The organism is Pseudodesulfovibrio aespoeensis Aspo-2 (genome assembly GCF_000176915.2).
Classification (GTDB): domain Bacteria; phylum Desulfobacterota; class Desulfovibrionia; order Desulfovibrionales; family Desulfovibrionaceae; genus Pseudodesulfovibrio; species Pseudodesulfovibrio aespoeensis.
Window position 1 is genome coordinate 1888300 of the sequence record NC_014844.1, and the last position, 56516, is coordinate 1944815.

General features: G+C 63.2%; 55 protein-coding genes (2 of these 55 only partly in view). 31 read left to right on the forward strand and 24 right to left on the reverse strand.

Annotated features, from left to right (window positions below):
• Positions 1-1377, reverse strand: partial view of a putative bifunctional diguanylate cyclase/phosphodiesterase gene (locus DAES_RS08545; protein WP_013514630.1) — the 5' portion only. It extends 759 nt beyond the left edge of the window; 1377 of the gene's 2136 nt are visible here — the first part of the coding sequence; its start codon is at positions 1375-1377; its stop codon lies off the left edge, out of view.
• 186 nt (positions 1378-1563) lie between these two features.
• On the opposite strand from DAES_RS08545, the gene DAES_RS08550 reads away from it, so the two are divergent.
• The 5 genes from DAES_RS08550 to epsC all read left to right on the forward strand — a co-directional run bounded on the left by DAES_RS08550 (position 1564) and on the right by epsC (position 5934).
• The gene (locus DAES_RS08550; protein ID WP_013514631.1) at positions 1564-1824 is read left to right on the forward strand and encodes a DUF493 family protein; all 261 of its coding nucleotides are present in this window, start codon (positions 1564-1566) and stop codon (positions 1822-1824) included.
• 204 nt (positions 1825-2028) lie between these two features.
• Complete coding sequence (gene nifU, locus DAES_RS08555) at positions 2029-2880, forward strand: Fe-S cluster assembly protein NifU (RefSeq protein ID WP_013514632.1); 852 nt, start codon at positions 2029-2031, stop codon at positions 2878-2880.
• Between the two features lie 4 nt (positions 2881-2884).
• A complete protein-coding gene (gene nifS / locus DAES_RS08560; protein WP_013514633.1) occupies positions 2885-4081 on the forward strand; it encodes a cysteine desulfurase NifS in 1197 nt (398 codons plus the stop codon).
• A gap of 2 nt (positions 4082-4083) precedes the next feature.
• Positions 4084-5004, forward strand: coding sequence for a cysteine synthase A (gene cysK / locus DAES_RS08565; RefSeq protein WP_013514634.1), 921 nt, complete (start codon positions 4084-4086; stop codon positions 5002-5004).
• Between the two features lie 9 nt (positions 5005-5013).
• On the forward strand, positions 5014-5934 hold the full coding sequence (gene epsC / locus DAES_RS08570) for a serine O-acetyltransferase EpsC (RefSeq protein WP_013514635.1): 921 nt from the start codon (positions 5014-5016) through the stop codon (positions 5932-5934).
• Between the two features lie 198 nt (positions 5935-6132).
• Here epsC and DAES_RS17325 read toward each other — a convergent pair whose 3' ends face one another.
• Both DAES_RS17325 and DAES_RS08575 read right to left on the reverse strand, forming a co-directional pair.
• Entirely contained in the window at positions 6133-6378 is a 246-nt protein-coding gene (locus DAES_RS17325; protein ID WP_083808643.1) for a hypothetical protein, read from the reverse strand.
• Between the two features lie 231 nt (positions 6379-6609).
• Complete coding sequence (locus tag DAES_RS08575; RefSeq protein WP_013514636.1) at positions 6610-7260, reverse strand: tetratricopeptide repeat protein; 651 nt, start codon at positions 7258-7260, stop codon at positions 6610-6612.
• Between the two features lie 229 nt (positions 7261-7489).
• On the opposite strand from DAES_RS08575, the gene ileS reads away from it, so the two are divergent.
• From ileS to DAES_RS08610, 7 genes are read left to right on the forward strand one after another with little or no spacing between them, the layout of a single operon-like run.
• Positions 7490-10318, forward strand: coding sequence for an isoleucine--tRNA ligase (ileS, locus tag DAES_RS08580; RefSeq protein WP_013514637.1), 2829 nt, complete (start codon positions 7490-7492; stop codon positions 10316-10318).
• A gap of 4 nt (positions 10319-10322) precedes the next feature.
• Complete coding sequence (gene lspA / locus DAES_RS08585; protein WP_013514638.1) at positions 10323-10811, forward strand: signal peptidase II; 489 nt, start codon at positions 10323-10325, stop codon at positions 10809-10811.
• Between the two features lie 29 nt (positions 10812-10840).
• Positions 10841-11068, forward strand: a complete 228-nt coding sequence (locus DAES_RS08590; RefSeq protein WP_013514639.1) for a PLD nuclease N-terminal domain-containing protein — start codon at positions 10841-10843, stop codon at positions 11066-11068.
• Positions 11065-11967 (forward strand): tetratricopeptide repeat protein, encoded by a 903-nt coding sequence (locus DAES_RS08595; protein WP_013514640.1) that lies wholly within the window; start codon positions 11065-11067, stop codon positions 11965-11967. Before DAES_RS08590 ends, DAES_RS08595 begins: the two co-directional genes overlap by 4 nt.
• 51 nt (positions 11968-12018) lie before the next feature.
• Positions 12019-12459 (forward strand): NIL domain-containing protein, encoded by a 441-nt coding sequence (locus tag DAES_RS08600; protein WP_013514641.1) that lies wholly within the window; start codon positions 12019-12021, stop codon positions 12457-12459.
• Positions 12460-12479: 20 nt separating this feature from the next.
• Complete coding sequence (locus tag DAES_RS08605; protein ID WP_013514642.1) at positions 12480-12998, forward strand: PilZ domain-containing protein; 519 nt, start codon at positions 12480-12482, stop codon at positions 12996-12998.
• A gap of 19 nt (positions 12999-13017) precedes the next feature.
• Entirely contained in the window at positions 13018-13755 is a 738-nt protein-coding gene (locus DAES_RS08610) for a protein phosphatase CheZ (RefSeq protein WP_013514643.1), read from the forward strand.
• A 76-nt stretch (positions 13756-13831) separates the two neighbouring features.
• Here DAES_RS08610 and mgtE read toward each other — a convergent pair whose 3' ends face one another.
• Positions 13832-15163, reverse strand: a complete 1332-nt coding sequence (gene mgtE, locus DAES_RS08615) for a magnesium transporter (RefSeq protein WP_013514644.1) — start codon at positions 15161-15163, stop codon at positions 13832-13834.
• Positions 15164-15337: 174 nt separating this feature from the next.
• Between mgtE and nadC the strand changes: the two genes are divergently transcribed.
• The 3 genes from nadC (at position 15338) to nadB (ending at position 19044) form a co-directional block, all read left to right on the forward strand.
• Positions 15338-16207, forward strand: coding sequence for a carboxylating nicotinate-nucleotide diphosphorylase (gene nadC / locus DAES_RS08620; RefSeq protein WP_013514645.1), 870 nt, complete (start codon positions 15338-15340; stop codon positions 16205-16207).
• Positions 16208-16217: 10 nt separating this feature from the next.
• The gene (nadA, locus tag DAES_RS08625; protein ID WP_013514646.1) at positions 16218-17255 is read left to right on the forward strand and encodes a quinolinate synthase NadA; all 1038 of its coding nucleotides are present in this window, start codon (positions 16218-16220) and stop codon (positions 17253-17255) included.
• A gap of 187 nt (positions 17256-17442) precedes the next feature.
• Positions 17443-19044 carry an L-aspartate oxidase gene (gene nadB, locus DAES_RS08630; RefSeq protein WP_013514647.1) on the forward strand — a complete coding sequence of 534 codons (1602 nt, stop codon included), beginning with the start codon at positions 17443-17445 and terminating at the stop codon, positions 19042-19044.
• 388 nt (positions 19045-19432) lie between these two features.
• Here the strand turns inward: nadB and DAES_RS08635 are convergent, their stop codons facing one another.
• The 6 genes from DAES_RS08635 to DAES_RS08660 form a co-directional block, all read right to left on the reverse strand.
• Complete coding sequence (locus DAES_RS08635) at positions 19433-20890, reverse strand: TrkH family potassium uptake protein (protein ID WP_013514648.1); 1458 nt, start codon at positions 20888-20890, stop codon at positions 19433-19435.
• A complete protein-coding gene (gene trkA / locus DAES_RS08640) occupies positions 20891-22258 on the reverse strand; it encodes a Trk system potassium transporter TrkA (protein WP_013514649.1) in 1368 nt (455 codons plus the stop codon). It lies immediately after the preceding gene.
• Between the two features lie 167 nt (positions 22259-22425).
• The gene (locus DAES_RS08645; RefSeq protein ID WP_013514650.1) at positions 22426-23073 is read right to left on the reverse strand and encodes a nitrite/sulfite reductase domain-containing protein; all 648 of its coding nucleotides are present in this window, start codon (positions 23071-23073) and stop codon (positions 22426-22428) included.
• Positions 23074-23137: 64 nt separating this feature from the next.
• Entirely contained in the window at positions 23138-23455 is a 318-nt protein-coding gene (locus DAES_RS08650; protein ID WP_013514651.1) for a cupin domain-containing protein, read from the reverse strand.
• A gap of 15 nt (positions 23456-23470) precedes the next feature.
• Positions 23471-24268 (reverse strand): ATP-binding protein, encoded by a 798-nt coding sequence (locus tag DAES_RS08655; RefSeq protein WP_013514652.1) that lies wholly within the window; start codon positions 24266-24268, stop codon positions 23471-23473.
• A 28-nt stretch (positions 24269-24296) separates the two neighbouring features.
• Positions 24297-25622: a 4Fe-4S binding protein gene (locus DAES_RS08660; protein WP_013514653.1), complete on the reverse strand. Its 1326-nt coding sequence runs from the start codon at positions 25620-25622 to the stop codon at positions 24297-24299.
• Positions 25623-25703: 81 nt separating this feature from the next.
• Here DAES_RS08660 and DAES_RS08665 point away from each other — a divergent pair, with 81 nt between their 5' ends.
• On the forward strand, positions 25704-26384 hold the full coding sequence (locus DAES_RS08665; RefSeq protein WP_013514654.1) for a Crp/Fnr family transcriptional regulator: 681 nt from the start codon (positions 25704-25706) through the stop codon (positions 26382-26384).
• Between the two features lie 75 nt (positions 26385-26459).
• Here DAES_RS08665 and rpsT read toward each other — a convergent pair whose 3' ends face one another.
• The 9 genes from rpsT to DAES_RS08710 all read right to left on the reverse strand — a co-directional run bounded on the left by rpsT (position 26460) and on the right by DAES_RS08710 (position 38020).
• Entirely contained in the window at positions 26460-26726 is a 267-nt protein-coding gene (rpsT, locus tag DAES_RS08670; RefSeq protein WP_013514655.1) for a 30S ribosomal protein S20, read from the reverse strand.
• A 102-nt stretch (positions 26727-26828) separates the two neighbouring features.
• The gene (gene glyS / locus DAES_RS08675; RefSeq protein WP_013514656.1) at positions 26829-28940 is read right to left on the reverse strand and encodes a glycine--tRNA ligase subunit beta; all 2112 of its coding nucleotides are present in this window, start codon (positions 28938-28940) and stop codon (positions 26829-26831) included.
• Positions 28941-28967: 27 nt separating this feature from the next.
• Positions 28968-29837: a glycine--tRNA ligase subunit alpha gene (gene glyQ / locus DAES_RS08680; protein WP_013514657.1), complete on the reverse strand. Its 870-nt coding sequence runs from the start codon at positions 29835-29837 to the stop codon at positions 28968-28970.
• Between the two features lie 13 nt (positions 29838-29850).
• The gene (recO, locus tag DAES_RS08685) at positions 29851-30609 is read right to left on the reverse strand and encodes a DNA repair protein RecO (RefSeq protein ID WP_013514658.1); all 759 of its coding nucleotides are present in this window, start codon (positions 30607-30609) and stop codon (positions 29851-29853) included.
• A gap of 39 nt (positions 30610-30648) precedes the next feature.
• Complete coding sequence (locus tag DAES_RS16940) at positions 30649-31743, reverse strand: RodZ domain-containing protein (RefSeq protein WP_013514659.1); 1095 nt, start codon at positions 31741-31743, stop codon at positions 30649-30651.
• A 27-nt stretch (positions 31744-31770) separates the two neighbouring features.
• Complete coding sequence (locus DAES_RS08695) at positions 31771-32709, reverse strand: SurA N-terminal domain-containing protein (protein ID WP_013514660.1); 939 nt, start codon at positions 32707-32709, stop codon at positions 31771-31773.
• Between the two features lie 92 nt (positions 32710-32801).
• A complete protein-coding gene (locus tag DAES_RS08700) occupies positions 32802-33920 on the reverse strand; it encodes a peptidylprolyl isomerase (protein ID WP_013514661.1) in 1119 nt (372 codons plus the stop codon).
• Positions 33921-33933: 13 nt separating this feature from the next.
• On the reverse strand, positions 33934-37416 hold the full coding sequence (mfd, locus tag DAES_RS08705) for a transcription-repair coupling factor (RefSeq protein WP_013514662.1): 3483 nt from the start codon (positions 37414-37416) through the stop codon (positions 33934-33936).
• Positions 37417-37519: 103 nt separating this feature from the next.
• Positions 37520-38020: a chemotaxis protein CheW gene (locus tag DAES_RS08710; protein ID WP_013514663.1), complete on the reverse strand. Its 501-nt coding sequence runs from the start codon at positions 38018-38020 to the stop codon at positions 37520-37522.
• A gap of 335 nt (positions 38021-38355) precedes the next feature.
• Here DAES_RS08710 and DAES_RS08715 point away from each other — a divergent pair, with 335 nt between their 5' ends.
• The gene (locus tag DAES_RS08715; protein ID WP_013514664.1) at positions 38356-38571 is read left to right on the forward strand and encodes a hypothetical protein; all 216 of its coding nucleotides are present in this window, start codon (positions 38356-38358) and stop codon (positions 38569-38571) included.
• 83 nt (positions 38572-38654) lie between these two features.
• Here the strand turns inward: DAES_RS08715 and DAES_RS08720 are convergent, their stop codons facing one another.
• Positions 38655-39992: a UDP-glucose dehydrogenase family protein gene (locus DAES_RS08720; protein ID WP_013514665.1), complete on the reverse strand. Its 1338-nt coding sequence runs from the start codon at positions 39990-39992 to the stop codon at positions 38655-38657.
• 189 nt (positions 39993-40181) lie between these two features.
• Here DAES_RS08720 and DAES_RS08725 point away from each other — a divergent pair, with 189 nt between their 5' ends.
• Genes DAES_RS08725 through cimA form a run of 7 tightly spaced genes read left to right on the forward strand, consistent with a single transcriptional unit; the run spans position 40182 to position 46710 of the window.
• Positions 40182-40907 (forward strand): pyridoxine 5'-phosphate synthase, encoded by a 726-nt coding sequence (locus tag DAES_RS08725; protein WP_013514666.1) that lies wholly within the window; start codon positions 40182-40184, stop codon positions 40905-40907.
• A 21-nt stretch (positions 40908-40928) separates the two neighbouring features.
• A complete protein-coding gene (locus DAES_RS08730; protein WP_013514667.1) occupies positions 40929-41303 on the forward strand; it encodes a holo-[acyl-carrier-protein] synthase in 375 nt (124 codons plus the stop codon).
• 29 nt (positions 41304-41332) lie between these two features.
• Positions 41333-42907: a bifunctional ADP-dependent NAD(P)H-hydrate dehydratase/NAD(P)H-hydrate epimerase gene (locus DAES_RS08735; protein ID WP_013514668.1), complete on the forward strand. Its 1575-nt coding sequence runs from the start codon at positions 41333-41335 to the stop codon at positions 42905-42907.
• Positions 42901-43353 (forward strand): CBS domain-containing protein, encoded by a 453-nt coding sequence (locus DAES_RS08740; protein WP_013514669.1) that lies wholly within the window; start codon positions 42901-42903, stop codon positions 43351-43353. Before DAES_RS08735 ends, DAES_RS08740 begins: the two co-directional genes overlap by 7 nt.
• A gap of 17 nt (positions 43354-43370) precedes the next feature.
• Positions 43371-43880 (forward strand): tRNA (adenosine(37)-N6)-threonylcarbamoyltransferase complex ATPase subunit type 1 TsaE, encoded by a 510-nt coding sequence (gene tsaE / locus DAES_RS08745; protein ID WP_041271393.1) that lies wholly within the window; start codon positions 43371-43373, stop codon positions 43878-43880.
• Positions 43877-45109, forward strand: a complete 1233-nt coding sequence (locus DAES_RS08750) for an aspartate kinase (protein WP_013514671.1) — start codon at positions 43877-43879, stop codon at positions 45107-45109. Before tsaE ends, DAES_RS08750 begins: the two co-directional genes overlap by 4 nt.
• Positions 45106-46710, forward strand: coding sequence for a citramalate synthase (gene cimA / locus DAES_RS08755; protein ID WP_013514672.1), 1605 nt, complete (start codon positions 45106-45108; stop codon positions 46708-46710). Before DAES_RS08750 ends, cimA begins: the two co-directional genes overlap by 4 nt.
• A 65-nt stretch (positions 46711-46775) precedes the next feature.
• On the opposite strand, the gene DAES_RS16945 is transcribed toward cimA, so the two are convergent.
• From DAES_RS16945 to surE, 3 genes are all read right to left on the reverse strand, one after another.
• Complete coding sequence (locus tag DAES_RS16945; RefSeq protein WP_013514673.1) at positions 46776-48023, reverse strand: EAL and HDOD domain-containing protein; 1248 nt, start codon at positions 48021-48023, stop codon at positions 46776-46778.
• Positions 48024-48293: 270 nt separating this feature from the next.
• Positions 48294-49277, reverse strand: a complete 984-nt coding sequence (gene gap, locus DAES_RS08765) for a type I glyceraldehyde-3-phosphate dehydrogenase (RefSeq protein ID WP_013514674.1) — start codon at positions 49275-49277, stop codon at positions 48294-48296.
• A gap of 79 nt (positions 49278-49356) precedes the next feature.
• A complete protein-coding gene (gene surE, locus DAES_RS08770; RefSeq protein ID WP_013514675.1) occupies positions 49357-50118 on the reverse strand; it encodes a 5'/3'-nucleotidase SurE in 762 nt (253 codons plus the stop codon).
• Between the two features lie 143 nt (positions 50119-50261).
• On the opposite strand from surE, the gene DAES_RS08775 reads away from it, so the two are divergent.
• The 7 genes from DAES_RS08775 to DAES_RS08805 all read left to right on the forward strand — a co-directional run bounded on the left by DAES_RS08775 (position 50262) and on the right by DAES_RS08805 (position 55493).
• On the forward strand, positions 50262-51302 hold the full coding sequence (locus tag DAES_RS08775) for a 3'-5' exoribonuclease YhaM family protein (RefSeq protein WP_013514676.1): 1041 nt from the start codon (positions 50262-50264) through the stop codon (positions 51300-51302).
• Entirely contained in the window at positions 51278-51919 is a 642-nt protein-coding gene (tmk, locus tag DAES_RS08780) for a dTMP kinase (RefSeq protein ID WP_013514677.1), read from the forward strand. The genes DAES_RS08775 and tmk overlap by 25 nt, the downstream gene beginning before the upstream one ends.
• Positions 51920-52094: 175 nt before the next feature.
• Entirely contained in the window at positions 52095-52877 is a 783-nt protein-coding gene (locus DAES_RS08785; RefSeq protein WP_157864829.1) for an amino acid ABC transporter permease, read from the forward strand.
• A 192-nt stretch (positions 52878-53069) separates the two neighbouring features.
• Positions 53070-53912, forward strand: coding sequence for a transporter substrate-binding domain-containing protein (locus DAES_RS08790; protein WP_013514680.1), 843 nt, complete (start codon positions 53070-53072; stop codon positions 53910-53912).
• Positions 53913-53925: 13 nt separating this feature from the next.
• Positions 53926-54813 (forward strand): amino acid ABC transporter permease, encoded by an 888-nt coding sequence (locus DAES_RS08795; protein WP_013514681.1) that lies wholly within the window; start codon positions 53926-53928, stop codon positions 54811-54813.
• A gap of 93 nt (positions 54814-54906) precedes the next feature.
• A complete protein-coding gene (locus DAES_RS08800; protein WP_013514682.1) occupies positions 54907-55158 on the forward strand; it encodes a glutaredoxin family protein in 252 nt (83 codons plus the stop codon).
• Between the two features lie 2 nt (positions 55159-55160).
• On the forward strand, positions 55161-55493 hold the full coding sequence (locus DAES_RS08805; protein WP_013514683.1) for a ferredoxin-thioredoxin reductase catalytic domain-containing protein: 333 nt from the start codon (positions 55161-55163) through the stop codon (positions 55491-55493).
• 57 nt (positions 55494-55550) lie between these two features.
• Here DAES_RS08805 and DAES_RS08810 read toward each other — a convergent pair whose 3' ends face one another.
• Positions 55551-56516, reverse strand: partial view of a M48 family metallopeptidase gene (locus DAES_RS08810; RefSeq protein WP_013514684.1) — the 3' portion only. 114 nt of this gene lie beyond the right edge of the window; only the last 966 of its 1080 coding nucleotides appear in the window; its start codon lies off the right edge, out of view; the stop codon is at positions 55551-55553.

The following is a 56516-nucleotide window of genomic DNA, read 5'->3' on the forward strand; positions in this document are numbered from 1 at the left end:
TTCCACGGCCAGCACGTTGACCACGCCCTCGCGCATCCTGGCGTCGTAGACCAGGTAGCGGTCCTTGCCCGATTCCTTTGCCTTGTACATGGCCAGTTGGGCGTTATGAACCAGACTCTCCGGGTCAGACTCGGCCCTGGCGATCTCAAGGCCCATGCTGGCCGTGATGGGAAAATCCGTGCCATTGACCTCAAAGGGCTCCTTGAAGGAATCCCTGATGATCCTGACCATGTCGCGCATGTCGATCTTGCGGGGCATCTCCTCAATGAGAACCACGAAGTCGTCGCCGCCAAACCGGGCCACGCTGTCCACCGGGCGCACCACCCGGCTCAGGCGCACGCCTATCTCCACAAGCAGTCGGTCACCCATCACGTGCCCGAAGTGATCGTTGACCGCCTGAAAGCGGTCGAGATTGATGAAGAGCACGCCGAAATAATCGTCTGTCCGGGCGGAGCGCTCCACCGCCTGGCTGAGCCGGTCGAGCAGGAGCGCCCGGTTGGGCAGGCCGGTCAGCGGGTCGTGCAGCGAGCTGTGCTTGAGCTGCTGCTCCATGCGCTTGCGGTGGGTCACGTCGCGCACGCTGACCCGCACGCCCAGGGGGTTTCCGGCCTCATCGGCCACCGCGTGCTTGATCAGGCTGACCCATTTGGTGCGGGCGTTGCGGTGATGAATCCGGTAGTCGAGCCCGTCGTCATCGCCTGAAGAGGTGTCAGCCATGTAGTTGTGCCAGATGTGGATGTCGTCGCGGTGGACGATGCGCTGCATCAGGTCCGGGTCTTCGATGAAACGGTCGGGGGGATACCCGGTGATGCGCTCGCAGGAGGGCGAGATGTAGATGGCCTTGCCGTCCGGGCCGATCCAGCTCTCCCAGTCGTAGTTGTAGTCGGCCACCATCCGGTAGCGCTGCTCCGAGTTCAGCAGCGCCTCCCGTGACGCCTCCAGCTCGGCCACGACCTTTTCCAGCCGCCGGGAGGTCTGTTCCAGAGACCGGTTCTTGCGGTGCAGATCGGCGAAGATGCCCACCTTGCTGCGCAGGATCTCCGGCTCCACGGGCTTGAACAGGTAGTCCACCGCGCCCAGCTCATAGCCGCGGAAGACGTGCCGCTGCTCCTTGCTGATGGCCGTGATGAAGATGATGGGCACGTTGCAGGCATGCTCGGAATCGCGCAGCCGCTCGGCCAGCTCAAAGCCGTCCATGCCCGGCATCATGACATCGAGCAGGGCCACGGCCAGATCGCACTCGCCCGCCCTGGCCAGCGCCTCCTCGCCGGACGAGGCCGTGACAAGGCGCAGATCGGCCCCCCGCAGGATACCCTCGATCAGCTTGAGATTGATGCGCTCGTCATCGACTATGAGAACTTCCACGTTGGTGTTCATGGCTGGTCCTGGTCCGCTCCCCCCGCCAGCGCGGGCGGTTCCGGCCCTGTGTGCCTTTCTGCAAATCGAAACAGGCAATTGCATACACTTGATACACATTGCGTCCCATTGTCAACGCCCGGACGCATTTGACACTCCCGCACCACCGGTATACACCCCCTCAACCGCGACCTCCAGGAGCCAACCATGACCGACAATCACGACACATTCGAGCAGGTGCTCGACGAGCATCACCAGTGGCCCTGCCCCTATGCCTTCAAATTCATCGTGCCCACTGAAAATCTGCCCCTGCTCACCGCCCTGTTCGACGGGCAATCGCTCACCATGCGGGAGTCCAAGGGCGGCAAATACACCAGCGTCACGCTCGAATCCACCATGTGCTCCGGCAAATCGGTCATGGAAACCTACCGCAAGGCAGCGGAAATTCCAGGCCTGCTGGCCCTGTAATCCGCCCTTTGGTCCACTCCCCCTTCTTCGCCCCTTGGTCGGGATAATCTTGACAAAATTAATCGGAATTATTCCGCCCAACGTCTTTACACGGTCGGCGCGCATACTTACATAGCAGGAATATTGTGGTATGACCTTTCCGGTGTTGTGACGTTGCAAGCACGCCCTGTACTCCGGAACAACTGCACATTACAGGAGATTGCCATGTGGGAATACACCGATAGAGTCAAGGACCACTTCCTCAACCCGCGCAACGTGGGCACCCTCGAAGACGCCGACGGCGTGGGCGAGGTGGGCTCCCTGGCCTGCGGAGACGCCTTGACCCTGTATATCAAGGTGGACGGCGACGTGATCACGGACGCCAAGTTCCAGACCTTTGGCTGCGCCAGCGCCATCGCCTCCAGCTCAGCCCTGACCGAGCTGCTCATCGGCAAGACCGTGGCCGAGGCGGAAAAGATCACCAACAAGGACATCGCCGAGTACCTGGGCGGCCTGCCGCGCGAGAAGATGCACTGCTCGGTCATGGGCCAGGAGGCCCTGGAGCAGGCCATCAGAAACATGCGCGGCGAAGCGCCGACCAAACAGGAGCACACCCACGAAGGCACCCTCATCTGCGAGTGTTTCGGCGTGTTCGACGAGGAAATCCTGCGCGCCATCAAGGAGAACGACCTCAGGACCGTGGAGGACGTGACCAATTTCACCAAGGCTGGCGGCGGCTGCGGCAAGTGCGTGGACGACCTGGAACGGCTGCTTAAGGAAGCGCGCGGCGAGGGCGTCTGCCAGACCCCGTCCGAGGGGCCTGCCCACCCGGCCCAAGGCATGACCAACATCCAGCGCATGCACCTCATCGAGTCGGTCATCGACAACGAGATACGCCCCATGCTCCAGGCCGACGGCGGCGACATACGGCTGGTGGACATCGACCGGCAGACGGTCGTGGTCAAATTCATCGGCATGTGCTCCAACTGCCCGTCGAGCCACCTGACCCTGCAAAACGTGATCGAAGCCAAGCTCAAGGAAAAGGTGGACCCGGAAATCAGGGTCCGCGAAGGATGACGCCATGAAAACCATCTACATGGACAACAACGCCACCACCCAGGTGGACCCGGCTGTTTTCGAGGAGATGAAGCCCTTTTTCACCGAACTCTACGGCAATCCCTCGTCCATGCACCGCTTCGGCGGGCAGGTCGGGGTCAAGCTCAAGGAGGCTCGCGCCCGCGTGGCCACCCTGCTCAACTGCGAGCCCGACGAGATCATCTTCACCTCCTGCGGCTCGGAGTCGGACAACACGGCCATCCGCTCGGCCCTCTCGGCCCAGCCCGACAAGCGGCACATCATCACCACCCGCGTGGAGCATCCGGCCATTCTCAGCCTCTGCAAGTTCCTGGAGAAAAAGGACGGCTACGATGTCACCTACCTGGGCACCGACGAACAGGGCCGCCTCGACATGGACGAATTCAAGGCCGCCATCCGGCCCGACACGGCCATCATTTCCGTCATGTGGGCCAACAACGAGACAGGCAACATCTATCCCGTTGAGGCGATGGCGGCCATCGCCAGGGAGCGCGGCGTGATCTTCCACACCGACGCCGTGCAGGCAGTGGGCAAGATCCCCATCGACCTCAAGACAACGCCCATCGACATGCTCTCGCTCTCGGGCCACAAGCTGCACGCGCCCAAGGGCGTGGGCGCGCTCTTCGTGCGCAAGCGGCTGCCCTTCAGGCCGTTCCTCATCGGCGGCCACCAGGAGCGCAGCCGCCGGGCCGGGACCGAGAACACCACCGGCATCATCGCCCTGGGCAAGGCGTGCGAGCTGGCCGCAGCGCACATGGCCGAGGAGAACACCGCGGTCAAGGCGCTGCGCGACAGGCTTGAGGCAGGCCTGCTGACCAGGGTGCCGGACAGCATCCTCAACGGCGACAAGGACAACCGGCTGCCCAACACCACCAACATCTCCTTTGGCTATGTCGAGGGCGAGGCCATCCTGCTGATGATGGACCAGCTGGGCATCTGCGCCAGCTCCGGCTCGGCCTGCACCTCGGGCAGCCTGGAGCCGTCGCACGTCCTGCGCGCCATGGGCGTGCCCTTCACCTTTGCCCACGGCTCCATCCGGTTCAGCCTGAGCCGGTTCAACACCGACGAAGAAGTGGACTCTGTGCTCGACACCCTGCCTTCCATCATCGACAACCTGCGCAAGCTCTCGCCCTTTTCGGCGGAAAAGCAGGCCCCAGCCTGCACCAAGGCGTTCACGGAGTAGCCATGAAGATAGCACGCGACATGACCGAACTGGTGGGCGGCACCCCGCTGGTCAGGCTCAACCGCCTCAGCCGGGGCCTTGGGGCCACGGTGGTGGCCAAGCTCGAATTCAACAACCCCTGCGCCTCGGTCAAGGATCGCATCGCCAAAAACATGGTCGAAACGGCCATGGCCGACGGACGCATCACCCAGGACACGGTCCTGGTGGAACCCACCAGCGGCAATACCGGCATCGGCCTCGCCTTTGTCTGCGCGGTCAAGGGGCTCAAGCTGATCCTGACCATGCCCGAGAGCATGAGCATCGAGCGGCGCAAGCTGCTCACGGGCTTCGGGGCCGAGCTGATCCTCACCCCGGCGGACCAGGGGATGAAAGGGGCCATCGCCAGGGCCGAGGAAATCGTGGCCCAGACCAAAAACGCCTTCATGCCCATGCAGTTCGAAAACGAGGCCAACCCGGCCATCCACCGCAGGACCACTGCCGAGGAAATCTGGGCCGACACAGACGGCGCGGTGGACATCTTTGTGGCGGGCGTGGGGACCGGCGGCACCATCACCGGCGTGGCCGAGGCGCTCAAGGCGCGCAAGCCCGGTGTTCTGGCAGTGGCCGTGGAGCCTTCCGACTCGCCCGTGCTCTCTGGCGGCAAGGCCGGGCCGCACAAGATCCAGGGCATCGGCGCGGGCTTCGTTCCCAAGGCGCTCAACACGGCCATCATCGACGAGATCATCACCGTGGACAACGACACGGCATTCGCCACCGCCAGACGAATGATCCGCGAGGAAGGCATCCTCGGCGGCATCTCCTCGGGCGCCAACTGCGCCGCGGCCCTTGAGCTGGCAGCGCGCGAGGAGAACGCGGGCAAGATGATCGTCTTCATCGTCTGCGACACGGGCGAACGGTATCTCAGCACCACTCTCTTCGAGTAGGACACACCCATGACCGAAAACGACTACACCCTGGCCGACGTGGTCGCCCTGCTGGTGGAATCGGGCGACAACGGCCCGGCCTCGCACCGCTACGCCGACGACGTGCCCATGCCGTCCGTGGAAATACTCTCCGAGATCGTCGAGGACCTGCGCCGCGTCCTGTTCCCCGGCTATTTCGGCCCCTCCGAGATCACCCCGGACACCATGCCCTACCACATCGGCTCCACCCTGGACCGGGTCAAGCGCCGCCTGGCCGACCAGATCAACCGGGGCTACTGCTTTGTCTGTGACAAAACCTCGACCGACAAGTGCCACGACTGCGAGGAACGGGCCAAACGCATGGCCCACAAGTTCATCGCCACCCTGCCCAGGATTCGCAGCCTCCTGCTCATGGATGTGGAGGCAGCCTACGACGGCGATCCGGCGGCCAAGACCCACGGCGAAACCATCTTCTGCTACCCGTCCGTGCGCGCCCTGACCAACCACCGGGTGGCCCACGAGCTTTACAAGCTCAACGTGGACATCATCCCGCGCATCATCGGCGAGATGGCCCACTCGGACACCGGCATCGACATCCACCCAGGCGCGACCATCGGCAAAAGCTTCTTCATGGACCACGGCACGGGTACGGTCATCGGCGAGACCTGTGTCATCGGCGACAACGTCCGCATCTACCAGGGCGTCACCCTGGGGGCCAAGAGCTTTCCCAAGGGCGACGACGAGCGGCTGATCAAGGGGCTGCCCCGCCACCCCATTGTGGAAAATGATGTCATCATCTATGCCGGAGCCACCATCCTGGGCCGGGTGACCATCGGCAAGGGCGCGGTCATCGGCGGCAATGTCTGGATCACCCGCGACGTGCCGCCCGGTTCCCAGGTGGTCCAGTCCCGCGTGCTCCAGCAGTCCTTTGTGGACGGCGCAGGCATCTGATCCGACGACAAAACAGAAAAAGGGCGACACGGGTCGAGCCGTTCAGCAAAGGTGTGGACTTTTGCTTTTCAAAACCGAAATCCCCCTACTGTACCAACAGTTAGGGGGATTTTCGTGTCCAGCAAGAAATCTTGCCCAGCACAGAGGTCGCTTATTCCAGCCCCTGTTGACGGAATGCGAGGCAGCGCCTGCAAAAAGTCATCCGATCAGAGCGCTTATTCCCCAACCTACTCCAAAAAGAATAGCCAGAAAAACAGCTTGTAATGGCATAGATCCGAAGACACCTTTCCAATACAGACCACGTTCTTTTGCCGCCGCAGCTTTTCCGGGGGGGTAGTGCATACCAAGAAATCCGGCGACGACAGCACCAGGAATCAATATCCAAGGAGTGACATTAAGGAATCCACAGACAAGCATTCCAATTAACAACAGCGTTCCCAACATATTTACACCGAATGTTTGATGTTCTCAGATACAGAGAGCAAAGCATATTGTGTTGGCTGTGTCTACAGGTCAGGGAAAATCAAAGCGCACCGTATCGCATGATTCACAAATGCGCTCAAGCCAAATGCCCCCGATAATCGGGGGCATTCTTTTCAAGGTCCACACCTATGCTGAACGCCTTGGACACGGGTCGCCCTTTTCATTCCTGTTCACGCCGATGCGGTATCGGCCCTATTGCTCCAACTGGTTGACCAGACCGGCCACTGGCTGGCCCGAGGGCGTGGTGGCCTCGGGATCGATGGCCAGCACCGCCTTCCACGCCTTGAGGGCGTTTTCCCTGTCGTTCAGGTCGTGCATGTAGACCACTCCCATGTTGTAGCGCGCCGTGACATGGGCGGTATCGAGCTTGGCCGCGTGCTCAAAGGCGTCGATGGCCTTCTGGTACTGCTCCAGGCGGCGGTACATGACGCCCAGGTCCGACCAGACCCCGGACCGCATGGGCGCAAGCTCCACGGCACGCTCGTAGGCCGTGGCAGCCTTGGCGGGCAGGTCGTGATCAAAACAGTAATTGCCCAGCGCAATCCAGGCGTCCGCATTGGTGGGTGCGGCAGCCGCGTCCGCCTCAAGCTTGGCCAGCGTGGCCGGGTCCGCCGCGTGGGACGCATCCTGTCCAGCTGCAGACTGCCCGGCGGGGCCGGACTGCGCGGGCGCGCCCATGGCCGCCTGCCTGCCGCCCCGCTGCTCCACATAGAGCATGGTCAGGGCGTTGCCCAGAAAAGCGCCCACAAGCAGGGCCACGGCCACCAGCAGGACGCAGGATGATTTCCTGACATACTGCTGCTGCGTCTCTTCCGCTTCCCGCTCTCTCTTGTGTATTCCCATGTATTCTCCGTATCATTGACGTTATGGTTTTCATCCGCCAAGCGCAAAACGCACCCTAGCAGAACAGCGACAGGCAGGCCAGAGCAAATGGCTCGTGCAAGCGGCCATCCCGAATGACGAAATCGTTGCGAGGCTTGACTTCCGGGCCGGGTTATACCACTCTACCCCGATTCATTTGAACAGGCCATATCATCCAGAGAAATATACCGCGTCGGAGGACCGAAAACCCATGAGCGACTACAAAGACACGCTGCTCCTGCCCCAGACCGCCTTTCCCATGAAGGCCAATCTCAAACAGCGCGAGCCGGAGACGCTCAAATACTGGGAGGAGATCAGGGCCTACGACCGCATGGTCGCCGCCGGAGACCCCGACGACACCTATGTCCTGCACGACGGCCCGCCCTACGCCAACGGGCACATCCATATGGGCACGGCCCTGAACAAGGTGCTCAAGGACATCGTGGTCAAGTCGCGCAACATGCAGGGCCAGACCGCCCACTATGTGCCGGGCTGGGACTGCCACGGCCTGCCCATTGAGCACAAGGTGGAGCAGGAGCTCAAGAAGAAGAACAAGGAACTCGACACCCTGACCATCCGCAAGATATGCCGCTCCTACGCGGCCAAGTGGCTCGACGTGCAGCGCGGCGAGTTCAAGCGGCTGGGCGTGCTGGGCACCTGGGACGATCCCTACATGACCATGAACCCGCAGTATGAGGCGGCCACGGCCCGCGAACTGGGCAGGTTCATGGAGCGCGATGGCGTGGTGCGCGGCAAGAAGCCCATCTACTGGTGCTGCGACTGCCGCACCGCCCTGGCCGAGGCCGAGGTGGAATACGAGGACCACAAATCGCCGTCCATCTACGTCCGCTTCCCCATGGCCGACCCCAAGGCCAATGAATTGGCCGACCTGGATGTCAACAGGCTCTTCATCCTCATCTGGACCACCACCCCCTGGACCATCCCGGACAACATGGCCGTGGCCGTGCATCCCGACTTCGACTACGCCGTGGTCGCGGCGGGCAGCGACTTCTATGTCCTGGCCGAGGGGTTGCTCGAAGACTGTGCCGCCAAGTTCGGCTGGACAGACCACAGCGTGCTGACCACGGTCAAGGGCGCACAGCTTGAGGGACTCAAGGCCAGACACCCCATCTACGACCGCGAATCCCCGGTGGTGCTGGCCGACTACGTCACCCTTGAAACCGGCACCGGCTGCGTCCACACCGCTCCGGGCCATGGCAGGGAGGACTTCGAGACCGGCCTCAGATACGGCCTGGAAATCTACTCGCCCATGAACGACCGGGGCGAGTTCCTGCCCGAGGTGGATTTCTTCGCCGGGCTCAACGTCTGGGACGCCAATCCAAAAGTCATCGAAAAACTTGAGGAACTGGGCAACCTGATGGCCTCGCGCCAGATCGCCCACTCCTACCCGCACTGCTGGCGGTGCAAGCAGCCGGTCATCTTCCGCGCCACCACCCAGTGGTTCATCGGCATGGACGAGAACCATCTGCGCACCCGCGCCCTGGACGCCATCCGCAACAAGGTCCAGTGGATTCCGGCCTGGGGCGAGGAGCGCATCCACAGCATGATCGCCAACCGCCCGGACTGGTGCATCTCGCGCCAGCGCAACTGGGGCGTGCCCATCTCGGCCCTCATCTGCGAGGACTGCGACCAGACCTGGTTCGACGCCAAGTGGGTCTACGACATCTGCGACAAGTACGCCGAGCACGAAACAGGCTGCGACTACTGGTTCGAGGCGCCCATCGAGGCGCTGGTCCCGACGGGCCTGACCTGCCCCAAGTGCGGCGGCAGCCACTGGAAGCGCGAGACCGACATCCTCGATGTCTGGTTCGACTCCGGCACCAGCTACGCTGCCGTGGTCGAGCAGCGCGCCGAGACCCGGTTCCCGGCGGACCTGTATCTCGAAGGCTCGGACCAGCACCGCGGCTGGTTCCACAGTTCGCTCCTGGCCTCGGTAGGCACCCGCGACGTGCCGCCCTACAAGGCTGTGCTCACCCACGGCTACGTGGTCGATGCCGATGGCCGCAAGATGTCAAAATCCATCGGCAACGTCATCGCGCCCCAGGAGATCATCGACAAGTTCGGCGCGGAGATCCTGCGCATGTGGGTCTCGGCCTCCAACTACCAGGAGGACATCCGCATCTCGGACGAGACCCTGAACCGGCTGGTGGACGCCTACAGGCGCATCCGCAACACCTGCCGCTATCTGCTCTCCAACCTCAACGACTTCGACCCGGCGGACCGGGTGGCCGTGGCCGACATGCTGCCGCTCGACCGCTACGCCCTGGACATGGTCGCCCGCCATCACGCGGCCATCGGGCAGGCCTACGCCAAATTCGAATTCCACAAGGTCTACCACACCCTGCACAACCTCTGCGTGGTGGACCTCTCGTCCTTCTACCTCGACATCATCAAGGACCGCCTCTACGTCGAGGAGCGGGACGGCCTCAAGCGCCGCTCGGCCCAGACCGTACTCTGGCAGACCCTGCTCATGCTCCTTGAGGACATGGCCCCGGTGCTCTCCTTCACCGCCGAGGAGGCGTTTCAGGTCCTGCCCGAGGCCATCAAGGCGGACCTGGACCAGACCGACACGGTCTTTGCCCTGCGCTTTGCGCCCGACGAGGTCAACCTGCCCGCGGAGGAGCGCGCCCGCTGGGACATGCTGGCCGCGGTGCGCGGCGAGGTCAACAAGGCCATTGAGCCCAAGCGCAAGGACCGGGTCATCGGCAAGTCCCTTGACGCCCATGTCACCCTCTACGCCACCGAGACGGTGCGCGAGCTGGTGGCCTCCAAGGAGCTTGACGCGCGCGAGTTCTTCATCGTCTCCAAGATCACCCTGGCCGACGTGGCCGATGTCCCGGCAGACGCCCCGACAGAGCCCTTTGTTGCCGAGGAGATCAAGGATCTGAAGATCACGGTATCTCCGGCTCCGGGCGTCAAGTGCGAGCGGTGCTGGCGCATCAGCGAGGACCTGGGGAGTGATCCGGCCTACCCGGACGCCTGCCCGCGCTGCACTGCGGTGCTCAGGACCCTGGTCTAGACGCATGCGCAAATACCGGCTCGCATCCCTCTGGGCAGGCGCTGTCATCGCCCTGGATCAGGCCACCAAGCTGTGGGTGTCCGCGACCATGGAGCTGTGGACGGGATTTCCTGTCATTTCAGGATTCTTCAACCTCGTCCATGTCACCAACAAGGGCGCGGCGTGGGGATTTCTGGCCAGCGAGTCCATCGACTGGCAGCGCCCCCTGTTCATCGCGGTGACGATCCTGGCCCTGGGGTTCATCGGCTACATGCTCAAGACCGCCGACAACTCGGACCGGTGGATGATCACCGGGCTTGGCCTCATCGCCGGAGGCGCGGTGGGCAACCTGATCGACCGGGTCCGGCTCGGCGTGGTGGTGGATTTTCTGGATTTCCACGTCAAAGGGTATCACTGGCCCGCCTTCAATGTAGCAGACTGCGCCTTGACCGTTGGCGCGGGGTGCATCATCATCTCCCTGTTCTTCAACCGCCGCCCGGCCAAAACCCCGTAAAGGGCAGCCGGGCACAAGGAGCGCATTTGATGTTTCCCGATGTTTCCACCCTTACCGCCACCCAGTGGGTGGTCATCATGTCTGCGGTCGCCGCATGCTTTTCCTTCAGCGCCTGGACCATCCTCGACGCCTGGAAACGGCATTTCGAATCGGCCAACGAGAAACTGCTCTGGATACAGATATGCATTTTTGTTCCCATTCTGGGCTCTGTGGCGTATCTTTTCTTTGGTCAAAAAAGAGGAATCAAACGCTCATGAATAAAATTATCAAATACTCCCTGGTGGTTGCCTCCATCTTTATCCTGATGGCAACCCTTGGCTGCGCCTCGAAAACCGACATGCAAACCCTCCAGAGTGAACGGCAGCAGGATCTTGGCCGCATCAGGCAACTGGAAGCCGAGCTTGAGGAATCAAAGCAGCAGCTCAAGTCGGAAATCGAACAATCCCAGTCGCCGGTCCGGGAGAAGGCGGCGGACATGTGGGCCGAAATCCAGGCCCTGCGCGCCGACTTCGCCAAACTCAGGGGGGACCTTGAGACCATGAACATGCGCCTGGACACGCAGGTGGGCGAATCCAACTCCACCATGACCATGGCCGTGCTGGCCGACCAGCTCCACGAGATCGAGTTCGTGCTGGAGAACCAGCTCCAGGTGGACATGACCAAGGTGCGCAAGGAACGCGCGGCCACCCTTGGCACCTCTGGTGTGGCACCGGGTGCCGCAGCGCCGCCACAGGCCGCCCAGGACGAAGACGAACCCGGTGAAACGGCGGCCACCAGCTCGGACCCGGCCAAGGCGCTCTACGACAAGGCCTACGCCCTGTACAAGGAGGATCAGTTCGAAAAGGCCCGCTCCTACTGGGCCGAGTTCACTGACACCTTCAAGAGCCACTCCTTCGCGCCCAGCGCGGTCTTCTGGCAGGGCCAGTGCTACTTCAAGCTCAAGGACTACTCCCGCGCGGTCATCCTGTTCGAGGATGTCATCGAAAAGTACGCCAAGAGCGCCAAATACAAGGCCGCCCTGCTCAGGGCCGGATACTCCTGGGACTATCTCGGCAAGCCGGAACTGGCCAAGATGCGCATGGCCGAAGTGGTCAAGAAGTTTCCCAAATCGGTCGAGGCGACCCAGGCGGCACGCTTTCTGGAAAAAGCAAAATAACGAATCCCCGCGCGCCCGCCCGGCGCGCGTGCGTCTTGAACAGGAATCATAATGAAAGAACTCGTCAAGGGTTTCAGGAAAATAGTCTATCTCTCCTTCCCGCCGGAGGTTTCGGGCCGCCCTGTGGTCTGCAACCTGACCCGGCTGTTCGACCTCAGCTTCAACATCCTCAAGGCGGACATCTCGCCCCGCCACGAGGGCACCATGACCTTGGAGGTCTCCGGCCTGGAGGAAGATTTCCACAAGGGAATAGGCTACCTGAAGGAAAACGGCATCCGGATCACCCCGGTGGCCCACAAGATATTCCGCAACGAGGAGTCGTGCATCCACTGCGGGGTGTGCACGGCCATGTGTCCGACCGACGCCCTGTTACTTGATCCGGGCACGAGGCTCGTGGTCTTCGACGTGGACAAGTGCTCTGCCTGCGGCATGTGTACCCGCGTCTGTCCGGTCAAGGCCATGACCCTTGATCTCAAGGACGACAGAAACTGAACATCTCCGGGAGGCCCTCCATGAGCGACGAAAAACGCACCTTCTCGCGCGTGCCGGTTCGGCTGAAAGGATACGCCAGGGTCATGCGCAACATCGAGTCCTCCCCCATCTACACAGGCGATGGGGTGGGCGACGCGGCCTGCGCCACAGCCCTCTTCAAGGGGAGCAAGCTGCCGGAGGATCTCACGAATTTCCTCCTGGAAATTAACCGCAAGCTCGACAGGATTCTCGGCTCCCTGAGCCAGGGCGGCCTGCGCGACGACTTTCCCCTGGATATCGAAATCATGGAACTGTCCGCTGTGGGCATCAAGTTCCGCTCCAAATCCTCCTTTGAGATCGGCACCCCCCTTGAAATCGTCATCATCCTCGGCCAGGTGCCTCTCAAGATGGCGGGCAGCAAGGGGATTGTCAGAGGCATCGATGAGGATACCGGGCTCTCCCGGTTCGAGTTCGTGGACACTCTCGAGTCGGGCATGGAGGCCATAGTCCAGTTCGTCTTCCAGCAGCAGCGGGAACAGATCAGAAAAACCAAAATGTAAACGGTTCCAGGAGAGCTCAATGACCGGCAACGAAGAACTCGTCAAGGCGCTGATGGAAAAGGTCTCGGACCAGCTCGTGGCGAGCCTCAGGGACACCATATCCGTCGCGGTTGAAAAGGAAATAGCCAAGAACCTCTCCAAGTCCCTCCTTGAGGGCGAGTTCTACCGCCGCGTCAACGAAGACCTTCAGGATGGACTCAAGAAGATTTACCACGAGGTCAAGGCGGCCAAGGGCGGCAATGAAATCAAAAGCATAGAGACCGCCTTCAACCCAGAAGAACTCTTCAGCGAGACCTCGGACCAGCTGGACGCCGTGCTCAGGACCACCGAGAAGGCCGCGGTGGACATCATCGACATCGTCGAGAAGCTCCAGGACATGCAGACCACCGTGGACAAGATCGTCAAGGGATTCGAATCGGGCGGCGTGACCAAGCAGGACCGCGTCCGGCTCAAGGAGATCAACCAGACCCTTGGCAACGACCTCTCCACCATCATGGTCACCTTGAGCTTTCAGGATCTCACCGGCCAGCGCATCAAGATCATCATCAACTCCATCCGCGAGGTGGAAAAGATCGTGCGCCAGGTCATGCTCTCCACCGGCCTGATGATCCGCCAGCGCGAAAAAGAGCCGGACAAGGACATCAACAGCCTCTCCCTGGACGCCAAGACCCAGGCCAGCTCCAAATTGCAGGGACCGTCCGAGGGGTCCAAGCAGGGAGACGTTGACGATCTGCTCGCCTCCCTGGGTCTTGACTGATTCCCCTGCCGAACCAATGCACAAGGGCCGCTCCGGATATCCGGAGCGGCCCTGTCGTTTGCGGCACAGAGGGAACTCAGACGAGCAGGATCAGCCCGGCCAGCCCAAGCAGGAAGAAGAAACCCATGGAATCGGTGATGGTGGTCAGGAAGATGCTCGACGCCTGGGCCGGGTCGCGTCCCAGCTCCTTGAGCAAGAGCGGTATCGCGGCGCCAGCAAAGGCCCCAAGGAGCATATCCACGCCAAGGGCCACGGCCAGGACCGAGGCCAGGGGGATCTTGCCCGTGATGGCAAAGGCCACGCCAAAGACCAGGACCGAGATGATCACCCCGTTGACCAGGCCGATGCGCAACTCGCGCAGCACGGCCAGCCAGGCCCGCTTGCGGTCGAACCGCTCCATGGCCATCTGCCGGATCATGACGGCCAGAGCCTGCTGGCCCGTATTGCCCGCCTGGTTCGCCACCAGCGGCATGAGCACGGCAAGCACGGCCATCTCGGCGATGTTGCCCTCGTAAAGGTGGACCACCCAGGCTGAAACAGAAGAAAAAAGGACGTTTATGATCAGCCACGGCAGCCGCATGCGCACGGAATACAACCACGGGGAATCCGTGGTCTCGTCCGCGCCCGCGCCAACCATGGCCTGCATGTCTTCGCTGGCCTCTTCGTGAATGATGTCGATGACATCATCGACCGTGACCACGCCAAGCAGCCGGTTGCCGAAATCCACCACGGGCACGGCCAGCAGATTGTACCGGGCAATGAGGTGGGCCACCTCTTCCTTGTCCATGTTGTAGCCTGCGGTGATCAGGCTCTGGGTCTTGACCAGCTCCTTGAGCACGGCCCCGCGCTTGGCCAGGAGGATGTCGCGCAGCGAGACAACGCCGACAAGCCTGTCCTTCTTGTCGGTGAGGTAGGCGTAGTAAGGAATTTCCTTGTCTTCGACCTCCTCGCGGATCTTGGCGATGGCCTGATCCACGTTGAGATCCTGGTCAAGAATGACCACCTCGGTGTTCATGACACCGCCGGCAGTGTCCGGGTCAAAGGTGAGCAGGGTCTTGAGTTCGGCCCGTTCCTCGGCTGCGACGCGGTTGAGCAGCGCGTGGCGCAGCTCCTCGTCCAGCCCTTCGAGAAGGTCGGTGGCGTCGTCGGGCGACATCTGCTCGACGATGCGCGCGCCAAGGCCCCGGTTGAGGTTCTTGAAGAGCTCGATCTGGTCGCGCCCTTCCATCTCCGCGATGGAATCCGCAGCGTCCCTGATGGGCAGCTGTTTGATGAACTTCACCTGCTCGGCGATGTCGAGACCCTCAATGGTCTCGGCAGCGTCAGCCGGGTGCTGGACCTCGATATCGGCAGGCACACCAGCCGAAAGTTCGTCCTCGCGGATGCGGATTTCCTCTTCGTTGCTCATGGTGAAAACCCCTAGCCCAAATCCCTGAACAGGTCAAAGCGTTCGACGAAAACTACTGTTATATCTTTGTGAATTCTTTCATCAGACGCCCTGCTCTTGACGAAATCGCGACCGTGGCTTACTTGCCTGCAACACCTCTTTTTCAACCAGCGCCCCATACAATCGGACACCATCATGCCAAACTCCATATTCGACGAGTTTTTTCAGGCCGAAGCCCGCATGTTCCTCCTGGCGACCATCCGCATCGCCCTGGCCGAGGACGGCTCGGACCTGACCTCGCTCGGTCTTTTTTCCGAGAGCGACATGGCCCAGGCCATGATCGTGGCCAAGCAGGACACCGTCGTGGCCGGGCTGCCCATCATCCCCATGGTCCTCGAATTCGGCGGCGACCAGTGCCAGACCCACCTCAATGTCGATGACGGCGAGCGGGTCTCGGCAGGCACCATGGTGGCAGCCGTGCGCGGCCCGGCCATCCAGCTGCTCAAGACCGAGCGCGTGATCATGAACTTCCTGTGCCATCTTTCCGGCATCGCCAACCTCACCGCCCAATACGTGGAAGCCCTCAAGGGTACGAAAACGCAGCTCCTCGACACCCGGAAGACCCTGCCGGGACTGCGCTTCCCAGAAAAATACGCCGTGCTTGCGGGGGGGGGCAAAAACCACCGCCTGACCCTCTCGGACATGCTCATGCTCAAGGACAACCACATCGACCGGGCCGGGAGCATCGCCCAGGCTGTCTCGGCCCTGCTGCACGCCCACTCGCCCTGCCCGCCCATCGAGGTCGAATGCCGCACCATCGAGGAAGTCGAGGAGGCCAGCCAGTGCGAAATCCAGCGCATCATGCTCGACAACATGGACACGGAAACCATCAGGACCGCCCTGGGCATCATCCCCGGCACCATTGAAACCGAACTCAGCGGCAACGTCTCCCTTGAGAACATCCGCGAGCTGGCCGAGCTCGGGCCGGGCTACATCTCGGTGGGCAAGCTGACACACTCGGCGCCTTCGTCGGATTTCAGCATGCAATTCGTGCCCTTAAGCTAGAAGGAACATCGTGGAAAACCCCGCTCAAGAGATTCTCGCCATCAAGGAGGCCATGGGCAGTCGGCTCGCCATTCTCGGCCATCACTACCAGTCCGACGCGGTCATCGCGCTGACAGACATCCAGGGCGACTCGCTTGAACTCTCGCGGCGGATCAGCGACCTGGACGCCGAGCACATTGTTTTCTGCGGCGTCTTCTTCATGGCCGAATCCGCCGCCATCCTGCGCCGTCCGGGCCAGAAGATACACATTCCCGACACCACGGCCACCTGCCCCATGGCCGACATGGCCGAGGCGGGCCGGGTCGAGACCACCCTGAACATCCTCCAGGCCGACGGGCGCACGGTCATCCCCCTGACCTATGTCAACTCCTCGGCGGCGGTCAAAGGCGTGGTGGGGAGCCATGGCGGCTCGGTCTGCACCTCGGCCAACGCCAGGACCATGCTCCAGTGGGCCATGGACCAGGGCGACGCGGTCCTCTTCCTGCCGGACAAACATCTGGCCATGAACACGGCAAACGCGCTGAACATCCCGGAGGACGAGCGGATCATCCTGCCCCAAGGGGTCATCGACGGCGATCCGCGCCTGTTTGTCAATCCAGCCGCGACCGGCGGCAAGCGGCTCATCGCCTGGCCCGGCTACTGCCACATCCACGAGGAATTCTCCCTGCACACCATAGCCGAACTGCGCACCAAGGATCCGGCCATCAGGATCGTGGTCCATCCGGAATGCGATCCTGCCGTGGTCAAGGCTGCTGACGGCAACGGCTCCACCACCTTTCTCATCAACTATGCCGCACAGGCCCCGGCAGGCTCCATCATCTATATCGGCACCGAGGCCAACCTCGTCTCGCGGCTGGCCGCCCGGTTCCCGGACAAGACCATCAGGCCCCTGTCCTTGAGCCTGTGCGAGGATATGGGCAAGATCACCACGGACAAGCTGGCCGCCCTGCTCCGAGACATTGACAGCGCCCGGCCCGTGGAGGTGGCGGACGAGATCAGGGAACCCGCCCGACTCGCCCTTGAGCGCATGCTTGAGGCATGCCGCTAGCAGGCTGTTTAAAAACGTCCGATTTGAACAGCCTGCGAAAATGCTTTTTTTCAACGGTCTGCTAGGCCGACGTGCCCGGATCGCCCGCGGACATGGCTTGAGTTTTTCCCGCGACTGGCGCACGATACTGCCTTGATCCGCCCCATGGGGCGAGCCTTCAACTTTCAGCCAAGCGAGCGAGCGTTCCATGCCTGAAACCGCCAATTCCCTCCGCCTGACCTGCGACGCCCTGGTCATCGGCTCCGGCATCGCCGGATCCGTGGCCGCCCTGACCCTGGCCGACCAGGGCATGGATGTCATCGTCGCCACAGCCGGGGACAACCTGACCCGCGGCAACACGGCCCTGGCCCAGGGGGGCATCGTGTTCAGGAGCGAGGACGACGATCCCAAGACGCTGGAACACGACATCCGCATAGCGGGCTGGGACTACAATTATGGCCGCGCCGTGCGCTTTTTGTGCCGCAGGGGGCCGGAAGTGCTCCAGGAGCTGTTCCTGGACAAGTACGACATCTCCTTCAACCAGCGAAAGCCCGGCGACTGGTATCTGACCAAGGAGGGCGGCCACTCCCTGGCGCGCATCCTCTACTGCGACGACCACACCGGCAAAAACATCATCGACACCCTGAGCGCCCATATCGAGCGCCACCCCAATATCCGGGTGCTCACCCGGCACACGGCCATTGACCTGCTGACCACCCAGCATCACGCCAAACATCCGGATTTCAAGTATAATCTTACAAACCGGTGTGTGGGCGCATACTGCCTCAACGAGATCAGTTCCAGGGTCGAGACCATCCTGGCGAAAACAACCCTGCTGGCCACAGGCGGCGTCGGGCAGGTCTACCTGCACACCACCAATACCTCCGGCTCCATCGGCTCCGGCCTGGCCATGGCCTACCGCGCCGGAGTGCGGCTCATGAACTGCGAATACGTCCAGTTTCACCCCACGGCCCTGTACGGCGGCTCCCGGCGCGGCGAGCGGCGCTTCCTCGTCTCCGAGGCGGTACGCGGCGAGGGCGCTGTCCTGGTCAACGGCCAGGGCGAACGGTTCATGCCCAAGCATGATGCCAGGGCCGATCTCGCCCCGCGCGACATCGTCACCAGGGCAATCATGGAAGAGATGCTCCACTCGGGCGAGGACAGCGTCTACCTCGACACGTCGGGCATCAGGCATGACGTAAAAAAGCGATTTCCCACCATTTACGAATACTGCCAGCAGATCGGCGTGGACATGCGCCACGACCCGGTGCCCGTGGTTCCGGCGGCTCATTATTTTTGCGGCGGCATCATGGTGGACACCCACGGGCGCACCAGTCTCGACCACCTCTACGCGGCAGGGGAATGCAGCTGCACAGGTGTCCACGGCGCCAACCGGCTGGCCAGCACCTCGCTGCTCGAAGGGCTGCTGTGGGGCTACAGCGCGGCCATGGACATCGCCGCGCACACGACGCGCAACCTGGCGGCCCAGCGCAAGGTCAATGAAAACATCCCCGACTGGGTGGACCACGGATGCAAACTCAATGAAGACCCGGCCCTGATCGCCCAGGACTGGGCCAACATCCGCAACACCATGTGGAACTACGTCGGCATCTCGCGTACCGAGCGGCGGCTCATGCGGGCCTTCTCGGATCTGCGCAAGCTAACCAAGGATCTCCAGGACTTCTATTACGAGACCGTGCTCAGCAAATCCCTCATCGACCTCTTCCACGGTTCGCAGACGGCCTACATCATCACCCAGGCGGCCCTGCGCAACAGGCAGACCATGGGCTGCCATTTCCGGACCGATTAGTCCCTGGCGGGCCAAAAAACCGTTCGTCCACTCTCTGTTTGCCCCATTCAGGCCGCGCCCATTTGCCGCCAGGGCATCCCGGCGTCCAACCATGGGCATTTTTCCAGATACACCCTCCCCATTCCAGCTTTATCCCCAGGAAACCATTGTGGCACAACGATTATATAAAAAATCGTGAGAAAGTCTAGACTCTCCTCAAGCCTGAAATTTTCTGCAAGGGGTCAGAAAAACGCTGCGCAAACCATGTTGCGCGCCGCCGCGTGCGTACGCCGCAGTCTGCACACGCACGGGTGCGCATCCGTAAGGGTGTCGTGATGGGCTGGGGGGGCAGGCACCCTGGACAAGACGGCCTGACGGAGTCGGCCTGCAGAAGGCTGATGACTGTCTGCTACTTGCGCCAGAATTCGGGAACGAAAAGAACGATCACCGTATAGATTTCGAGCCTGCCCAGGACCATGCAGAAGGTCAGCGCCCACTTGGCGGTATCTGGCAGCCACGCGTAATTGTCCATGGGGCCAACTCCGCCGATGCCCGGACCGATGTTGCCGATGCAGGCCAGGGCCGAGGCAAAGGAGGTGACCACGTCCACCCCGGAGGCGGCCACCACCAGGGCGGCCAGGACAAAAAGCCCCAGCCACAGGATGAAGAATCCCCAGACGCCGCTCATGACGTCGTCCTGGACCACCACCCTGCCCATCTTGACCCGGCTCACGGCCCGGGGATGGATGAGCCGGAAAAGCTCCTTGTAGGAGTGCTTGAGCAGCAGCATGACGCGCATGACCTTCATGCCGCCCGCCGTGGACCCGGCACACCCGCCGACAAACATGCAAAACAGGAGGACGGCCTGGGCAAGCCCCGGCCACAGCTCATAATCCGCCGTGGCAAATCCCGTGGTGGTGATGATGGAGGCCACCTGGAAGGCGGCGTAACGCACGGCATCGCCTCCGCTGTCATAGTTGCCGCCGACCAGCACGGCCACGGTGACGATGATGACGAAAAACAGGACCATGCCCGCGAAGACCCGGAACTCCGGGTTCCTGATCAAGGCCGAGGGGTGCCACTTGAGCAGCAGGTAATGCAGGGAAAAATTGACGCCCGCAATGAGCATGAACACCGTGATGACCGTGTCGATGTACACGCTGTCAAAGGCGGCCACCGAGGCGTTGCGCGTGGAAAACCCGCCGGTGGCCATGGTGCCGAAGGTATGGCACAGCGCCTCGAACAGGTCCATGCCGCCGAACATCAGCAGGATAGTCTCGGCCACGCTGAAGACCAGATAGACCTTCCACAGGGTCATGGCCGTGTCCTTGATGCGCGGCTTGAGCTTGTCCGGCGACGGACCGGGCACCTCGGCCCGGTAGAGCTGCATGCCGCCAACCCCGAGAAACGGCAGGATGGCCAGGGACAGGACGATGATGCCCATGCCGCCCAGCCAGTGGGTCAGGCTGCGCCAGAACAGGATGCCGCGCGGCACGGCCTCGATATCCGCCAGCACGGTGGAACCGGTGGTGGTGAACCCGGAAAGCGACTCGAACACGCAATCAGCCACGGATTCGAAGGTGCCGCCCAGATAGAACGGCAGCCCGCCGAACACGCCCGCCGCAAACCAGCCCAGAGCCACGATGGCCATGCCTTCGCGGTGGGACATGGCCGCCCTGGACGCCGCAGGATCGCGGAAGGCGAAGAACACGAACGCGCCGGAGGCCACGGTGATGCCCAGGGACTCGGCCAGGGGCCAGGCCGAGCCGTCGTCGTAATACACGCCCCAGGCCAGGGGAAGGATCATGGTCAGCCCGATGCACGCGACAAGTGCACCGATGACGTGCAGGACATACCGCCAGCGCATCTAGAAGAACTCCACCTTGGTGGTCAGGGCCTTTTCGACCTTGGGGATATTGGCCCGGGTCGAGATGATGAGCAGCCGGTCCTGCGGCTCGATGACCGTGTCGCCTCTGGGGATGACCACCGCGTCCTTGCGCTGGAAACAGAGCACCAGGCAGCCGCGCGGCAGGTCCAGGTCCATGATCGCCTTGCCCACAATGGGCGAATCCTCCAGGGCAATGGCCTCCAGGGCTTCGGCCTGCTCGCCCTTGATGCTGACCGTGGAGATGATCTTGCCCCGCCGGATATAGTGCAGCAGCGAGTTGATGGCCGAGAGCCTGGGACAGACCACGTAATCGATTCCGATGGGCTCGATGAGCGGCATGTAGCCGAAATTGTTGACCCGCGTCACGGTACGCTTGGCGCCGAGGCTCTTGGCCAGCAGGCAGGAGAGGATGTTGGTCTCCTCGTCGCCAGTCACGGCGATGACCATGTCCATGTCCTGGATGTTCTCCTCGCGCAGGATCTCCTGGTCCGTGGAGTCGCCCATGAGCACGATGGGCCGGTCCAGCCGCTCGGACAGGAATTCGCACCGCTTCTGGCGGTTCTCCAGCACACGGGTGTGGAAGAACTTGTTGTCCAGGGCCTTGGCGAGCTTGTAGCCGATGTTGCCGCCGCCCAGGATCATGACCGTGCGCACGGGATCGACCTGAATGCCAAGGCGCAAGAGCACCTCTTCCTGGTCGAGGATGTCGCAGGCGAAGTAGACCACGTCGCCCTGCTTGATCCTGTCGCCGCCTCGCGGAATGATCAGCTCGCCGTCGCGCACCAGGGCGGCGATGACCACGCGCAGGTCGTCGCCCATGATCTCTCGCAACTGCATGAGGCGGATGCCCACCGCCGGGCTCTCGTCGGGCAGATTGATGCCGATGAGCCGAATCTTCCCGTCGGCGAATTCGTTGATCTCCACCGCGCCGGGTACGCTCATCAGGCGCAGGATCGAGTTGACCACCTCCTCGTCGGGATTGATGATCTTGGTGATGCCCGCGCCCTCGCCCGTCAGGAGATGCTTGTAATTGGTATACATGCTGCTGCGGATGCGGGCCAACTTGGTCACCTTGCTGCTGAGCATGTTGGCGAAAAAGCAGCAGATGAGATTAATCTCGTCGCTGTCCGTGACCGCAAGCAGGATGTCCGCCTCGGCGATGCCCGCCTGCTCCAGGATCTCCGGGCTGCTGCCTGACCCCTGGATGGTCTGCACATCCGACGACTCGGCCAGCTTGCGCAGGGCGTCGGCGCTCTTGTCGATGACCAGGACCTCCTTGTCCTCAACAGCCAGCCGCTGGGCAAGATGATAGCCAACCTCGCCCGCTCCGATGATGATAATCCGCACGAAACCACTCCTGTCAGGGCATTGTTCGACAACCCCTGCCTTGTACGCATGTTTCCCGACCAAAGCAACAACACCCCATGGCCGCACACCGGTCATCACCCACGCAAAAAGCCGGAGCCTCCCCGCCATGGGGACCGGCTCCGGCGCAGGCAAACAGAGTGAACAGGCTAGGAAATCGCCGCCATCACGGCCTTGATGCCGACCCGCTCCACGAACCGCGCGGTACGCTCACGCTTCCTGCCGTTGGCGGCGTAGTGGGCCAGGGTCTGGCCGATGACGCGCAGGGCCTCGTCATTGCTCACATCCTCGGCCAGGACATCGCCGACGCGCACCCGCTTGCCCGCGTTGCCGCCGAAGATCACGGTCCACCCCTGTTTCTTGCCCACCAGCCCGATGTCGCGCACAAAGCTCTCGGAGCAGCACATGGAGCAGCCGGACACCCCGGCCTTGACCTTGGCAGGCAGCGTGAAGGTGTTCAGAAACTCCTCAAGGCGCGCCCCCGTGTCCATGGAATCCTGCATGGCCAGACGGCAGGAGGTGACACCGGGACAGGCCTGGACGTAATATTTGCAAAACTCGCCCACAGGGCCGAGATGGCGGATGACCTCGTCCAGCCGGTCACCGGGGATTCCCTGGAGCTTGAGGCGCTGCCCGGCGGTGACGCGCACGCCGGGCAGCCGGAACTCTTGGACCACGGCATTGATTATGTTCAATTGTTCCGGATTGATCCGGCCCAACGCCAGGCGTGGGGTGACGGAGTACAGCCCCTCCTGACGCTGGGCCTGAACGCCTTCCGGCAATGCATCGCTTTTCATCTGGTCTCCTTCATGCGGGTCTGGTGACGTGCCTTCATTCAAGCGCAATGGGCGGACCAGGGCATCAGATGGGCGGGGCTATGGTCACCAGCACGCGCATGTCCGTGGTGGCGCGGACCCCGTGCGGCTCGGCGATCTCCGAGACCAGCACGTCGCCGGGCCGGGCGGGCATGGTCGCCCCGTCGGCGGCCATGAACTCCCCCTCGCCTTCGAGGATGACCAGGGTCAGCTCCCCTTCCAGGTCATGGGAGTGGACCGGCAGCTTCTGCCCGGCCTTGAAGTTGAAGTTGATCACCTTCATGTGCTCTGACTCGTGAACCAGGTAGTTGGAGAACGTCAGATCCTTGAATCCATGTTCCTTGTACAGCTCTATCTTCTTCATGGCAGCCTCCTTGGGCTATGCGTTGAACGGTTCGGTTCTGAGGACCCGCCCGTCGAGGGACACGACAACGCGCCGGGCATCCACCGCCTTGCCGGCCCGCTTGATGGCCTGGGACAGAATCGCGCTCATGGACGAGCAGCACGGCACCTCCATCTCCATGACCGTGATGGATCTGAGACCGTTCTGGGCAATGATTTCGGCCAGCTTGTCCACATATTCCTGCTGGTTGTCGAACTTGGGACAGCCCATGAGCACCACCCGGCCCGGCAGATATTCAGCATGGTAGGCGGGCAGGGCCACAGGCACGCAGTCAGCGGTCAGCAGCAGGTCGGCCCCGCGCAGGAATGGCGCGGTGGGCGGCACGAGCCGGAGCTGGACCGGCCAGTGGGAGAGCGCGGAACCGCTCCCCTGCCCCGTGCCAGCCGCCATGGCAGCGGGGATATTGGCCCGCTCGCACGGGGTCATGGTCCGCAGGGCGGCACCAGGGCAGCCGCCCGCAGGCCTCGCCGGACGGCGATCCAGGCGCAGGCTTTCAGGGGACGGCATGTGGTCCGGCACCTCGCGGCCCTGGGCCTTCAGATGTTCGGTCACGGCATCGGGGTCAAAATCCTCGGCCTCGCACACGATCACCTTGAGCGCGCCCGTGGGGCACTCGCCCAGGCACGCGCCCAGGCCGTCGCAATACTGCTCCTTCACCAGCCGGGCCTTGCCGTCCACAATGGCCAGCGCACCCTCGGCGCAGGACGGGACGCACTCGCCGCATCCGTTGCACAATTCTTCGTCTATGCTGATCATTTTTCTCATGTAAGCCATGGTACCACCTCGTTTGAAAAGTATCCGACTATATTCTGGCCACGCCGAGAAACATGGCGTGGAGACTGACGACCAAAACAATGAACACGGTCCGGGCCGCCTCGCCTGTCAGGCCGGGAAACCTGTACCCGATCTGCCCATGGGCGCAGGCGGACACGCAATCCCCGCACAGGGTGCAGGACAGGGCCGGGGATCCCTGGGCCACGCGGTCGGCATCGAGCGCGCCATAGCGGCAGCGGGTAAAGCACGCGCCGCAGCCGGTGCACTCCTGCCCGATGCGCACCCGCCAGGGCGAAACCTTGCCCAGCACGTTGGCCACAAGCCCCATGGGGCAGTAGGCGGTGCAATGGGCCATGAGGCCGAGCCTGCGCGAGACCAGGGCCATGATGCCCACGCCCACCAGCCCGAAGGCCGCGGCAAAAAGCACCGCCGTGGTGCCGGGCACGCCCATGGCCCGCAGGAGCAGCGCGGCACCGACGGCCAGGACCAGGGTCGCGCCCCGGCCCGCCACGCTCAGGCGGCGCAGCAAGGCAGAGGGGGCCGGACCGGGGCCGCGTCGGCTCATGATGTCGTCCCACGCGCCAATGTAGCACAAGTGGCTGCACCAGGCCGGGCCGACGAGCAGCACGGTCACGCCGAACAGGATGGGCATGAAGAATCCCTCGCCCCGGAAGACCGGCCCTGCCGCAATGAGCGCAGGCACGGGCAGATGGAGCGTCCCGGTCATGAGCATGGATTCCATGCCCGCCAGCCCCAGGACGAGCTGGCCGAAGAACACGGCGGAAAAGGCGGCCCAGATGCGTGGCCGGTTGCGCCTGTGCCCTTTTGGCGCGAGCATCAGCCCGACGATCCACTGGGCGTAGACGCCAAGGGCCATGATCTCAAGCCAGCCCCAGCCGGGGAAATACCGGTCGGCCAGCAGGATGGGGAACGGAACCCTGGACCGGATCAGGGCCAGCCCGATCACGGTCAGCAGGAAGACGGCGGCCCGCGGCCCGGCGTGGTCTCCCCTGTCGAACCAGCGACCGCCAGCCCGGCCCGCGACGAGCCACAGGGCGAACAGGGTGAAGGCAACCACGCCGGTCATGATGGAGAGCAGCCGCAGCCAGGGCATGCCCGCAGCCTGCCGGAAACCGATCAGGCCAAGGCTTGTCTCGACCCAGACCAGAACGCCCCAGGCCAGGGCCGCTGTGGCGACATGGCGCACAAAGCCGTGCCGGGTGACCATCAGGCCGACCAGACCGGCCAGGGCCGCCACCAGCCCGGCATCCCCCATGCGCAAACTGTGCGCGCCAAGCAGGAGCAGGGCCGCGACCGGCAGGAGCATGAGCAGGTGTCTTTGGCGTGTCTTCATGATCAAAGCATGGCCTTTCTTTTTGACGACAACCATGACTTAGGTCAAATTGGCATGATAATAACGCGAGATGGAGAAAAAATGACAGTAGACAAACTTCAGGCGGTCCGGTCCATCACCTTTTTCCAGGGATTGCCGGAAGAAAAACTCGCCAGGATCGCGGGCATCGCCGTGGTCAAGCGGTACGAGAAGGGCGAGGTGCTTTTCGAGGCCGATATCCTGGCCCACGGCTTCTATGCCCCGGTCACGGGCCGGGTGAAGATCTACCGCACCTCGCCTTCGGGCAAGGAGCACATCCTGCATGTCTTCGGCCCGGGCGAGGCGTTTGGCGAGGTGCCGGTGTTCGAGGGCAGGACCTTTCCGGCCCACGCCCAGGCCCTGGACCCGTGCGAGGCGCTCTTCTTCCCCAGGCGCGACTTCGAGGAAATGATCAGGAAAGACCCGGACATCGCCATGAAGATGATGGCCATGCTCTCGCAAAAGCTGCGCCTGCTGGTCAACAAGATCGACGATCTGAGCCTCAAGGAGGCTCCGGCCCGGGTGGCCTCATACCTCCTGCTGCTGCGTTCGTCACAAGACGCGGACACGTTCCGGCTCGACCTGCCCAAGGGGCAGATCGCCTTTTATCTCGGCACGATACAGGAGACACTCTCGCGCATATTCAAGCGGCTCACCGACGAGGGGATCATCGCCATCGAAGGCAGGGAGATCACCATCCTTGACCGGGAAAGGCTCGAAACCCTGGCCGGGGAAGGCCGCTGACCATGGCTCAACGCAAAAAGCCCGCCGCACATGGGTGCGGCGGGCTGCTTTTTGCAGCAAAAAAACGGGAATTCCCTACTGGCCGATCTTGTTGACGGCCACCTGGAGGCGGGCAACCCGGCGCTGGGCCTGGCGAGCGTGGATGACGTTCGTGCGGGCAGCCTTGTCCAGCAGGGACGTGGCGGACTTCAAGGCCTCCTGGGCCTTGGTCACGTCATTCTCCTCGATGGCCATGCGAACAGCCTTGACGGTGTTCTTGATGCGGGTCTTGGAGATGCGGTTGCGGGCGCGGCGCTTCAGGCTCTGACGGTGCCTTTTCAGGGCGGACTTGTGATTGGCCAAGGTGAATACTCCTGATCTTTTATCGTAGTGAAACGTTTACTTACTGATTTTACCGAAGGGAGAGCCTTTTATATGGACTCTTTCCTTTATGTCAAGATTTTTCTACACCTGCAAGGCGTTGAAATCGGCCAACCGACCGAGCCGGTCCACCAGCGCCTTGAGCAGGTTGAGCCGGTTCAGGCGGACAGCGGCATCGTCGCACATAACCATGACGTTGTCGAAAAACCCGTCCACCGAAGGCCGCAGCTCGCGCAGCAGCCCAAGCAGACCGGCGAAATCCCCGTTTTCCCATAGAGCGTCGAACCGGGGCGCGTTCTCCTCCAGCCGGGTGCCGAAAGCGGTCTCGTGCTCGCCCTCGAAGAGGTCCGGGTCGTACCCGCCGGTCAACTCCTGCCCGGCCTCGTCACCCTGCTTGCGGATGATGTTGGCCGCGCGTTTGAAGGTCAGCACCGCCTGCTCGAAATCCGGCTCGCGGCTGAAGGCGTCGAGGGCGTCGAGCCGGGCCTTGAGGGTGCGGATGTCGCTGAACCCGGCCCCCAGGGCGGCATCGACAACCCGGGTCTCGATCCCCTGGCCGGTGAACAGGGCGCGCAGCCGCTGGCCAAAGAAGTCGAGCAGTTTGGCCAGGGACTCCTCCCGCGCCACTTTCCACGGGATATCCTTGGCATAGGCTTCCTGGGCGGTGGTCAGGAAGGTCTCCAGGTCCATGTCGAGGTCGTGCTCCATGATGATGCGGATGATGCCCAGGGCGCAACGGCGCAACGCATACGGGTCGTTGGCTCCGGTGGGCGCCTTGCCCAGGCCGAAGCAGCCCGCCAGGGTGTCCGCCTTGTCGGCCATGGAGACGAACGCGCCGGAAAGGCTGGACGGCACGGGCGAGTCCGGCCCGGCGGGCAGGTACTGCTCGTAGATGCCGCGCGACACGATGTCGCCCTTGCCCGCGCGCTCGGCATAGATGCCGCCCATTTTGCCCTGGAGGGTGTCGAACTCGATGACCATGTCGGACACCAGGTCGGCCTTGGACAGACGGCCCGCCTGGGCATAGGCCTCGAACTCGCCGGGCAGAATGCCCTTGGAACCGGCCAGTGTCTCGGCCAGGGCTGCGCACAGGGTGCCGATGCGGCGCGACTTGTCGCCCACGGAACCCAGCGGGCCGAGGAAGACGACGTTTTCGAGCTTGCCGAGCCAGGTCTGAAAATCGACCTTGCAGTCCGCCTCCCAGAAAAACCGGGCGTCTTCGAGCCGCGCCTTGAGCACGCGCTCCCACCCCTTCTTGACCAGGGCGATGTCCACAGGCTCGATGTTGAGCGTGGTCAGGAAGTGGGGCAGTAGCCTGCCGTCCGGTCCCTGCACGCCAAAACTCTTCTGGTGCGACTGCATGGAGGTGAGCAGCACCTCGCGCGGCAGCTCCAGGTAGCGCGGATCGATGTCACCAATGAGCGGCCTGGGGTATTCCACGAGATTGGCCACCTCGTCGAGCAACCCCTCGTGCCAGACGATCTCGCCGCCCAGAGCGGCGGCGAGGCGGTTGCCCCCGTCCACGATGGCCTGCTTGCGCGTCTCGGGGTCGATGACGACCCGGCACTCCTTCTCGACAACGGAGAAATACCGGTCGGCTGACGCCACGGCGAACGGCCCCGGCCCCAGGACGCGGTGGCCGCGCGTGGTCCGTCCGGCGGTCAGGTTCTCCACAGAGAACTCCACCACCGCCTCGTCCAGCAGGGCCAGCAGCCAGCGGATGGGACGACCAAAGGCGAAGTCGTACCCGCCCCAGCGCATCTTCTTGGGAAAGGACAGGGACTCCACGGATCTGACGCAGATGGCGGGCAGGATGTCGAGGCTCCTGCCGCCGCCCACGGTCTTCCTGACGGCCAGGTACTCGCCCTTGTCCGTCTCCAGACGAAAGAGCGCGCCCTCCTCAACCCCCTGGGTCTTGGCAAAGCCCTGCCCCGCCTTGGTCAGGTTGCCGTCGCCGTCAAAGGCGATGCGGGCGGGCGGACCGGTGACGGTCTCCTCCTGCTGGCGCTGCATGTCGGCCATGCCCGCGACATGGGCGGTGATCCGGCGCGGCGTGGCATAGGTACGCACGCCCTCGTGCTCAATCATCGCCTCGCCAAGCAGCCGGGCCACGGTCTGCTCAAGCTCGGCGGCCAGCCTGGGCACGAAGCGGGCCGGCATTTCCTCGGTTCCGATTTCCAGTATGAATTCGGCCATGTTCCTGCTCTTTTCTTCTCGGTTCGCTTATTTCTTCAGCATGGGATAGCCCATGGCCTCGCGCTGGTCCGCATAGAGTCTGGCAATCTTGGAGGCCAGGTTGCGGACGCGGCCAATATAGGTGGCGCGCTCGGTGATGGAGATGGCCCCGCGGGCATCCAGCATGTTGAAGGAATGGGAGCACTTCAGGCAGCAGTCGTAGGCGGGCCAGGGCAGCCCCTCCTCGCACAGCCTGAGGCACTCGGCCTCGAACCGGTTGAACAGCTCGAAGAGCAGCGCCGGGTCGGACAGCTCGAAATTGTATTTGGACTGCTCCACCTCGTTCTGGTGGTAGACGTGACCATAGGTGATCTCGTTGTTCCAGGCGAGGTCGTAGACCGATTCCTTCTCCTGGAGATACATGGAGATGCGCTCCAGGCCGTAGGTGATCTCCACGGACACGGGCTTGAGGTCGATGCCGCCCACCTGCTGGAAATAGGTGAACTGCGTCACCTCCATGCCATTGAGCCAGACCTCCCAGCCCAGGCCCCAGGCACCCAGGGTCGGCGATTCCCAGTCGTCCTCGACGAAACGGATGTCATGGCAGGCCGTGTCGATGCCCAGCGCGGCCAGGCTTTCGAGGTACAGTTCCTGGATGTTGTCGGGCGAGGGCTTGAGAATGACCTGAAACTGGTAGTAGTGCTGCAAGCGGTTCGGGTTCTCGCCGTAGCGGCCATCGGTGGGCCTGCGCGAGGGCTCGACATAGGCCGTCTTCCACGGCTCCGGCCCGATGACCCGGAAGAACGTCGAAGGGTTGAACGTCCCCGCGCCGCACTCGATATCCATGGGTTGGACCACGGCGCAGCCGTAATTGGCCCAGAAACCCTGAAGCGTCAGTATCACGTCCTGAAAATTCATCAACTACTCCAACTCATACCTTTTTATACATGCCGTTGTCCCAGGACAGGCCCAGGTGATAGGCGACAAACAGCTCGACCAGCTGGCTGCCCTGCCGTCGGACCTCGCGGTCCATGACCACCCGCGCCCATTCATCCGGGCTGCTCTTGCGGATCCAGTCCAGGGCGCGCAGCACGCCTGTGGAGACCGGTCGGGCAAGTCCATCTAACGGTTTCCCGGCTGAAAGACAAGTCGGACAGAGCACCTGCCCATGCTCCACGCCAAAGAGATGGCCCGCCCCACCCCCCACCGGCTCGCCGCAGGTTCCGCAGGCCGTGAAATCCGGGTTGTAGCCCATTTCAAAGGCGAATCTGGCCCGGAAGAACCAGGGCACGAAATCCGCGCTGCCGTGGCCCGCGTCGAGCATGTACAGGGTCTTGAGGAGCAGATCGTGAACCGGCGCGGCGTCCGAGGGATCAATGTCCACCGCCTCCACGAACCGGATGCAGTTGGCGGCCAGCCCCGTGGCAACGGCATCGGCCCGGATGCCGGAAAAATTGTGCAGCAGCGATCCTTCGCTCAGCACGGCGTAGCTGCCGCGTCGATCGGACCCGATGGAAAAGAGGACAAGGCTGAGGGGGTCGAGGCACCCGACGAAGCGGCGTCTGCTCCGGGCGCCCCCAAAGGCGAAGGCATTGAAAATGCCGCGGGAAGGAGTGAAAAGCTTGACCCAGCAGTCGGACTCCCGAAAACACCCTACCTTGAGCACCAGGGCTTTTTCGGTGGCGTTCATGCCGGTCTCCTGCGTCTGTTGCAGCCCTGTGGAAGGGATCTACTCGGTGCCGAAGCGCAGGGTCTGGATATTGCCGCGCGCGTTGTCGAGGGGGTAGGGCTTGTCGTTGTAGGTCACCGAGACCCCGGCCACATTGCCGATGCGGATGCGGCGGGGATTGTTGAACATCAGGCGAAGCGGCTCGCCCTGGCGGAGGACGAAATCTCGGGCCATGGCCGTCTCGTCCCCCTGCCACAGGCCGATCCAGCATCCCTTCGCGGTGGTGGCCCGGATGATCAGCACATGATCGAATTTCTGCTTGCCCGCCTCACTGTCGGTGACGGCAAAGGTCTCGTCCTGTCCGTTTGCCTTGGCCACGGTCCTGGCGGACCCATCCGTGGCCGGTTTCGTGCCGACAGCGCCCGTCTTGGCAGCCGGTGGGTCGGCAGCCCCCTGGCCCACTGAACCCTGGTCAACAGGCTTTCCGGGTTGGGGCGGCTCTCCGGCAGTCGGCAGCGCGCCCGCCTCCCCCTGGCCCGCCCCGCTCTGGCCCGTTCCGTCCTGGTCCGTCCCTGAGGACTGCTCCTGCACCCCGGGTGAATCCGCTGTCGTCTCGCCGGGCGCAGCCTGGGATCCGGCCTTGTCCGTCACCATGTCGGGGTCCACGGCGGGCGGCCCTGCCTGCGTCCCGCCCATGCCGGACCGGACAGTCTCGCCCTGATCCAGGGACGCGCTCTTGTCGTCCGAGCTGAAACTGAACACCAAAAGCCCGACCACCGCCACCAGAAAAATCAGGGCAACGACAAGCACCAGCCTGGACCGACGATTTTCCGCATTGGCGCAATCGTTGACATGAAACGCCTTCTCGGCATGGGGGGCCACATCGTAGCCATGCTCCCTTGGGCCGCACGACTCATCCTTGTATTCGCGATCCGCGACCATGGACAATTCATCCGCATCCAACCCAAGGAACCGGGCGTAGCTCTTCACGAATCCCTTGGCGTATACCGGGTGCGGCAGGTTCGACCTATTCCCGGCCTCAAGGGCCTCGATGCTGGTCCGGCTTATCTTGGTGGCTTCCATGACAGCAGTCACGGTCAGCCCCTTTCTCTCCCGCTCTTCTCTGAGCGCCTGTCCAAGTTCCTCGAAATTCATTAACAACTCCGTTAACCAACGCCTGCGTCAGTTCATGTAGGTTATGACAGAACTCTGTTTGAGCTTCTCAAAATACTCATCAAATATCGTTTCACGCTTGCCTTCCATGAGCCGCTCGAAGATGGCGTCGCGCACCTCCTCAAGCGGAACGAGCCTGTCCGAGGCAATGGTGACCGGGGACAGGAGCGCCATCTGGCCGCGCACTTCGACCGGGGTGCCCACACCGCCCTGCTTGACGCCCTCGATGGAATCCCTCCAGTCGTCCGCAAGATCGGCCCAGTTCACCTCGCCGATGGAGCCTCCGCTGTCCGTGGCCGGTCCCACGCTGTACTTCAGCACGGCTTGGTCAAAGGTCAGTTCACCGTCCATGATCCGCTTCCTGACCTCAAGGGCGGAGACATCAGCAGGCAGGACGAGGATGGCCAGGCCGACCATTTTCTCCAGGAGATAGTTGTCGCGTCTGGCCTCGTATTCGGCCTCGATTTCAGAATCGGTCACCACGACCTTGCTGTGGACCATGTACCCAAGCAGCTCCTGCTTTTCGATCAACCCCTTGAGCTTGGAACGGAACTCCTGAATGGTCAGTCCGTCCCGCTTGACCATCTCCTCGAAGGCCTCGTCCGTCAGCCCCCGTTCTTCCTTCATCCTGCGGATCTCGTCGTCGATGACCGTGTCGGTCACCGTGATCTGGAATTTCTTTATCTCCTGGGTCATGAGCAGGTCATTGACCATCCGATCCAGCGTCTGCCTGCGCAGATCCGCGAGCTGCTCCCTCTCGGCCTCATTCAGCTCGCGCCCCTTGATGGAGGCGAGGATGGGCCGCATCTCCTCATCAAGCTCATACTGGGTGATGATGTCCTCGTTCACCTTGACCAGAATCTTGTCGTAGACGGATTCCACAGCCAGGGAGTTTGTTGAAAAAACCAACAAGAACAATGAGATGAACAAAAAAATGCATCGTGGCACAGACTGTCTCCTCGACGCCCCGGAGGGGCTGGATTCGCGTATCATGACGGATTCTAGACCCTTTATACAAACTATGCAACGAACGCGCCGACTTACCCCTTGTCGCCCTTTTCAGGGGCATCCCCGTTCTCGGACGCCTCATCGGGCGCGTCATCGGGCGCGTCACCCGACGTATCCAAGGGCGGCGCGACCTCCTCACCAAACTCGATGCCCGCAGGGTCAGGCTCGGCACCGTCGCCTTGCAGCATGTCCGGCTCCACCGTGTCGGTCAGGGGTTCCGGCTCCGCCTGCTCCGGTTCGTCGGACGGGAGAAGCTGGCTGCTGACCAATATGCTGGCCCTGGCAACCGTGGAGGAAAACCAGGCGTCAAAGGCGTCCTGGAGCTTGATTTCGAGCAGGGCCTTCTCCACCAGCGGGTATGCCTGGGCTGGTTCGAGCACCTTGGCCGGGCTCCTCTCCAGCAGGACCAGTATCTCGAAGCCGAAACGGTCGGTGAGCACCCCGCTCGCCTGACCGGCCTTGAGCCCTGTCAGGGCGTTCTTCCAAATGGTGGAGAGCCGCTCCTCCCTGAGCACCACCTCGCGCGTCTGCACCTCGCCGAAGGCCGTGGCCAGATCCACCTGATCCCGCTCGGCCCGAAACTTCTCCACAGCCTTGCCCACGATCTCGCGGCTGGGGCCGCGAACCACCAGGATGCGCAGCGATTCCGGCAGATAGAAATCCGAGATGCGGTCGCGGTAATACCGCTCGGCCTCCAGGTAGTCGATCTTGATCTGTGGCCGCAGCACCTGATGAAAGAACTTTCTCATGGCAAGGTGGTTCCTGAGCTGCAACCGCCATGTCTTGAGGTCAATGTATTCCTCGACAAGCATCTGGTCAAAGGCGCCCTCCGGATAATCGGTCCGGACTTCTTCCTCGGCCTTGAGCAGTTCGTGGTCGGTGACGCCGATGTCCTGGTTGACCAGCTCCTGAACAACCAGCTCCTGCACGATGAGTTCGGTCAGGATTTCGCCATACTCGGCCTTGAGTTTTTCGACGCTGGGCACATAGCCGCCCACGGTTTCCACCTGGAACTGGTCGTGCTGGAACTCAAGCTGGGACAAATAGATGGGCTCGCCGTTGACGCGGGCCACTATCCCGATCTCATCAACGGTGTCCGAGCACCCGGCCAGCAGGATGAAGACCATGAAAACAGCGAATTTGCGGAACATAGGCACTCTCAGACTAATTTTCTTGCGGTTTGACGGCCACCGGTTCGAGCAGTTCCTCAAGCTCGACAGCCGTGTTCTCAAGGGCCAGACGCATGGATTCGGCGGCGTCGTAGCGGATTTCGAGCTTGGCGGGGGGCAGGAGCCTGGCCCGGCCATCCCGCCGCGCGACCCAGCCGAGCAGGGCCTCGGTGCTGACCGATGGCGCGCCCTCGCCCCAGGAAATGACGCCGCGCGCCGGATACAGCTCGGCCCTGGTCGCCCGCAGACGCGACAGGGTCTGCTTGAGCCGCAGCACGCCCAGAAAGGTCTCCAGTTCGTCGGGCAGGTGACCGAACCTGTCGCGGATCTCGGCCTCCAGCTCTCGCAGTGTCATCTCGTCCCTGGCTGAGGAAAGCGCCCGGTAATAGCGCAGCCGCTCGCGCGCATCCGGGATGCAACTGCCGGGGATGTGCGCCTCAAAGACAAAGTTCAACTCGGGATCGCTGGCCCGAATTTCAGTCTCCCCGCGCACCCGCCGCACTTCTTCCTCTAGCATCTCCAGGAACAGGTCAAGGCCGACCTTGGCGATCTGGCCGGACTGGGCCTCTCCGAGGATGTTGCCCGCGCCGCGCATGCGCAGGTCCTCCATGGCGATCTTGAACCCTGCCCCCAGATAATCCATGTCCAGAATGATACGCAAGCGTTTGCGCACCATCTCCGAGAGATCATCGATGCTCGGCACCACGAAATAGGCGTATGCCTGCCTGTCGCTGCGGCCCACCCTGCCCCGCAGCTGGTAGAGCTGGCCCAGGCCGAAGAGCTGGGCCTGGTCCACGATCAGCGTGTTGGCATTGGGAAAATCCAGCCCGGACTCGACGATGGCCGTGCACACCAGCACGTCCAGCTCGCCATGCCAGAAGCCGCGCATGGCGTCCTCAAGCCCCTTCTCGCTCATCTGGCCGTGGGCCATGCCCACCCTGGCGTCAGGCGCCAGCTCGCGCACGAACTCGACCACCCGCTCCAGGCCGTTGACCCGGTTGTAGACCCAGTAGACCTGCCCGCCCCGCTCCAGTTCGCGATGCAGTGCGGCCTTGAGGGCCACGGGATCGCGCTCGGTGATGGCGGTCTCCACGGGCTTGCGGTCCAGCGGCGGGGTCTCGATGACCGAAAGCCCCCGGATGCCGGAGAGCGAGAGCTGCAAGGTGCGCGGGATGGGCGTGGCGGTCAGGGTGAGCACGTCGATGTTATGCCTGAAATGCTTGAGCTTTTCCTTGTGCTTGACCCCGAACCGCTGCTCCTCGTCCAGGATGAGCAGGCCGAGGTTGGGCAGTTCCACGTCCTTGGAGAGGATGCGGTGGGTGCCGATGAGGATGTCCAACTCGCCGCGCGACGCGGCCTGGAGCACGGCCTGCTGCCGCTTGGCCGGGACAAACCGGCTGAGCAGCCCGATGCGCACGGGAAAACCCTCCATGCGCCTGGAAAAGGTCTGGTAATGCTGCTCGGCCAGGACGGTGGTGGGACACAGCAGGGCCGTCTGCCTGCCCTCCAGGGCGGCGCGGAAGGCGGCGCGCAGGGCCACCTCTGTCTTGCCAAACCCCACGTCCCCGCAGACGAGGCGGTCCATGGGCTCGGGCTTTTCCATGTCGCTGAACACGTCGCGCACGGCCTTGTCCTGGTCCGGCGTCTCCTCGAACCCGAAGGTGGCCTCGAACTCGGAATACATGTCGTCTGGCGGACCGTAGGAGAATCCCTTGGCCACCCGGCGAAAGGCGTACATCTCGACCAGTTCCTGGGCGATCTTCTCCACCGCCTTGCGGACCTTGGCCGTGGTGGCGCTCCAGCGCGTGCCGCCGAGTTTGTCCAGGGCGGGCTGCCTGGCCCCCTCCGGCCCCTTGAACCGCTGCACGAGATTGAGCCGGTCTACGGGCAGGTAGAGCTTGTCGTCGCCGGAAAAGAACAGGAGCAGATAGTCGTTGGCCGCGTCGCCGATGCTCATGTGGTGCAGGCCGCCGAACTGGGCCAGCCCGTAGTCGCGGTGGACCAGCAGGTCGCCGTCGGACAGGTCTTCATACTTGTCCAGCCCCTTGAAGGCCGTGTCGCGGCCCGAATGGGCGCGCGGCGCTTCGGGCTGGAGCACCTCCTCGCCCAGGATGCGCGTCCGGCTCCAGGCCAGCTCCATGCCCTTGCGCAGCGGCGAGACCAGGGCGAACAGCCCCCCTGCCCTGGGCGCGTAGTCCAGCGAGATGGGCAGATGCTCCTGCTCGGCCATGTTCAGGAACTTGGCGCGCGACCGCTCGGAGCGGAAGCTGAGAATGGTCTGGAAGCCGGACCGGCCCCACTCCCTAAGCCCGGCGATGAGCGCGGTCCACGGACGGCGCGACGCCTCGGGCTGCCAGAAGAGATCGGTGAAATCACTGTAAGGCGTCTCGGCCAGGTCGATGCCGTTCTTCTCGCGTCCGACGGTCAGCTCCTCGAAGACCATCTGCCCGGCGTTCTGCCACGCCGTGCGCGCGCCCTCGTGGGAGCGGCAGAAGAAACGCAGCGGCCAGCGCACGCCCTTCTGGCGCAACTCCTCGTCCACAGAGTCCCGCCAAGCCTGATCCTGGTCCTCCAGCCGCGCCCGGAGCGCCCCGCCCGATGACAACAGATACACGCTGTCTTCGGGGAAATAACTCTCCACGCCCACGGACGCGCTATAATACATGCCCGGCCAGACAAAGGCATCGCCCGCGTCGAGCCGACCGAGCAGCGCGGACTCATCGCCCGCGCCGATCTCGCCCGTGCGGCGCAGCCTGTTCCAGACCTCGCGGGCCTGGGCCGCATACCCGCCAGAGGTGATGCCGGGCGACACCGGCAGCAGCACCGCCTCAGTCAGGTCTGCCCGCGACCGCTGGGTGGCCGGATCAAAGAGCCGGATCTCCTCGATGGCGTCGCCGAAGAATTCCAGGCGCAGCGGCAGGTCGTAGCCCGGCGCGTGGATGTCGAGGATGTCGCCGCGCATGGCCATCTCGCCGGGGGCCGAGACCAGCTTTCGCCGGACATAGCCCCAGGCCACCAGCTGCTCCAGCAGGATGTCGGGCGACATCTCCTCGCCCCTGGTCAGGGAAACCCAGTTTTCGCGCAGGACAGACGCCTCGGGCCAGTGCGGCAGGAGGTTGTCCACGGTCATGAGCACGCCGCAGGGCCGTTTCCCATAGGTCAGGGCATAGAGGGCGGCCCAGCGCTCGCTCCAGGCCTGGGCATCGGGCTGACGGGAGAGATACGGGGGCAGGAAAATCCAGTCGCGCTCCCAGGCCGGTGCGTGTTCCGGCTGCGCCCCATGGGAGAACAGGGCCAGGAGCGCCCGCATCTGCTTGAACTCCTGGGCGCCGGGAACCACGATGACCGCGCTGCGGCCATGATCGAGCATCCTCCTGGCGATGAAGGCCTGGGTGCCCGGCCCGCTCTTGAAGACGCGCAGGGTCTGGGTCTTGCCCGCGATGAAATCGGTGATGGCTCCTGGAAGAATGGATGGCATGGATATGACCGGCAAGGCTCGTGGTTGGCGGAAACAAAAACGGAAAAGCCGCCCTATTCCCTATCGGGAGCAGGGCGGCTTGTCACCAAGAAATTGTCCTGGATCAGACGCCGGTCAGGGCTTCCTTCTCGTCGTTGTCCAGCAGGCAGTTGAGATCGAGCAGGATGAGCAGCCGGTCGTCGAGCTTGCCCACGCCGTCGATGTAGTCGGCGTCCATGCCCGCCACCACCGGCGGCGGGGGCTGGACCGCGTTGGCCGGGAGCCGCAGCACCTCGGACACGGCATCGACCACGAAGCCGACGATGATCATGTTGATCTCGATGACGATGATGCGGGTGTATTTGTCGTGCGCCTTGGAGCGCAGACCGAAGCGGCTGCGCATGTCCACGATGGGAATGACCTTGCCGCGCAGGTTGATGACACCCTCGACAAAGACCGGGGCGCGGGGGACCTTGGTGATCTCCATGGTGCGGATGATCTCCTGCACCTGGAGGATGTTCACGCCGAACTCCTCTTCCCCGATGCTGAAGGTGACCAGTTGGATCAGCTCCAGATCGGCCTCAACCTCGTCGGCGTCGTACATGGGATCGACTCGAATGCTCATTGCAACCTCTTCAGCAGCGCCCAAAAACGGGGTACAGGCTGTATTTTCAGTCAAAACAATCTGTCAACCGCTGTCTTTTTTGTCAATGGAAATATCCGGCAACCCTGCCCTGCCAATCGCGCCGACATTCGAATCCAGCCAACCCTGCTTTGCACGGCCCCAAGCCGCGCGAAACCATGCGGCTCTCCAGCAGTACCGGACGGTTGGCGCAGTAATAACACTGCGCGACCAAAGTCTTGTTGACGGGCTGGTCAGAAAGGACTAACTTAGACCCCAGCAAACTTCTATCAGGCTGATATCTCTAAGTATTTTAAAAAAAGGACGGACCTCGCCACATGGGTCAGTACGCCTCCTTCAACGACCAGGGTTCCCTGGAAGCGCAGGTCAAGAACCTGGCGGACGAAGAACTCCTCGACTTCTGGGAAGAAACCCAGCAGCTTGCCAGAATGCTGGACCAGGAAGAACAACTGGACATCGAATACAACCCTGAATACGAGCGTGTGATCCTGCAGGAATTGCAGTACCGCACCTGTTTCAAGGGCCAATTCTAGCCCGTCTGCCCTCCCGGCAGCAAAAACTCCCCGCCTCTCAACGAGAGGCGGGGAGTTTTTTCATGCATCCTGCCGCGGTGCGCTTATTTGACCGGCACCCTGCCGATGCTGAAATAGGCGAACCCTTCGCGGCCCATGCGTTCGGGCTGGTAAAGGTTGCGGCCATCAAAAACCAGCGGGACCGTGAGCAGCGTCCTGATGCGGTCGAAGTCGGGGTCGCGGAACTGGTTCCAGTCCGTGACCACGGCCAGGGCGTCGGCCCCGTCCAGCATCCCGTACTGGCTGTCCGCGATCTCCAGGTTGGCCAGGTGGCCCAGCTCTTCCCTGGCGCGATCGCCTGCCACAGGGTCAAAGGCGCGGACCTTCATGCCCAGAGCGGTCAGATCCCTGATCACCTCGATGGCCGAGGCCTCGCGAATGTCGTCGGTGTTGGCCTTGAAGGCGATGCCCCACAGGGCCAGCGTCCGGCCAGCCACCCCGCCCTGCTCATTGAAGTAGGCAATGATCTTGTCGGCCAGCACATGCTTTTGCGCATTGTTGACCTCATCCACCGAGCGGATGAGCCGGGCGTCATACCCATGGTCGCTGGCCGTGCTGATGAGCGCCTTGACATCCTTGGGAAAGCAGGAGCCGCCGTAGCCCACGCCGGGGTAGATGAAGCTGTAGCCGATGCGGCTGTCCGAGCCGATGCCCGCACGCACCTCGCTGACGTTGGCCCCCACCCGCTCGCAGATGTTGGCGATCTCGTTGATGAAGGATATCTTGGTGGCGAGCATGCAGTTGGCCGCGTACTTGGTCATCTCCGCGCTGCGCACGCCCATGACCACGAGCTTGTCGCGGCTGCGGGCAAAGGGACCGTAGAGCGCGCCGAGCACCTTGGCCGAGTGTTCGGAGTCGCTGCCGACGATGACCCGGTCAGGCTTCATGAAGTCGCCCACCGCGTCGCCCTCCTTGAGGAACTCCGGGTTGGAGACCACGTCAAAGGCGATGTCCGCCCCGCGCCTGCCCAGCTCCTCCGCGATGATGGCCCGGACGCGATCCGCAGTGCCGACCGGGACCGTGGACTTGTCCACCACGATCTTGGGACTGGTCATGCGCTGGCCTATCTCGCGGGCCACGGCCTCGACATAGGAGAGGTCGCAGGTGCCGTCCGCGGCCTGGGGCGTGCCCACGGTGATGAAGACCACCTCACTGTCGGCCATGCCCTCTTCGAGGCTGGTGGTGAAATCAAGCCGCCCCTGCTCGGTGTTGCGCCTGACCAATTCCTCAAGGCCCGGCTCATAGATATGGACCTTGCCGCCCTTCAGGGTCTCGACGACCCTCGGATTGACATCCACACAGGCGACCCTGTTGCCCATTTCCGCAAAGCAGGCGGCAGAGACCAGTCCCACATAGCCGGTGCCAACGATGCATACGTTCATTGAAATATGCTCCCGTAATGATGGTTGTCTCGTTTTCAGGCCAAGGCGATACCTTTTGTGCGCTTTTGCTGTCAACACGAACGGGCACAAACCCCTGCTGCGGGCGGACGCATGGCGGTGTTGCCATCCTGGCCGGAAAAACGTAATTGACGGGGATAGCTTGACATCATCCACCCGGAGGAAAGACGAATGCCGTCACTCACCGTAAACGTCGATCATGTGGCCACCCTGAGGCAGGCCAGAATGGGCATCGAGCCGGAACCCGTGACCGCCGCATACATGGCGGAAATGGCCGGGGCCACCGGCATCATCGTCCACCTGCGCGAGGATCGCAGGCATATTCAGGACCGCGATGTGGCCCTCATTCGCAAGACCTGCAACACCCGTCTCCACCTGGAGATGGCCGCCACGGAAGAAATGCAAGGCATCGCCCTTGAGATCGACCCGGAGATCGTCTGCCTGGTGCCGGAGAAACGGCAGGAGCTGACCACCGAGGGCGGGCTCAACTGCGTTGGCCGCGAGCGGGAACTGGCCGACTACCTCGCCCCCCTGCACGCCATGGGCATCCGCTCCAGCCTGTTCATCGACGCGGACCCCGCCCAGATCAGGGCCGCAGCAGCCACGGGCACCGAGTTTGTCGAAATCCACACCGGCCACTACGCCGACGCCAAGGACCACCGGGCGCGCAACACCGAACTGGCCGCCATTCTCGAAGGCATCAAGGCCGCCCGCAACCTCGGCCTCAAGGTCAACCTCGGCCACGGGCTGAACTACCGCAACATCCTGGCCTTCAAGGACGTTCCCGGCGTCAACGAATACTCCATCGGCCACGCCATCATGGCCAAAGCCATCTATGTGGGCCTGGACCGCGCCGTGCGCGACATGGTCGCCATCATCCGCACCTTTGCGGACTGACCCCAGGCATCGGGAGACGCCATGATCAAGGGACTCGGCCTCGACCTGACCGAATTGGACCGCATCCGCGCCCTCTGGGACCGGTTCGGCCCCAGGTTTGCCGCAAAGATCCTGACCGAGCGCGAGCTGGCGCAACTGCCCGGGCGCGATCCCGTGCCCCGGCTGGCGGCCCTGTTCGCAGGCAAGGAGGCGGCGGTCAAGGCGCTGGGCACCGGTTTTGCCGACGGCGTCCACTTCAAGTGCGTGGAGATCCTGCACGCCCCAGGCGGCAAGCCCGGCATCGCCTTCCTGGGGCGCGGGCTGGAGGTCTGCGCCCGGCTCGGCGTGACCTCGGCGCACATCTCCCTGACCCATTCCCGTGACACGGCGGCAGCCACCGTGGTACTGGAGGGATAGGTCCGACAATGGCGGACCAAGGAGACCCCATGCTGCTCCCCCTGCCCACCCCGGTCGAGATGGCGACCTGGGACCGGGAAACCATCGAGACCATCGGCATTCCCGGCGTCACGCTCATGGAATCCGCCGCCCGCGAGGCTGTGGCCGTCCTGCTTGAGGAATACGGCGAGGACAACGGTTCCATGCCCCTTGCCGAATGCGATCCCCTGGCCGGACGCGAGATATTCTGCTTCGCCGGTTCGGGCAACAACGGCGGTGATGCCTTTGCCATGGCCCGCCATCTGGCCGACCTGGGCGCGGACGTGACCGTATTTCACACCCGCCCAAAGAAAAGCTACCGGGGCGAGGCCAGGGCTCACCTGATCCTTGCGCACAAGCTCGGCATCCCCCTTCGACACCTCGACGGCGTGGACCTGAACGGTCTGCCCCAGCCGGACATCATCATCGACGGCCTGCTGGGCACCGGCTTTTCCGGCGAGCTGCGACCCGATGCCCTGGCCCTGGTCCGCACCATGAACCGGCTGGGCCGACGCGCCTTTGTCCTGTCCATCGACATCCCGTCTGGCCTGAGCGGCCTGACCGGTCTCCCCCAGCCCGAAGCGGTCGTGGCCGATGCAACCGCCACCTTTCAGGCCGCCAAGCTCGGCCTGGCCCTGCCGGGCGCGGCCCGGTTCGCCGGGGCCGTCCATGTCAGGTCCATCGGCATCCCGGCCAGGGTCATGGCCGACCACCCTGCCCGGCACCAATGCATCACCAGCGGGATCATGCGCCGCATCCCGGCACCGGACCCGGCCATGCACAAGGGAGGCGCGGGCCACGTCCTGGTGGTCGGCGGCTCGCCCGGTTTGACCGGCGCACCCCGGCTGGCCGCCATGGGCGCGCTTCGCTCCGGGGCCGGGCTGGTCACCGTGGCCTGCCCCGGCGGGCTCGCGGAGAGCGTCCGGGGCGGTGTGGCAGACATCATGACTCTCCCCCTGGGGACCGGCTCGCAGTGGTCCCCGGAGTTGATGAAGATTCTTCTGGACCAGCTGGACCGCTTCGACGCGGTGGTCATTGGTCCGGGCCTGGGCAGGGACGTGAAAACAGTTGATTTTCTCAAGACCTTTGTAGCAAAGTGTCCGTCGCGCACGGTCCTGGACGCCGACGCACTGTTTTGCCTGGCCCGGTTCCCGGAGGCGATTCCTGGGCTTCCTGACACGACTGTTCTGACGCCGCATCCAGGCGAAATGGCAAGATTTCTTGACGTTTCGACCGAAAAAATCCAGGCCGCGCGGATCGATATCGCCCGATCATTCGCCGAAACGAACAGGGCCGTCCTGGTGCTCAAGGGGGCCGGAACGCTCGTGGCAGACAGGGAATGCGTCCGCCTGAGCCCATTCTCGGAGCCGAATCTGGCGGTGGGCGGTTCGGGCGACGTGCTTTCTGGAATCATCGCGTCCCTGATGGCCCGCGGGCTGCCGCCCGCGCTGGCCGCAAGCCTCGGCGTCTACTGGCACGGCATGGCCGGTCGGCTGCTTGGGGAAGACTTTCCGGCCAGGGGCAACCTGGCCTCTGAAATCGCAGACATGCTGCCAAGGGCGGCAAAGGAGTTCACCACGTGCTGAAGGCCAAAGACATCATGACCGCCAAGTGCATCACCCTGACCCCGGACACGGACATCGCCACCGCAGCCCGCGTCCTGCTCGAAAACAAGATCAACGGCGCGCCCGTGATCGACGAGAAGGGCACGGTCGTGGGTGTGCTTTGCCAGGCCGACCTGGTGGCCCAGCAGAAAAAGATCACCCTGCCCTCGTTCTTCACCCTGCTCGACGGCGTTTTCCCCCTCTCGTCCCACGACGAGCTTGAGCGCGAGATCACCAAGATCGCGGCCCTCAAGGTGGCCGAAGCCATGACCGCGGCTCCCACCGTCATCGCGCCGGATACCGGGATCGACGACATCGCCACCATGATGGCCAACAAGAAGCTGTACACCCTGCCCGTGCTCGACAACGGCAGGCTGGTGGGCGTGGTCGGCAAGGAAGACGTGCTCAAGACCCTGCTCAAGGGGTAGGCACCGGTTCCGCGGCCATGAGTCCGATGCTCCACCTCGCCGACGAGCGCGCCACCCGTGAACTGGGCAAGGCCATGGCAGCCGTTCTGGCCGGGACGGTCTGGCCGCCCGCCCTGCTCTTGCAAGGCGTCCTCGGATCGGGCAAAACCACCCTGGTCAGGGGACTGGTCGGTGCCCTGCCGGGCTCGGAACTGGCCGAGGTGTCCAGCCCGAGCTTCAACATATGCAACCTCTACCCCACGACCCCGCCAGTGGCCCACTACGACCTCTACCGCCTGGAAAACATGCCCCCTGACGAGGGGCTTCTGGAGCGCCTGGAGGACCGGGACACCCTGCTCGTCGTGGAATGGGCGCAGTTTCTCGACAGGGAGCTGTGGCCCGAGGAGGCCCTGGTCCTGACGTGGTCCCCCACACGGACCGGACGCACCCTCGACATGCATGCAATGGGAAAAACGGCCCGGGGCGTTCTCGACTCCCTTGCCGGAACATTCGATCAATTCTCGCAACAATCCACAGGGCTCCTATGAACATCGTCGTACAGAAATTCGGTGGCACTTCGGTTCGCAACCTTGAATGTCAACGCCAGGTGATGCAGAAGGTTCTTCGCCCCTACCGCGAGGGCAACAAGGTCATCGTGGTCCTGTCGGCCATGTCCGGCGAGACCAACCGGCTCCTGGCCCTGGCCAGGGAGTGGTCCGCCAATCCCGACCCGGCAGAGGCGGACTCGCTGGTCTCCACCGGCGAGCAGATATCCTGCGCGCTCTTTGCCATGCTCCTCAAGCAGCAGGGCATCTCCTGCCGCTCGGTGCTCGGCTTCCAGGCCCCCATCATGACCGACTGCGCCTACGGCAAGGCCAGGATCATGAACATCGACGAGACCCGCATCAGGGCCATGCTCAACGAATACGACGTGCTGGTCATGGCCGGATTCCAGGGGTGCGACGACGGTCAGCGCATCACCACCCTGGGCCGGGGCGGGTCTGACACCTCTGCCGTGGCCCTGGCCGCGGCCATCAAGGCCGATGTCTGCGAAATCTACACCGACGTGCCAGGGGTCTTCACCACCGATCCCAACATGTGCACCGATGCGCGCAAGATGGACAGCATCACCTATGACGAAATGCTGGAAATGGCGAGCATGGGGGCCAAGGTGCTCCAGATCCGGTCCGTCGAGTTTGCCAAGAAATATAATGTAACAGTTCATGTCCGCTCCACTTTTTCTGACGAGCCGGGCACCGTAGTCACCAAGGAGGACGCAACCATGGAAGCCGCTCTCGTTTCTGGCATCGCATACGACAAGGACCAGGCCAGGATCACGCTGATCAACCTCCACGACAAGCCCGGTGTGTCCGCACAGATTTTCACCCCCCTGGCCGAGCAGCGCATCCTCGTGGACATGATCGTCCAGAATCCGAGCAAGAACGGCAAGACGGACATGACCTTCACCGTGCCGCGCGCGGACGTGGACCAGACCCTCAAGACCCTGGACTCGCTGCGCTACGAGGTCGGCTTCGACGAGCTGGACAGCAACCTCAACGTCTCCAAGGTGTCCATTATCGGCGTCGGCATGCGTAACCACTCCGGCGTGGCCTCACGGGCATTCCGGGCGCTTGCCGATGAGAACATCAACATACTGATGATCAGCACGTCCGAGATCAAGATCACCTGCCTGATCGACGACAAGTACACCGAACTGGCCGTGCGCACGCTCCACAAGGCATTCGAGCTTGAAAACGGCCCCCTTGGGAAAGCATGAGAAAAGTAACGATATACGACACCACACTGCGGGACGGCGCCCAGGCCGAGGAAATGAACCTGACGGCCCAGGACAAGGTCCGCATCGCCCACAAGCTCGACGAACTCGGCATCCACTACATTGAGGCGGGATGGCCCGGCTCCAACCCCACGGACGCCACCTTCTTCGAGCAGATCAAGGGGCATACCTTCAAGAACGCGCGTCTGGCCGCCTTCGGCTCGACGCACCTGACCCGCTCGACGCCCGAGAAAGACAAGAACCTGGCCGCCCTGCTCGAAGCGCACACCCCGGTGGTGACCATCTTCGGCAAGAGCTGGGACATGCACGCCACCACCGCGCTGGGCGTCAGCCTGGAACGCAACCTGGAGCTCATCCACAACAGCGTGACATACCTTGTCCCGCGTGTGGACGAGGTCATCTTCGACGCCGAGCATTTCTTCGACGGATACAGGCACAACCCGGAGTATGCCCTCAAGGCCCTGAAAACCGCGCTGGACGCCGGGGCCGCGCGGCTTGTCCTGTGCGACACCAACGGCGGCACCCTGACCGCCTCGGTGGCCGAAGCGGTCAAGGCCGTGGTGGCCGCCCTGCCCGGAGCCGAGATAGGCATCCACGCCCACAACGACTCGGAACTGGCCGTGGCCAACTCGCTGGAGGCCGTGCGCCTGGGCGCAAGCCAGGTCCAGGGCACCATCAACGGGTATGGCGAGCGGTGCGGCAACGCCAACCTCTGCTCGGTCATCCCCAACCTCGAACTGAAGATGGGCATGAAAACCATCGGCCACGAGAACCTCAAGCGGCTCCTGGCCACCTCCCATTTCGTCAGCGAGACCGCCAACCTGCGCCCATTCATGCGCCAGCCCTTTGTGGGGGCTTCGGCCTTTGCCCACAAGGGCGGCATCCATGTCAGCGCGATCCTCAAGGATTCCACTACCTACGAGCACATCCATCCCGAATCCGTGGGCAACGCCCAGCGCGTGCTGCTCTCGGATCAGGCAGGCAGGAGCAACATCCTGTTCAAGGCCAAAGAACTTGGCTACGAGCTGGGCAAGAGCGACGCCACGGTGGACACGCTGCTTCAGGAACTCAAGCTCAAGGAGAGCATGGGCTACGAATACTCGGTGGCCGACGCCTCCTTCGAACTCATGCTCCAGAAGGCGCTGGGCCTCAAAAAGGATTACTTCAGCTTCCGCCACTTCTTCGTGGTGGACGCCAAGCGCGAGGAGGATCCCGAGCCGTTCACCGAGGCCACGGTCATCATCAACGTCATGGGTCAGGTGGAGCACACGGCGGCCACGGGCATGGGTCCGGTCAATGCCCTGGACCGCGCCCTGCGCAAGGGGCTTGAGCGGTTCTACCCCAAGCTGAGCGAAATCCGCCTGCTCGACTTCAAGGTCCGCGTCCTCTCCGGCGCGGTGCGCGACACGGGCGGCACAGCCTCCTTTGTCCGCGTGCTCATCGAGACCGGCGACAAGCATGAACGCTGGACCACCATGGGCGTGTCCCACAACATCATCGAGGCCAGCTGGCAGGCCGTGGTGGACGCCATCGACTACAAGCTCTTCCGCGACGACAAGCGTCGCGCCCAAGGCGTGGAATAATCCACCGGAAAGGAAAAGGCCGGACAGCATGCTGTCCGGCCTTTTTTTGTGGTCGTATCCGCGCCCTACTTTCGCATGTGCGGAATCTGGCTGGCGGCCCAGGCGGACGCCTTCATGTACTGGGTCGCCGCCTGGGTGAAGCAGGCCCCGTACCGGCCCAGGATATCGTTGGCAATGGTCCAGTTGCCCAGCTCCACGGCCTCGGCCATGAGCAGCCAGTCACGAAACTCGTTGAGGGTGCCGCACAGGGCGGCCTTGATCTCGTCGTCGAGCGGGATGTTCTCCAGAGCCTTTTCCATGGGATGGGCGAGCAGTGCGTCGAGCAGGGAGAAGAGACCGAGCATGAACATGGTGCTCGACGAATGGGGAAAACCTTTGATGGTCCCGGCCAGTTTGCTCAGAAAACGCCCCCGTTGCAGGGCCATGTAAGCCAGTTCCTCGCCCTTGGGGGTGGTGTCCAGGTCGGTCATGACCACCACGGTGGTCCAGTGGCGAATCTCCTTGAGACCGAGCAGGGACACGGCCTGTTGGATGGACTTGATCTTGTTGCGCAAGCCAAACGAAGCGGAATTGATGTACTTGAGCATCCGGTAGCTCAGGGTGATGTCCGAGGCGATGATGGCCCCAAGCTCGTCCATCTCGCAATCCGGGTTGGCCAGTTCGCGCAGCAGTTGCAGCTTGGCCGTGGAGCTGGCGGCCAGGACCATGTCGTCGCGGGTCTGCGCCACGCCGAAGAACGGCCCCTGAAAATAGGCAAAACCCAGGGCGCGGGTGCCCTCGTAAGCCTCCCAGCTCGCCACGCCCGTGGCCAGCAGCTGGCCGCCGAAACGCTTGTATTCGGCCCGCAGCCTGACGATCTCGGGCGGGGTCTTGTCAGCCAGGGAGACTTTGATGATGTCCGCTTTTTCAAGCAGGGACGGGCAGCACGGCTTATCGGCGTCCACGGCCAACACGCCCCCGCGCTGGCGCAGGGAATCGGCAAAACCGGAACACCGTGGCGAGCCAGTCACCTGGGCGCACAGGCCGAACACGCACCTGTCCGCCACGTCCAGGCACGACTCGTCGAGGCACGCTTCCGAGGCGACATTCAGCAGGAGTTTCTTGTCGCGGACAAGGGTCTCGCCGCCCTGGTCCAGCGTGGACCTGTAGGCCGCGAGCACATCCGCCAGGGTGACGGGAGCGCCGTCGGGCCGGGTTGAGGCTCCGGGCCGCAGCTCGTATCCCCAGATGTCCTTGTTCCTGTCGAATATGGGCTGTCTGACGACGAGCAGCGGCGCTTCGTCCGATTCACACTGGGCAACGGCAACAACCATGGAAAAAGCCCTCCTCAACCGTGAACTGGAATAGTCACCACCGACCTTCGAACTGTTGACAAAAACCCATTATTCCATCCAAATAATAAAAATCACATGGGGTGTAAAGGGTTATAACGGCTCAAGATGACAATCTATAACACCTCGCGACGATGTGCAGGCAGCCGGGCGGCCTGACCCTGCCGCACGGCATGAACCGGACCGGGCGCGCAAAAAAAAGCCGCCCGGCTTGATGCCGAGCGGCTTGCCCATTCAAAGGGGATGGCAGGGCTAGAGCAGCCCGGCAGCCTTCCTGGTCAGGCGCAGAAGCTGGTTGGTGAACCCGGCCTCGTTGTCGTACCAGACGATCAGCTTGAGCTGGGTGGTGCCCATGACCCTGGTCAGGCCGCTGTCCACCACGCCGCCGAAGGTGGAGCCCATGAAGTCCACGGACACCAGCGGTTCTTCGGTGTAGCCCATGGAATCGTTGGCCGCCGCCTTGAGAGCCGCGTTGACCTCCTCGACGGTGGTCGGCTTCTTCAGCTCGCAGACCAGATCGACCAGCGAGACGTTGGGGGTCGGGACGCGGATGGCCATGCCGTCGAGCACGCCGTTGAGTTCGGGAATGACCAGCCCCACGGCCTTGGCCGCGCCGGTGGTGGTGGGCACCATGTTCACGGCGCAGGCGCGGGCGCGCCGCATATCCTTGTGGGAGCCGTCGAGGATGCGCTGGCTCATGGTGTAGGAGTGGACCGTGGTCATGATGCCGTGCCGGATGCCGAAGGTGTCGTTGATCACCTTGGCCACCGGAGCCAGGCAGTTGGTGGTGCAGGAGGCGTTGGAGATGATTGTGTGCTCGGGCTTGAGGGCGCTGTCGTTGACGCTCATGACCACCGTGATGTCCGCATCCTTGCCCGGCGCGCTGATGAGCACCTTTTTCGCGCCACAAGCCAGGTGCTTCTCGCAGCTGGCGCGGTCGGTGAACTTGCCGGTGGATTCGACCACGATGTCGCAGCCCATCGCGCCCCATTTCCACTCGCCCGGCGCGTCGCGGGTCACGGTCACGGCCTTGCCGTTGATCTTGAAGCCGCTCTTGGTGGGTTCCACGTCGAGGAACCGGCCATGGACCGAGTCGTATTTGAGCAGGTGGGCAAGGTCCTCGTTGGAGGCGCGGGCGTTGACCGCCACCAGTTCCAGGTCGCTCTCTCCTGCCAGCAGGCGCGTGAGGTATCGCCCTATCCGTCCAAAACCGTTGAGACCGATTTTCGTCGCCATGTCAGCTCCTCCTGGGTGTGCTGTTGTAAACATCTTTTCCGGGCAATGACGCAAACAATACGTCCGCAATGGCTTTCCGTCAACGGGAGGCGGAAAAATTCCTCGCCAGCACGTCAAGGGCCTCGCGGTCCGTGAAATCGAAATGAAGCGGCGTCAGGGTGATGTGCTTTTTGGTCAGCAGCGCCCGGTCGCAGTCCGGGCTGATGCGCTCGGGCGGGATGGCCCCGTCGAGCCAATAGTACGGCCTGCCGCGCGGGTCGGTGCGGGCGTCGTACCAGTCGCGATAGGATGCACTGGTGTGCGGGCAGACCGTCAGCTCGCGCGCCTCTGCGATGGGACAGGCGGGGAAATTGAGGTTCATGACGCACTTGGGCGGCAGGTCGTCCCAGGGAATCCTGGGCAGCAGTCGCGCGCAGTAGCGGGCCTGGCCGGAAAGGTCCACGGGATTGAAGTCGTCCATGGACACGGCCATGGAGGGAATCTCCATCAGCGCGCCTTCGGTGGCTGCCGAGACCGTGCCCGAATAAAGGATGTCCACGCCCACGTTGGCCCCCGCGTTGATGCCCGAGAGGACCAGATCGGGCGGGGTGTCGAGCAGGGTGGACAGGGCCAGCTTGACGCAGTCCACGGGCGTGCCGTGGACGCCCTGCCCCCGAAAGCCGTTCTCGCGGAACTCCCTGACCCGAAGCGGCATGGACAGGGTCACGGCGTGTCCCACCGCAGACTGCTCGGTGACCGGGGCGACCACGCGCACGTCGTGCCCGGCCTCGACCAGGGCGAAATACAGGGCGCGCAGCCCCACGGCCTGGATGCCGTCGTCATTGGCGAGAAGTATCTTCATGCAATCTCCGTGGTGGCTTGATTTGACAATCCGAGTGAAATCAGGTTCATAAACCGGAGCGGGCGCGACCGTCCGCACCCTGCCCGCAGGCCGCCCCCAAGCCGGGTCCGGCCTGGGAGGCGAGGTACATCAACATCAACGACATGGCAAGGCACGTGACCAAAAAGTCGCAATATATCCAAGACCTGACGACCGGAACACGGGTGGACGACCGGTTCATCCTGGCCGCCGCGTCCCTGGCACAATCCCGGAACGGCCCGTACTGGAGTCTGACATTTCAGGACGCCACTGGCAAGATCGACGGCAAGATATGGAGCCCCAAGAGCCAGGAATACCCAGCCCTGGAACCGGGCCAGATGACCCGCGTGCTCGGCTTTGTGGAGAGCTACCGGGACAGGAACCAGCTCAAGGTCGATCACCTGGAGCTGCTCGACATCGGCCCGGACGAGGTGGATTTCGCAGACTTCCTGCCCACCTCGGCCACGCCCCCGGCCCGGCTCATGGAGATGCTCGAAGACCTGATCACCGAGCACATGCGGCACAAGCCATGGCGCTCGTTTTGCCGCAACGTGCTGGGCAGCGGGGAGGTCAGGGAACGGTTCATGACCGCGCCGGGAGCCAAGACGGTCCATCACGCCTATGTGGGCGGCCTGCTCGAACACACTCTGGGCGTGGCCAGGGCCTGCATGGCCCTGTGCGATGTCTATCCCGGTCTTGACCGGCAGACCCTGCTGGCCGGGGCCATCTTCCACGACCTGGGCAAGGCGTGGGAACTGACTGGCGGGCTGGCCAACGACTACACCGATGAAGGCAGGCTGCTCGGCCACATCCAGATCGGACAGGACAAGCTCGAACCCTTTCTCAAGCGCAGCAAGCATCTCGACGAGCCGCTCAAGCTGCACCTCAAGCACCTGATCACCAGCCACCACGGCGAGCATGAGTTCGGCTCCCCGGTGCGGCCCAAGACGCCAGAGGCATTCGTGCTGCACTTTGCCGACAACATGGACGCCAAGCTGAACATCATTGATCAGGCCTACGAGGACATGGAAAGCACCGGCCAGCAATGGTCCCCCTACCTGCGCTTTCTCGAGCGCAACGTCTACCGGACACCGACCACGCCCGATTCGGCCAAAAAGAAGCACGACATCCCGGAGAACCAATGTTTATTACCTTTGAAGGCATAGAAGGCACGGGCAAGACCACGCAGATCGCGCGGCTCAAGGAGTATTTCGAGAGCCGGGGCCGGGCGGTCCACCTGACCAGGGAGCCGGGCGGCAGCCGTGTCGGACGCGAGCTGCGCCAGATGCTCCTGCATGTGGACAACGCGGACCTGACGCCCATCACCGAGCTTTTTCTCTACCTGGCCGACCGCGCCCAGCATGTGGCCCAGGTCATCCGGCCCCAGCTCGAAGCGGGCCGGGTCGTCCTGTGCGACCGGTTCGCGGACTCGACCATCGTCTACCAGGGCTTTGGGCGCGGCCTGGACACCGCCATCCTCAAACAGCTCAACGAGGTGGCCGTGGACGGGGTCTGGCCCGACCTGACCATTGTCCTGGACATCGACCCGGAAGTGGGGCTCAAGCGGGCCACCCTGCGCAACCTCGACGACGGCAAGGCCAAAGAGGAAGGAAGATTCGAGGCCGAACACATCTCGTTTCACCGGCGCATCCGCGAGGGGTACCTGACCTGGGCCGCGCTGAACCGCGACCGCATCAGGGTGGCCGACGCCTCGGCCACGCCGGACGAGGTCTTCGCACGCGTCAAGGCACTCATCGAAACCCATCTGCCCGACCTGGCCTGACGCCGCCCGCGCCCTCCCGCCGCCAACCGGTTGCGCCAAAAGAGGCAGGCCGTGTGGATTCTTTTCCCGATTGTGCTATGGTGGCCCCAGGCAAAGGCACTTATTCAGCACAACACGTTGACCCAACTGGAGAAGGATGACGCAACCAAGGGACGTCAGGCCACCCAGACACCGGATGATTTCCCGCACCGCCCTGGCGGACACCGGGCTGTATCTGTGCGTCATGGCCGGACTGGTCTGGCTGCTGGCCGAAGGCACCCGGCAGTCGGGTTACAACTGGCAGTGGTACCAGATTCCCAAGTACCTGTGGCGGGTCACGGACCAGGGATTCGTCTGGGGGCCGCTCTTGCAGGGGCTGGGCGTCACCCTGCGCATCACCGCCCTGAGCATGGGGCTGATGCTCGGCATCGGCCTGATCACGGCGCTCATGCGCATGTCCTCCTCCCTGGCAGCGCGCGGGGTGGCCAGGGGCTACATGGAGCTGATCCGCAACTCCCCCCTGCTCATCCAGATATTCTTCATCTACTTCGTCATCGCGCCCATCCTCGACATCTCGGCCTTCTGGGCCGCGATCATCGCCCTGAGCCTGTTTGAGGGCGCCTACGCCTCGGAGATCCTGCGCGCGGGCATCAGCTCCATCGCCTCCGGCCAATGGGAGGCAGCGCAGAGCCTGGGCATGAGCCCCTATGCCATGTACCGGCACATCATCCTGCCCCAGGCCGTGCGCCGCGTCCTGCCGCCCCTGACCAGCCAGGCCGTGTCCCTGGTCAAGGATTCGGCCCTGGTCAGCACCATCGCCATCATGGACCTGACCCAGCAGGGCCGGATGATCGACGCCGAAACCTTCCTGACGTTCGAGATCTGGTTCACGGTCGCCGCCGTCTATCTGGCCGTCACCCTCGCCCTGTCGGGCACGGTGCGGCTGCTGGAACGGCGCTATGCCGGCCTCAGGCCGTAACCGCAACCATCGGCCCTTGGCCGTAACCGCAACCAAAGGAGAATCCCCCATGACCATCTGGAGAACGATCAAGACCGACAAGGGCGTCATGATTGCCATTCTGGGCGTGTCCCACGTCACCTTCGCCCAGGCATCGTGCAAGCAAGACCACACCATCACCCCGGCCTGAAGAGCCGGAAAGGAGCCCTTTCCATGAAGACAGTCCGTTTCACCCCCCTGGCCGCCCTGCTGGCCCTTGTCCTGCTGGCCTCTGGCTGCGGCCAGACCCCCCAGGAGCAATCCGCCACTTCGAAAACCCAGGACCAGACGAGTCAGATCGAATCCATCCTCAAGCGCGGGGCCATCAGGGTCGGCTTCGACACCTTCAAGCCCTGGGCCATGAAGGACAAGGACGGCAACTACATCGGCTTTGAGATAGAGGTTGCCCAGAGGTTGGCCAAGGACATGGGCGTGGAGATCGAATTCGTGCCCACCAAGTGGTCCGGCATCATCCCGGCCCTGCTCACCGACAAGTTCGACATCATCATCGGCGGCATGTCCGTGACCCCGGCCCGCAACCTCAAGGTGAATTTCTCGATCCCCTATGAATTCTCGGGCATGTCCATCGTGGCCAGCAGCGCGCTGGCGGGCGGGCGGACCACCCTCGACCAGTTCAACACCCCGGACACGACCATCTCGGTCCGCCTGGGCACCACCGCCGCCGAGGCGGCCAAAAACTTCCTGCCCAAGGCGAACATCCTTTTCTTCGACGAGGAATCCCAGACCATCCAGGAACTGCTCAACGAACGCGTCCACGCCCTGGTGGCGTCGAGCCCGCTGCCGGGCAATCTGGCCGCAGAGTATGCGGACAAGCTTTACCTGCCCCTGAGCGGGGACTTCAGCAGCGAGCCCATCGCCTTTGCCGTGCGCAAGGGGGACCAGGACTTCCTGAACTGGCTCGACAACTGGGTGCGCGTGACCATGAGCACGGGATGGCTGCAAAACCGCTACCACTACTGGTTCGCCACCAGCGAATGGGAAAGCCTGCTCCAGTAGCGGATACGCCGAGGTGAAACCAAAGGACATCCAGGCAATCCGGCTCACCCCGCTCGACATCGCCATTGCCGCGATTGTTGCGGCGGGGATCGGCTACGTGGCCTACCGGGCCGCCACCGGACTGAACTACCACTGGCGGTGGGACATGGTCTGGCACTACCTGCTGCGCTACGACGAGACCGCCGGGGCGTGGCAGCCCGGCCTGCTGACCGAGGGGCTGATCACCACCCTGCGCTTGAGCCTCTGGGCCGGCGTGCTGGCGACCGTGGTCGGCATGGCCGTCGGGCTGATGCGGACCAGCCCCCGGCTGTTCAACCGTCAGCTCTCCACCACCTATGTGGGGCTGATCCGAAACACTCCGCCCCTGGTGCTCATCTTCGTCTTCTACTTCTTCATCGGCGACCAGATCATGCTCTGGCTGGGCGTGGACGACTTTGTCCGCGCCCTGTCCGATGAGGCCAGGAGCAACCTGGCCTGGTTTTTTGGCAGGATGGACCGGTTTCCGCGCTTCCTGTCCGCCGTGGTCACCCTGGCCCTGTTCGAGGGGGCGTACATCGCCGAGATCGTGCGGGCGGGCATCCGGTCCGTTGAGCGGGGCCAGTGGGAGGCGGCCACGGCGCTGGGCATGAGCCGGACCAGGGCCATGCGCCACATCATCATGCCCCAGGCCCTGCAACGGATGTTGCCAGCACTGGCCGGACAGTTTATATCCATCATCAAGGACTCGGCCATTGTCTCGGTCATCTCCATTGAGGAACTGACCTTCCAGGGCCAACAGATCATGACCACGACCTACCGCGGCTTCGAAATATGGACCACCGTGCTGGCCATGTATTTTGTCCTGACCTTTGCCTGCTCCCTGGCCGTGCGCAAGCTTGAAGTCGCGCTCTCGCGGCAGTGACGACACACCGGGAGACTTGCGGCCCGGCATCAAAACCCACGGCCCTGCCCCTGAAACCAGACATCCAACCATCCCAACACGGAGGCCAAGCATATGAGCGACGAAGTCAAGTTGTACGCCCTCTCCACCTGCATCCACTGCCGCAACGCCAAGAAATACCTCGACGAATGCGGCATCAAGTATAAATGCGTGCATGTGGACGAACTGACCGGTGAGGAGCGCAAGAGGATCGTGCAGGAAGTCAAGGGACACAACCCGGCAGTCTCCTTTCCCACCATCGTCATCAAGGACAAGGTCATTGTCGGCTTCCACAAGGACCAGATCGACGAAGCCATGAAGGGGTAGCCATGAACGCCAAACAACTCTACGAACAACTCAAAAAGCTTCAGGAACCCAAGGGATATTATTTCAACAAGGACATGGACATGACCATGCCCCTGATGGAAAGCCTGATCACCAACAAGCAGCGGCTGGGCTACATGGCCTGCCCCTGCCGGCTGGCCAACGGCGACTTTCAGAGCGACCGGGACATCGTCTGTCCCTGCGTCTATCGCGAACAGGACGTGGCCGAGTACGGAGCCTGCTTCTGCGGCCTGTACGTCAGCCGGGAGTTCAACGAGGGAACCATCGAGAAACAGATCGTGCCCGAGCGGCGGCCCCCGGAGAAGATCCTCTTCTGACCCCGGACACAGGCCGAACTCCAGAATAACGAAGACCCCGCTGAGCGGGGTCTTCGTTCATCGGGTCGCGGTTTTCTTGAACTCCGGCAGCAGTGCGCGGCCCGCCTCCCGCTTGGCCTTGATCTCCTTGACGCATTCCTCAAGGAAGACCGTGCGCGAGGCCGAGGTGGGATGCGAGGAGGCGTGGCTGATGGAGTACGGGTTGTTGGCTCCCATGCGCCGCCAGAATTTGGGGGTCTCGGTGGAATCGTAGCCGCCCCGCTCCATGAAATAAATGCCCACGTAGTCGGCTTCCTGCTCGAATTCCTGGCTGTAGGCCATGGTCCCCGCGTTGGTGAAGGCGTTGGAATACACGCCGGTAATGCCCGCGATGATGCCGTCAACGGCAGCGCCGAGCATCTGGTTGCCCGAGGCCTTCACCCCGTGCTCCAGGACGTTGTGCGCCAGTTCGTGGCCCACGATCAACGCGATTTCCGCGTCCGTCTCCGTGAACTTGAGCAGCCCCTTGTTGACGATCACCGTATCACCGGTGGCCAGGGCGTTGATCTCCTCGGAATCGTCCATGATCACGGGATAGCCGCAACACTGGGCCGGAATGGCTTCCACCAGCCGGGGCGCCCCGTCGCGCTCGATCCAGAACGATACGGGACGGCCATGCTTGAGGGCAGCGTCCAAACGCTCGTGAAACGTGTCATAGCACTTCTTGCCCGGCTCGATCTTCACGCCGTTGACCATCAGTATCCGGTCGCCCTTGCGCAATCCCGCTGCCTGGGCCGGCGTGGCCTCGTAGACCCTGGTCACGGTGACATGCTCGTTCACGCCGAGCACCTCCCGATAGGCCTGCCGCCACTCGGCGGCGTACAGGTCCTCAGAGGCAGTCTCCATGCCGAGATACCAGGTGACCCGGTCGCCGCACAGCGGCAACCCGTTGACCAGCACGGGCAGCGACACCCGGCTCAACCGGTCGGCGAGCTCGGTCCGCTCCTCCGCGGCCATCCGGCGCTGCACCCCGGCCTCCTGGGA

Bases quoted from the DNA above. Each gene is read 5' to 3' on its own strand.
- DAES_RS08590 (WP_013514639.1), top strand. From the start codon at position 10,841: ATGTTTCCCGATGTTTCCACCCTTACCGCCACCCAGTGGGTGGTCATC.
- DAES_RS16945 (WP_013514673.1), bottom strand. From the start codon at position 48,023: ATGGTTGTTGCCGTTGCCCAGTGTGAATCGGACGAAGCGCCGCTGCTC.
- DAES_RS08715 (WP_013514664.1), top strand. From the start codon at position 38,356: ATGGGTCAGTACGCCTCCTTCAACGACCAGGGTTCCCTGGAAGCGCAG.
- DAES_RS08595 (WP_013514640.1), top strand. From the start codon at position 11,065: ATGAATAAAATTATCAAATACTCCCTGGTGGTTGCCTCCATCTTTATC.
- DAES_RS08735 (WP_013514668.1), top strand. From the start codon at position 41,333: ATGCTGCTCCCCCTGCCCACCCCGGTCGAGATGGCGACCTGGGACCGG.
- DAES_RS08665 (WP_013514654.1), top strand. From the start codon at position 25,704: ATGACAGTAGACAAACTTCAGGCGGTCCGGTCCATCACCTTTTTCCAG.
- DAES_RS08790 (WP_013514680.1), top strand. From the start codon at position 53,070: ATGAAGACAGTCCGTTTCACCCCCCTGGCCGCCCTGCTGGCCCTTGTC.
- DAES_RS08730 (WP_013514667.1), top strand. From the start codon at position 40,929: ATGATCAAGGGACTCGGCCTCGACCTGACCGAATTGGACCGCATCCGC.
- DAES_RS08785 (WP_157864829.1), top strand. From the start codon at position 52,095: ATGATTTCCCGCACCGCCCTGGCGGACACCGGGCTGTATCTGTGCGTC.
- DAES_RS08720 (WP_013514665.1), bottom strand. From the start codon at position 39,992: ATGAACGTATGCATCGTTGGCACCGGCTATGTGGGACTGGTCTCTGCC.
- DAES_RS08700 (WP_013514661.1), bottom strand. From the start codon at position 33,920: ATGTTCCGCAAATTCGCTGTTTTCATGGTCTTCATCCTGCTGGCCGGG.
- DAES_RS08710 (WP_013514663.1), bottom strand. From the start codon at position 38,020: ATGAGCATTCGAGTCGATCCCATGTACGACGCCGACGAGGTTGAGGCC.
- DAES_RS08635 (WP_013514648.1), bottom strand. From the start codon at position 20,890: ATGCGCTGGCGGTATGTCCTGCACGTCATCGGTGCACTTGTCGCGTGC.
- recO (WP_013514658.1), bottom strand. From the start codon at position 30,609: ATGAACGCCACCGAAAAAGCCCTGGTGCTCAAGGTAGGGTGTTTTCGG.
- cysK (WP_013514634.1), top strand. From the start codon at position 4,084: ATGAAGATAGCACGCGACATGACCGAACTGGTGGGCGGCACCCCGCTG.
- nifS (WP_013514633.1), top strand. From the start codon at position 2,885: ATGAAAACCATCTACATGGACAACAACGCCACCACCCAGGTGGACCCG.
- DAES_RS08600 (WP_013514641.1), top strand. From the start codon at position 12,019: ATGAAAGAACTCGTCAAGGGTTTCAGGAAAATAGTCTATCTCTCCTTC.
- tmk (WP_013514677.1), top strand. From the start codon at position 51,278: ATGTTTATTACCTTTGAAGGCATAGAAGGCACGGGCAAGACCACGCAG.
- glyQ (WP_013514657.1), bottom strand. From the start codon at position 29,837: ATGAATTTTCAGGACGTGATACTGACGCTTCAGGGTTTCTGGGCCAAT.
- tsaE (WP_041271393.1), top strand. From the start codon at position 43,371: ATGAGTCCGATGCTCCACCTCGCCGACGAGCGCGCCACCCGTGAACTG.
- DAES_RS08550 (WP_013514631.1), top strand. From the start codon at position 1,564: ATGACCGACAATCACGACACATTCGAGCAGGTGCTCGACGAGCATCAC.
- surE (WP_013514675.1), bottom strand. From the start codon at position 50,118: ATGAAGATACTTCTCGCCAATGACGACGGCATCCAGGCCGTGGGGCTG.
- DAES_RS08805 (WP_013514683.1), top strand. From the start codon at position 55,161: ATGAACGCCAAACAACTCTACGAACAACTCAAAAAGCTTCAGGAACCC.
- DAES_RS08725 (WP_013514666.1), top strand. From the start codon at position 40,182: ATGCCGTCACTCACCGTAAACGTCGATCATGTGGCCACCCTGAGGCAG.
- nadC (WP_013514645.1), top strand. From the start codon at position 15,338: ATGCCAAACTCCATATTCGACGAGTTTTTTCAGGCCGAAGCCCGCATG.
- nadB (WP_013514647.1), top strand. From the start codon at position 17,443: ATGCCTGAAACCGCCAATTCCCTCCGCCTGACCTGCGACGCCCTGGTC.
- gap (WP_013514674.1), bottom strand. From the start codon at position 49,277: ATGGCGACGAAAATCGGTCTCAACGGTTTTGGACGGATAGGGCGATAC.
- mgtE (WP_013514644.1), bottom strand. From the start codon at position 15,163: ATGAGCAACGAAGAGGAAATCCGCATCCGCGAGGACGAACTTTCGGCT.
- DAES_RS17325 (WP_083808643.1), bottom strand. From the start codon at position 6,378: ATGTTGGGAACGCTGTTGTTAATTGGAATGCTTGTCTGTGGATTCCTT.
- DAES_RS08650 (WP_013514651.1), bottom strand. From the start codon at position 23,455: ATGAAGAAGATAGAGCTGTACAAGGAACATGGATTCAAGGATCTGACG.
- DAES_RS08610 (WP_013514643.1), top strand. From the start codon at position 13,018: ATGACCGGCAACGAAGAACTCGTCAAGGCGCTGATGGAAAAGGTCTCG.
- DAES_RS08575 (WP_013514636.1), bottom strand. From the start codon at position 7,260: ATGGGAATACACAAGAGAGAGCGGGAAGCGGAAGAGACGCAGCAGCAG.
- DAES_RS08660 (WP_013514653.1), bottom strand. From the start codon at position 25,622: ATGAAGACACGCCAAAGACACCTGCTCATGCTCCTGCCGGTCGCGGCC.
- DAES_RS08775 (WP_013514676.1), top strand. From the start codon at position 50,262: ATGGCAAGGCACGTGACCAAAAAGTCGCAATATATCCAAGACCTGACG.
- DAES_RS08605 (WP_013514642.1), top strand. From the start codon at position 12,480: ATGAGCGACGAAAAACGCACCTTCTCGCGCGTGCCGGTTCGGCTGAAA.
- DAES_RS08645 (WP_013514650.1), bottom strand. From the start codon at position 23,073: ATGAAAAGCGATGCATTGCCGGAAGGCGTTCAGGCCCAGCGTCAGGAG.
- DAES_RS08800 (WP_013514682.1), top strand. From the start codon at position 54,907: ATGAGCGACGAAGTCAAGTTGTACGCCCTCTCCACCTGCATCCACTGC.
- epsC (WP_013514635.1), top strand. From the start codon at position 5,014: ATGACCGAAAACGACTACACCCTGGCCGACGTGGTCGCCCTGCTGGTG.
- cimA (WP_013514672.1), top strand. From the start codon at position 45,106: ATGAGAAAAGTAACGATATACGACACCACACTGCGGGACGGCGCCCAG.
- ileS (WP_013514637.1), top strand. From the start codon at position 7,490: ATGAGCGACTACAAAGACACGCTGCTCCTGCCCCAGACCGCCTTTCCC.
- mfd (WP_013514662.1), bottom strand. From the start codon at position 37,416: ATGCCATCCATTCTTCCAGGAGCCATCACCGATTTCATCGCGGGCAAG.
- lspA (WP_013514638.1), top strand. From the start codon at position 10,323: ATGCGCAAATACCGGCTCGCATCCCTCTGGGCAGGCGCTGTCATCGCC.
- DAES_RS08655 (WP_013514652.1), bottom strand. From the start codon at position 24,268: ATGGCTTACATGAGAAAAATGATCAGCATAGACGAAGAATTGTGCAAC.
- glyS (WP_013514656.1), bottom strand. From the start codon at position 28,940: ATGGCCGAATTCATACTGGAAATCGGAACCGAGGAAATGCCGGCCCGC.
- nifU (WP_013514632.1), top strand. From the start codon at position 2,029: ATGTGGGAATACACCGATAGAGTCAAGGACCACTTCCTCAACCCGCGC.
- DAES_RS08750 (WP_013514671.1), top strand. From the start codon at position 43,877: ATGAACATCGTCGTACAGAAATTCGGTGGCACTTCGGTTCGCAACCTT.
- DAES_RS16940 (WP_013514659.1), bottom strand. From the start codon at position 31,743: ATGAATTTCGAGGAACTTGGACAGGCGCTCAGAGAAGAGCGGGAGAGA.